Source organism: Pseudolactococcus raffinolactis NBRC 100932 (genome assembly GCF_001591765.1).
Lineage (GTDB): Bacteria > Bacillota > Bacilli > Lactobacillales > Streptococcaceae > Pseudolactococcus > Pseudolactococcus raffinolactis.
Genome location: NZ_BCVN01000015.1, coordinates 1 through 41455 on the forward strand (window position 1 = coordinate 1; position 41455 = coordinate 41455).

The window sequence follows — 41455 nt, forward strand, 5'->3', positions numbered from 1 at the left end:
TAAATAATAAGGTGTCTCAGTTTAGAAATTGGGACACCTTATTTTTATTTGTTAAAGTTTGCAATTTATTAAATAGAGGATTACACTAGAGTTATAGAGGTCGTTTCTCTAAAAAATAAAGAAAGAGGTATCTGTATGTTGACGTCAAAAAAAAGGTTTAATTTAGTACATTTTATTTTAGGGTTAGTGTTGTTTGTTACAGGGGTAGTCTCAATTTTTAATCCCTTGAGTAGTTTAATCGCAATCGTTGTTGTTTTTGCAATTTCTGCGATTTTTGAAGGGATTATTCAACTTGTATTCCGAAGTCGTTTACATGAGTATACTGGTTATAAAGCAAATTCAGTTTTAGTATTAGGGATTTTAGATATTCTGATTGGGTTATTTCTTTTATTTAATATGACTGTCGGTATACTCGCCTTACCTTACATTTTTTCAGTTTGGTTCATTATTGACTCAATAGGCGAACTGATTGTTTCGGATATTTTCAAGTCAATTAACACAGGTTATTATTGGTTTAAAATCATCCTGAATATTTTAGGGCTCGTTTTGGGTATCATGATGCTGTTTAATCCCATTGTCTCTGCTTTAACGCTGAGTCTTCTAGTCGGTTTCTACTTCTTATCTTCTGGCATTGATTTTATTGTGACTTCTTTCTAATACGATATAATCAGTCATCCGAATTGCCATTTTGAGCTTATGAGACACAGACTTTTTACTGAAATAGGAATGGCTAGAGGAATCTGGTCATTTTGTTTGCTATCTAAGTAGATAGTGTTTTGGGTAGACACAGACGTATTGCCACGTCAAGATGTATGTTATAATGAGATGATAACATTTTTAAAAAATTGAAAGCAACTTGGGGAGTTTAGCACTATAAAAACATCCCGATCATAAAGGAGAAACATGTCAAAATACGGTTTTTTAGATGCCTTAGACAAGGCTTTAGCAAAAGATTTTACATATGATTATGAAATTAACTGGGATAAGAAAAATCATGCGGTAGAGATTTTTTATCTACTTGATGTTGAAAATCCAGGAGTGGCTGTTACAGATACGGAAGATGATGCTGAAGCTTCAAGTGAGAATATTTCATTTGAAGATGCCGTTGTCTTTTATAATCCTACAAAATCAAAAATCGCTGTTGAGGATTATCTGGCTAGCTTTCCCTATGAGCCTAAAAAAGGTTTATCACAAGAATTTATCACCTATTTCGTGGCTTTCTTACAAGAAACAGCGGATAATGAATTAGATGCGCTGACAGACTTTTTGAATTCTGACGAAGCAGAATTTGCAGGGACATTTAACTTGGAAGCCTTTGAAAAAGGTCTGGCATCCCTAACAGAAACAACGTTTTTTGCCTATCCCAGGTATTAATTAGGAGGACATAATCCATGAAAAAAATAATAGGTTTATTGGCTATTTTGTTGCTAGCGATTCTCACGATTACTGCTTGTGGTGGTAAAAAGACGGATACTAAAAAAACGTCAAGCACGTCCAAAAGTAAGGTAAGCAAGACTGTTTCAAAATCAAGTCAGTCTTCTTCAGCAACGACTAATAGTGATATTTCAGCGTCTACATCAGAATCAGTCCAAGAACATTTACATGGAGAAGCTGAAGAAAGTCAGTGGTCTCAGCAGTCTAGTGAGGCTGCCAAAGTGATGACTGTTGCAGAGGCAAGACAAACTTTGCGTGAGCTTAATATCAACGATGGTAATTTTTCAAATGCCGATATTAATAAGTACATCTTAGAAGCACAGGCCGCAGGTCAAGAATTTGGTGCTTATATGGTAGCACAAGGTTTTGGTGCCTTAAATTAAAGAGCGAGTTATCGCTTTTTTGTGTCAATCAATACTGACTAATCAATTAATAAAAAATATCACTTAAACGACTTGAAGAAATGAGTAAAAACAATGAATAACTGGAATGAATTATCGGTCAAGGTTTCACGTGAAACCGAAGATGCTGTCAGCAATATTTTAATTGATGCTGGTGCACAAGGCGTTGCCATTGAAGACACGCAGGATTATCTAGATAATCTGGACAAATTTGGTGAGATTTTACCTGAGATTGAGCAGCTAGAGACGGTCATCATCAAGGCCTACTATCCAGAAAACCTTTCAATTATTGAGATTGCGGAAAGTGTCAAAGCACAAATTTCAGGTCTTCTTGCATTTGATTTAAATCCTGGGGACTTTACTGTCACCACACAAAGTCTAGCTGAAAATGACTGGTCAGATAGTTGGAAACAGTACTTCTTACCGACTAGGATTTCCCACGGCTTAACCATTGTTCCGTCTTGGACAGATTATGCGCCAGCATCTGCCGATGAAAAAATTATCCGCTTGGATCCAGGCATGGCTTTTGGGACAGGGACGCACCCAACGACTAAACTCTCTTTGTTTGCCTTGGAGCAGACCTTGCGGGGTGGTGAGACACTGGTAGATGTTGGCACTGGCTCAGGTGTTTTGTCTATCGCTGCGCATCTCCTAGGGGCTCAAAACATCCATGCTTTCGATCTAGATGATGTGGCGGTGAAAGTTGCCGAAGAAAATATCCAGCTCAATCCTGATATGACTAACATCATCGTCAAACCAGGAGACTTACTCCAAAACGTGATGATTAAAGCGCATGTCATCGTTGCTAATATCCTAGCCGACATTCTCATGAACGTCATTGACGATGCCTATAACCTCCTGTATGACGGCGGATTCCTGATTATGAGCGGGATCATTGATAGCAAATCACAGATGATTCTGGATAAATGTCATGCGGCTGGTTTCGCCCTTGTGACGCGGATGCAGCAGGGCGAGTGGCACTGTGTCATTTTGCAGAAGGCAGATGACGACGCGAGTGTTGTTGGAGGGTAAGCGCAGATGCAACAGTATTTTTTGAACCAAAACTGCCCAGAGGTTGGCGCTACTTTTAGCCTTGAGAAAGCAGATAGCCACCACCTTTTCACCGTTATGCGAGCCCAGGCGGAAGAAAAAATTCAGGTCGTCTTTTCCGATCAAACCCTCACCTTGGCTCAGGTTAATGGTGATCAGGCAACTTTGATCCTGCTCGAAACTTTAGCAAGAACAGTAGAGCTACCCGTAGGCGTGACGATTGCTGTGGGACTTCCTAAGAGCGATAAATTAGAGTTTATCACGCAGAAAACGACTGAACTTGGGACACAAGCTATCTTGGCCTATCCAGCACAATGGTCAGTGACCAAGCTTGATGCCAAGAAAGCTGCCAAAAAACAAGAACGTCTGCAAAAAATAGCCAAAGGTGCAGCAGAGCAGTCTAAACGCTTGATGATTCCTAAGACAGAGATTTTGAGCAATCTCAAAGCCTTGACTGACCAGTTTGAGCAATATGATCAAGTTCTGGTTGCTTATGAAGAGTCAGCCAAATCGGGCGAAACAGCAGCCTTTGTTGACAGATTATCCCAGTTGAAGGCAGGTCAAAACCTGCTTGTCATTTTCGGTCCAGAAGGTGGATTATCACCAGAAGAAATCGATGTCTTCACGCAACTTGGTGCCGTTAAAATCGGCCTTGGGCCACGGATTATGCGAGCAGAGACAGCGCCTATGTATGTCTTGTCTGCTATTTCTTTTTATACGGAATTAATGAAATAAACACATTTAGGATAGTATCTGCTATTCTAAATGTGTTTTTAATTTCATAAATATTTGAAAACGCATACACATCATGATATGATTTAAGTTAAGAAAATTAGTTTATTGTTTGGGGGATTGATTAATAGGGAGTTGTAATTATGAATTTTAGAGAACTAGGGGCGCTTTATAAAAAAGTACGTCAGTCACGTGGCTATAGTATTAGTGATGTCACAAGCGATTGTTTGAATAAAAGTCAAATATCGAAGTTTGAAAATGGTAACTCGATGCTCTTGCTAGATGGTTTTATGCATGCCGTAGCAGGTCTTAATATGACCATGAGCGAATTTTTCTTAGCTGTTGGGAATTTAGAGGCGGGAAATTTACACAAGTTTGGCGAAAAATTGAAAGACCACATTGATATACATGATATAGATGGTCTTAAAACCATGATTGTGCTGAATCCACGAACAAAAGAGAAGAAAATTTTCAATGTTTTGGTTAAATGTGCGATTCGTGAGTTATCAGGTCAAGATTTATTGACAGACGAGGAGTGTCAGTTTATTGATAAACACCTGACAGATATTGAGGATTGGACGATATTTGACGTCAATATTTTTGGTATGTGCCTAGAAGCCTTAAATACTGAATTAGTTTATCAACTGGGTTTGCAACTTGCAGAGAAAGATAACTTTTACAAAGATTTACCTTACAATGCTCAAGTGGTTAAAAAAACAGTTGTGAATTTATATGTTCATATGATTCTCCATGGACGGTTTGCATATGCTGATATATTTGAAAAAAACTGGAATTGTTGCTAAGAGTTAGCGATACTGAAGAAAGGATTGTCGTCCATATTTTTAAGAAAGTTTCGAAATATAGGCAGGGAAAAGCCCCAAATCTTTTAGCAGAAATTGACAGAGATATTCAGGCTTTAAAAGATTTTGGGGCTCAAGGGTTGGCAAAAATGATTGAAATTTTTTTGATTAATTATGAATAAAACCAGAGGCTGACCTAAGGCAAATTCTATCATGTCATCCTCTGATTTATTTTAAATATTTCAAGGATTTAAAAGTCCACGAAGAAAATCTAACATAAGTCTACCTCCTAATTTGATAGATTTATTTTACCAAATTTATAAGGGGCGAAACAGAGAGTTTCTAACTAGCAACACTTTTTATCAATAACTGTTTCTAGTTAGAAACTTTGCGCAGAGGTGTATTTAGTTTGATACAATTACTTTGTAAGTTTAGTTCGAACGATTTACAAGAATTTGAACAAGAATGACATTTAAATTCTTGTTGGAAAGGAGAAATGTCATGATTAAAAAAATGAAGAAAAATGCTCTATTGGTTGCGATTGTTGCAACTTTGTTTGGTTTGGGTGCGAAAAATGTTGCGTCAGCTGCTCAAGTCGCATCTGTTCCAAGTACTCGGTATGAAATCTGGTATGTTTATGGTGGTTCAAGGACAACTTATACGTGGAGAAATTTGAGTTTCCGAAATGGTTATAGTTATTCGACAACAAGTAAACGTCAAGATTACGGTATAAACCCAGGCTATCTCTACACATATCATTATACAACTTACTAAAAAGCTAACGTGGAGGCTTGTGTACAATACCATTCAAGAAAGTATCACTTCTGATTATCGTGCAACGATTCTCTCGATATTATCGTTAATCACTTCTTTATCCAGTAGTTTTTTCTACCTATTTTTAGGCTTTATTCACCAAAGCTATGGCAGCAAATTGATGCTTGATTTAATTAGTGCACTTGATTTATTCACGATGCTATGTTTTTGTGTGATGAATCACCATATAAGATTAGTGATGAGAAAGGATGCCTAATAATATGAAAAAATTCAAACCAGAAACCCAAAACCATTTCCCAAAAGAATCACCTAATTAAGGCGCAAGCCTTTTTCTTATCTCCAAAAAGTGTTAAAATAGTACTAATTATCATCATTTTAGGAAAGGATTGAGTTTCGACTGAGAGGTATGTCTAGGTTGGCTCAAAAATAAATACTATGGCAAGTGAACCAAATCTCACCGGCGCAGAAGTTGTCGCTTTAACTGAACGCTATATGAATGAGCGCGATATTATTCTGGTCAAAAAAGCGTTAGTTTATGCGACCAATGCGCATAAAGAACAGTATCGTCAGTCAGGCGAACCTTATATCATCCATCCCATTCAAGTCGCAAGTATTTTAGCCAAACTGAAACTTGATGCGGTGACTGTTGCCTGTGGTTTTTTGCATGATGTTGTTGAGGACACAGAAACAACTCTGGATGATTTAGAAGCGGAATTCGGCCCTGAAGTCCGGATTATTACAGATGGTGTGACCAAACTCGGTAAAGTTGAGTACAAGTCTCATGAGGAACAACTAGCAGAAAAACACCGCAAGATGCTCATGGCCATGTCAAAAGACATGCGCGTGATCTTGGTTAAATTAGCCGACCGCTTGCATAACATGCGGACGCTCAAACATCTGCGCCCTGATAAACAAAAACGCATCTCTAGAGAGACGATGGCGATCTATGCGCCACTCGCCCACAGACTCGGGATTTCTCGGATCAAGTGGGAGCTGGAAGATCTCTCTTTCCGATATCTCGATGAAATTGAGTTTTATCGCATCAGAGGCTTGATGAAGGAAAAGCGTACGGATCGCGAACGCTTGGTCGAAGAAGTGACGTCTAAACTCAAAGACTACACCGAAAAAGCGGGCGTCATCGGGGAAATCTACGGCCGTCCTAAGCATATCTACAGCATTTACCGCAAAATGCACGATAAGAAAAAACGCTTTGATGAGCTTTACGATCTGATCGCTGTCCGTTGCATCTTAGAAACGACAAGTGATGTCTACACAACGCTTGGGTACATCCACGACCTCTGGAAACCCATGCCAGGTCGCTTTAAAGATTATATCGCAAATCCCAAGGCCAATGGCTACCAATCTGTACACACCACAGTTTATGGCCCTAAAGGTCCGATGGAATTCCAAATTCGGACACGGGAAATGCATGAGATCGCCGAGTATGGTGTGGCCGCCCATTGGGCTTACAAAGCAGGGCGTAAGGACAAGGTCTCTGCTAATGAAATTACGCAAAATCTTAACTGGATCCATGAACTTGTCGAATTACAAGATGAGTCAAATGACGCTCAAGATTTTGTCAAAGCCGTTCAAGAAGATATCTTGTCTGAAAAAATCTACGTCTTCACACCCGCCGGTGCCGTTCAAGAACTACCAGCAGGGTCAGGACCGATTGATTTTGCCTATGCCATTCATACCCAAGTCGGTGATAAAGCAGTTGGTGCCAAAGTCAATGGTCGCATGACCCCACTCACGCATGTGTTAAAAACAGGTGATGTGGTCGAGATTGTGACCAATAAAACATCATTTGGTCCGAGTCGTGACTGGATCAAGCTAGTCAAAACCAACAAAGCACGCAATAAAATCAAGCAATTCTTTAAAAATCAAGATAAGGAATTGTCAATTAACAAAGGCCGTGATATGTTGCAGGAATATCTGCAAGAGCATGGTTTTGTGGCTAATCAATATCTGGATAGAAAACACCTTGAACCTCTCTGTGATCGCCTCAATTTCAGAGATGCGGAGTCTCTCTACGCTTCTATCGGCTTCGGTGAAACGGGTGTTGTGACCGTTTTTAACAAATTGACCGAAAATGAGCGCCGTGAAATCGAGCGTGAAAAAGCCCGTAAAGAAGCGGAAGAGCTGATGAACGGTGAGGTTAAGACCAAGGCCGATGTCATGAAGATCCGTCATGATGGCGGGGTCAATGTCGCAGGGATTGATAGCCTGCTGATTCGCATGAGCAAGTGCTGTAATCCAGTCCCAGGCGATGATATTGTGGGTTATATCACGAAGGGACGTGGCGTTTCGATTCACCGTAGCGACTGTCAAAATGTGAAGAGTCAAGAAGATTATGAGAATCGTTTGATTGCTGTTGAGTGGGAAGAGCAAATCGGCAACAAAGATTATGTGGCCAATATCGATATTTTTGGCTTTAACCGCACAGGTATCGCCAATGATGTCATGCAAGTCTTGTCGAATACGACTAAAAAACTCATCTCGATCAATGCCCAACCAACTAAAGATTTGAAGATGGCCAATATCCATGTCCAACTTGGGATCAAGAACCTATCAGAGTTGACAACTGTTGTAGATAAGATAAAAATGGTGCCAGATGTTTATAGTGTTAAACGCACAAATGGCTAAAGTAAAAAAAATCGAAAAAAAGTTAAGTTTTTGTTAGCATTTGCTTATCAAATAAGATATAATTAATAGTGTAGTAGTGAGCTCATTACGAAGGTAAGGATTCTTTCCCCCTTTGAACCTTACCAAATTCCCTTTTTTACCATAAAACACCTTGATGGACGCATCGAGGTGTTTTATTTTGGCATTATTTGATAAGAGATCAATAACTTGTATTTTTCAGTCCGAATAGACATTAAACATGATAGAATAGAAAGTATGAAAATTGTCATTCAGCGCGTCAAGCGCGCAAGTTGTCACATTGATCAAGAACTTGTCTCAGAAATTCAGCAGGGCTTGTTACTGCTAGTTGGGATAGCAGATAACGACACCGAACAAGATATTGCCTATGCGGTCAGAAAAATAGCTAATATGCGGATCTTTTCGGATGAACAGGATAAGATGAACCTATCTGTTAAAGATATTCCTGATGGCGCGGTTTTATCAATTTCACAGTTTACCTTATTTGCGGAAACGAAAAAAGGCAATCGACCAAGTTTTACTAAGGCTGGAAGTCCTGACCATGCTAAAGCTTTATATGATAAATTTAACCAGGCCATGGCAGAAGAAGTTCCAACAGTTGTAGGTGTTTTTGGTGCAGATATGCAAATTTTGCTTGAAAATGATGGACCGGTGACACTTGTATTAGAGACTAAAGATGGTCGCGGCTTGTAAAAAAGAGTCTTTTTTGTTCGGAATTTTAAAGTTACAAGTGTACTTCACCTGTGATTTCAATCATTTTTCACGATTAAAAATGAATTCGGCAAAATTGTTGACAATTATCAGATAATTTTGTATACTTATGTCATACTGAATTTTCAGAATATTTTGATGTTTTACGATATAAGAGGAGAAATAATATGAAATTTAAGACTTTAGGAATCATCGCAGTAGCTAGTTTAGCCGCTCTATCGTTGGCAGCATGTGGTGCAGCCCCTGGTGGAAATTCAGCAGCGTCAAAAGGCACAGAAATTGGTAAAACTTTTAAATTAGGTTATGATCTTGAATTGTCTGGTGGTGTTGCAGCTTATGGCAATGCCGGAAAAAATGGTGCTAACTTAGCTGTTGATGAAATCAACAAAGCAGGCGGTATCAATGGCAAACAAATCACAGTTATCTCAAAAGATAATAAGTCTGATAATGCTGAAGCTGCAACAGTTGTCTCAAACCTCATTAATAATGATAAAGTCAACGCTGTGATTGGATCAATGACATCTGGTGCCGTTAAGTCAATGACACCAAACGTGACAAAAGGTGCAGTGCCATTGGTAACACCTGCGGGAACAGATGATACTTTGACTGTTACCAACGGTAAGGTTAATGATTATATCTTCCGTTCAACTTTCCAAGATAGCTACCAAGGTAAAGTTCTTGCTAACTATACGACTAATGAGCTTAAAGCTAAAAAAGTCGTGCTCTACTACGATAACTCATCTGACTATGCCAAAGGTATTGCTAAATCATTTGAGAAAACTTATACAGGAAAAATCGTCGACAAAGTTTCGTTCCAATCTGGGGATAAAGATTTCCAAGCAACCTTGTCTAAGATTAAAAGTGAAGACTATGATGCAATTGTGATGCCAGGTTATTATAACGAAACTGGTTTGATTACGAAACAAGCGCGTGAACTTGGTATTGAACAACCAATCCTTGGTGGTGATGGCTTTGCTGACCCAACCTTCATCACACTTGCGGGTGATGCTGCAGCGACAAACGTCTACTACGTCTCAGGGTATTCGGCTAAAGCACTCGCTAATGAAACAACAACGAAATTTATCGCAGCTTACCAAGCTAAATATAAATCTGAGCCATCAATGTTTGACGCACTTGCTTATGATGCGGTTTACATGGTGAAACAGGCAGCCGAAGATACAAAAGCTAAAACGTCAGTAGATGTTAAAGATGGCCTAGCGAAACTCAAAGGCTTCAAAGGGGCGACCGGTGACATCACTGTCGATAAAGACCATAACCCTGTCAAAGATGCTGTTGTCGTGAAACTCGAAAATGGTAAAGAAGCATCTGCAACACTTGTTAAACCAGACTAATTAAGAATTAGTGTCTAAATCACAAAGTCTGAAGGCTTTGTGATTTATGCGTTAAAATTGGAGAAGAAATGAAAAAAATTGCACTGATAGGCCTTGCGGCAGCGTCAATAATAGCCTTGGCTGCCTGTGGGAGCGCCCCAGGTACCTCAAAAGGTGGCTCGGAAAAAGGAAATGCCATTGGCAAAACCTTCAAAATCGGGTTAAATATGGAATTGTCAGGAGCTTATGCTGCGCCTGGTAATGCTGAAAAAAATGCTATCCAATTGGCAGCAGACGAAATCAATGCTGATGGTGGTATTAATGGTAAAAAAATCCAGTTAGTTGTAAAAGACAACAAAACTGATAACGGTGAAGTTGCAACCGTCGCCTCAAATCTAACCAACAATGACAAAGTAGCTGCAATCATTGGTCCCATGTCATCTGGCGGGACACTTGCTGCAACACCAAATGTGACCAAAGCACAAGTCCCATTGATTACACCGACTGGGACAAATGATAGCCTAACGGTAAAAAATGATAAGGTACAACCTTATATTTTCCGGACGATTTTCCCAGATGCATTCCAAGGTAAGGTCATCGCTAACTATACTGAAGAAACTTTAAAAGCTAAAAAAGTCCTCGTTTATTATGATAATTCTTCGGATTATGCACGTGGCATTTTAGGAACTTTTAAAGACAATTATAAAGGTGAAATCGTTGATACCCTTAGTTTCCAAGGTGGAGACAAGGACTTCCAAGCAGCTCTTACCAAGGTCAAAAATAAATCATTTGATGCGATTGTCCTGATCGGTTATTATGCCGAAGGTGGTTTACTCACCAAACAGGCGCGTGAAATGGGATTGAGTCAACCGATTGTTGGTGGAGACGGTATCTCTGACCCAACCTATACTGAGTTAGCAGGCAGTGCTGCAACGGATGTGTATTATGTTGCTGGTTTTTCTACAAAAGCACCCTTTAATGATAAAACAACAGCATTTATCAAGGCCTATAAAGCAGCTTATAACGAAGAACCTTCAGCTTTTGCGGCCTGTGCATATGATGCGGTTTACATGATCAAGCAAGCGGCAGAGGATGGCAAAGTTAAGAACTCCGCCGAGTTGGCTAAGGCTTTAGCAAAAGTCAAAGGCTTGGTTGGCGTGACAGGGACGATAGATATCGATAAAAATCATAATCCTGTTAAGTCAGCTGTCATGGTCAAATTAGAAGATGGTAAAGAAGCTTCCGCTGAGATTGTGAAGTAATTTTCGCTAGAATCTTACTCTTTATCAGAGATTTGAGATGAAATAGCAACAAAATCCGAACGTTTGAAGTTAAATTTAAACGTTTTTTTGATAAGAACAGAAAATTGCTTGACAACTTTCTGAAAATTGATAAAATAATATATAAAATTATTGCCGAGGGCCTGAAACAAGGCCTCACCCTTTAGTTTATAGGAGAAGATCATGAAAAAAATGTCAAAAGTTCTCGTCGGTTTAACAGCTGTAGTAGCGATTCTCGTCTTAGCTGCTTGTAGTGCAGCACCTGGTGAATCAACCAATACGACAGGTAACCGAATTGGGAAAACATTTAAAATGGGTTATGACATTGAAATGACAGGTGCCGTTGCCGCTTACGGGAAAGCTGGCGAACGTGGGGCAGATATGGCTGTCGCAGAAATCAACGCGGATGGTGGTATTAATGGCAAAAAAGTTGAAGTGATTAAGAAGGATAACAAGTCTGATAATGCAGAATCTGCGACTGTCGCAGCTAACTTAATGTCAAATGATCAGGTTAATGCTGTCATCGGAACGAACGCGTCATCACAAACCAAGGCCATGATTCCCAATGCTAATAAATTTGCAGTTCCCATTGTTGCGCCAACTTCAACCAATGATGAGTTGACCCATCAAGGCAAGAAGGTCGAAAAATTTGTGTTTCGTGCGATTTTTCCAGATTCATTCCAAGGTAAAGTCATTTCAGACTTTGTCACAGATACATTAAAATCGGATAGCGTTGCGGTTTACTACGATAATTCATCAGATTATGCCAAGGGGCTTTACCAAAATTTCAAAAATAATTATAAGGGACAGATTGTCGATGTGGCGACCTACCAGGCGGGAGATAAGGACTTTCAAGCGCAGCTATCTAAATTATCGAAAGAAAAATTTGGTACCTTGCTTGTCCTAGGCTACTATCAAGAGGCAGGAATTTTGGTCAAACAAGCGCGTGAGTTGGATATTAACGTACCAGTTATCGGAGGTGATGTTCTCGCGGACCCGACCTTCTCGAAACTAGCAGGACCTGATGCGGCTAATGATATCTATTTTGTCTCAGGTTTTTCAAGTCTCAAGCCAGCTAACGCTAAAACAGAAGCATTCATCAAACACTATAAGGCCAAATACGGTGAGGCTCCGTCTGCGTATGCTGCCTGCGCTTATGATGCTGTGATGATGGTCAAGGCTGCAGCAACCGCTGAAAATGCTAAAACATCAGTAGATGTCGCCAATGGCCTTGCTAAAATCAAAAATTTCGAGGGTGTGACAGGTCAGATCACGGTCAATCAAAATCACGACCCGGTTAAATCAGCCTACTTGGTTAAACTTGAAAAAGGAAAAGAAGTTTCAGCAGAGATTGTCAATCCATAAAGCAAACAAGTAGTGAGGTTAACTTATTTTTAAAAATAAAATAGATGAAACAAAAAACCAAAAGGAGGAGCTGTTTTGCTCCTCTTTTTGGTTTTTTGATCTGACGATTAAATAATCAAGGCACCATATTGTATTTTTGACTATCCTTTATCACCTCTTTTTTTCGTTTCAAGCTGCTTGATAAAGAGCGCCAAGTTACCTTTATTATGCCAGTCCATGTAAAACAAAGAGATTGGAAAAAAGGGAACATCTTGAAGATTTTTTTCAGGTGGCTGATTAGAAACAATACCATCAGGCTTTTCACCATTTAGCTGTTCATAAGTATAGATCTCGATTGGAGATGATGTGCCATTGATAATTTGAGTGATAAGCGCTTGTCGATGAAGTGAGGAAATACTGCTTTGTACTAGAAGTTTGATTGGTTGGTGGTGTTTCGCTGAAAGAATCCACAATAAGATTGTATAGTAATGCCATAAACTGGGAAAGTTTTGGATGAGTGCTCTAATTTCGTCATTTTCCTTATAGAGACTTTTAGTAAACTTTTTGATAAGTTTAGGGACAGTATCATCAACTCTATTAAACTTTTCGACACTTTTCACCAAGTCAAGTGTTTTGGCGCGACCGCTAAAAATAGCAGCTTCACGATGAAAAAGTGCTAAGTTATAAGTTAGGTATTTGATTTCATGTTGTTTTAATGATAGCTGAGATTTCTCTTGAAATTGCGTCAGGAAATATTGAATGCTAGGAGAATTGTTGGACGGGATTTGAAGCAGATATTGCTCACATTCCTCTGGCGTAAGTACATTGGCACGACAAAAGAGAAAATATAAGTAGCGGCATTCTTTTTGTTTTGTTCGCAAATCAGGACAATCGTTTAAAAATTCAAAGCCATCTATTTTTTTGAAAAAATCATCATATTTAATAAAAGGAGAGTCTTGTATTATAAAATCCTCTTCTGAGTCTATAAAAAAACCAAATTTACTAGACATTTGAAAAATATAAAAACCTAATTTTATTTTTGATAGGGTAGTATGTGTGATATGTGGTACAACGTCTAATACTAGTTGTGTAACTTGATCAAGACTTGGAGAAGTCGTGATAATCTGATCTATATTGCAACCTAGAAGTAGGTTGTAATATAGAAATCTAATTTGATGTTCTTCACCTTGGAGTGGATTGTTTTGAAGAAAACTAATTTTGCAGTGATAAGGTTTAAGAAAGTCATTTAATTGTTTGATGTGGAGAGAAGCGTTGGATCTACTGAGTTTTAAATCAAGATATAATTCTGTAAAAGTGATTTTTGGATTCGTTAAAATACTCATGATAATCTGATATTTGACAGATTTTTGAATCAAATAGTGGTACAAGTCAAAATAGTTAAAGTCTGTTTTCAATAATATTTTGAGTTTACCTTTTTCAAGTGTAAAGGTCTTTAAATCATTTCTTTCACAATATATTAACAAGGTGTAAAGATAAGTTTTGATTGTTTTTTGGGTGAGATTAAGTTCAGTCTCTAAATCGTTAAAAGAGATCTCTTTTGTAGGCTTCTTGCTAACTTGACTAACAATTTCTAAAATATGTTTATATTGTTTGTCTAATAGAAAAGTTTCCATATAAAGTGCCTCCATCATTTCTAGTTATATTAATTAGTATATAAAATTTTTATACAAAGGGGAAATATTATTATCAATACTTCTTTTTATTTTAAGGGATTTGAGTACTCAACCCTTTATTTTAACGGAGTTCTTATTTTTTGCCTCTTTTTAGGGATTTTTTGGGGTCTTTTAATGGGGTCTCTTTTTTAAAAAAAGTGGTATTCTAATAGACGTACATGAAATTAAAATATTTGTGTTGCACATTAAAATAATAGTAGCTATTAAATTGTTTTTTTATTAAAAATAGCTAATATTAAAAAAGGGGGTGATTAGGATGAAAAAGACAATTTTGGTTGTGCTATCTTCTATGTTATTAAGTGGATCGTTACTTGCTAACGCCGATGCGATAAGTCAAGAAACAACTGAAACTGGCATTGTATTTACACAAAAAAAAGTAGTCAGTTCTCCGCGTAATCCAAAAGATCCGAGGGAACCATTTATAGGGAAGCAAGGCTTTATCGACACTTTCGAAGATGATAATGAACAGAATCATTCGCTAGCGACACAAGCGAATCCGAAACTTTTAAGTTGCAATGAGGAAACAGACTTCGGCTTGTCTCATGTACCTGCGAATCTATCATTACAATTGATCATGTTAAAACAGTTTCTCAATTTGCAAATCAAGAACCATTGTTGATTCAAGGTGCAAAAACAGAAATCACACAAACTAGTCCGGTTAATTTCTTAAAATCTAATCCAAAAGCAAAAGGTGACACTTCTGCAATATGGACAGATGCTTCAGATGTAAAAATCCATATTCCTGCAGATAAAATCACTAAGGGTATGCACAAAGCAACAGTTGATTGGACTTTGGTAGCGGGTGCTAACTAATTGCTCCAATCTAAATCGTATCAAAGCAACGACAGATGATCCAAAGTGGTCAAGTAAGACTTGGGAATGGAACAAAGACTTTACTGTCTTGCCAGATGAAGCTAAAAAGGGAAATTCTCAGGCGATTAATGATCCAAGACCTGAGAAAGTGCCAACGTGGGTTTACTTTGCGATTGGTGGATTAATATTATTGGTTCTGTTACTTATTCTATTGTTGCTCATTTTAAAGAAACGTCGTAAAAAGAAAGAAGTTGAAGAAAAATGATTGATCTTAGAGGTAACAGAGTTAAGGGGAGCATGGTGAAAAAAATTGTTAAGTGTCTGTTATTGGCGCTTATATTGGTCGTATCTACGGGGTCGGGTCGCTTCATATTTCAGCTGAAACTTATGGAGAATTTCAAGTAGAAAAAGTAGCACCATCGCAGGCCACTGTTACCGAGTGCCGGAAGTGGTGCTGACACCACAAATAAACTTCCTGTGACAGGAGAGCAAATAGCTATTTGGACTGTATTTGGTGGATTGCTCCTGCTCGCTTTTGTGCTTCTTCTTATTGCTCTGAGAAAAATAAAAGAAAGGGTGGCAGATGACGTTTTTGAAAAATAAAAAGCACTACGTGTGTGCATCAATGGCTATTGCCATCGCTTTAAGTATGATGCTCGTTGGAACGAAAGCGAAGGTGAGATTTATACCTATAACATTTATGTTTATAGTGAATCAAATCCAAATACCACCTATACTTATGTTGACCCGTGGACTGGCTTGTCATTTAAGTCGGATAAAGTAACAGTTGGTAGTGAGAAAGTTGGGAATTATGTGCCAGCTCATGTGGGTAATACGATTGATTGGACAAATAAACTTTATACCGAAACGAATGTCCCAACAGGTTATGTTTACGTCCCAAGTCGTCTGTTACCACCGACTATGTCACAGCCAACAACGACAGAAGTCAAGGATGCTGTAACACCATCAAATACGATTATTTATGTCTACGATCCTAGCTATAAGGGAAGTTTGACACTTTCTACTGTACCCAATCTTGATTTTGGTGCCCAATTAATTTCACCTGAAAATAGAGGCAAACTCTATCCAGTAACTTTTTCAGATGACTTAACCGTGACTGATGACCGTAGAATTGTTAAAGATGGCTGGCATTTATCAGTTCAGCAAGCAGCACCTCTTACATCAACAGACGGTAAAACGGTGTTAAGAAACGCCATTTTCTTTCGTGAAGTAGATGGTGGGACACTAAAGCCTCTAGAAGGTGGTGGTGATCTAGCTGTTTATAACTATGTATCTCAAGCAGCTTTAGGGGTTCAAGAAATAGTTAAACCAACAAGTAATTGGAACAAAAAAGCAGATGGAGCAGGTTTCTACCTTAAAGATAATGGTAAATTGAAGGCAGGAGATTATTCGACTGTTCTAACATGGACATTGGGGGCAGGACCAAGTCAGTAACTGATGCAATGTGTAACCTTTTAGCAGGTTTACTAATATAAGATGAAAAAATAGCACTTTCAATCAAGTATTCAGATTGAAAGTGCTATTTGCTTAAATTTTATATATTTTGTTACTGGTAAGAAAAGATAAAGAGACTGTGAGAATAATACTTTTTTGGGAGAAGCAAAACGCCCACTCTTAAATTGAGTGGACGTTTTTGATTTAATAATCCATGTGGATGTAAGATGCGGCATTTTTAGGAATGGTACGGATGCTAGTTTTGCCTAAGCCAGCTGCGGCGTTCATTTCTTTGACAGTGACAGTATCACCAGAAACACCGATAACAACTGCAACGTGACCATAAGTGGCATCAGCTCCTGCACTACCAGGTGCAAAGACCGCAATGGTCAAATTGGCAACAGGTTGGTCATCAACACGGAGCCCTTCACGGCTGGCATTGGCTGCCCAGTCTTTAGCGTTGCCCCACCAATCACCCATACGTGCTTTGAAAACGTCTTTGGCATACCATGTACAGTTTCCAGCAGTGTAAGTGTTACCAGTGCTATAAGGACCTTGGTTGACATCGATTGGTACCGCAAGGTCGCCATCAAAATCAACATAATCTTTGAGTAAGTCATACCATTTTTGAGCATTTTGCTCGATGATACTTACTTGTGTTTGAGGATCTGTTAATGCAACGCCCTCATAGTAAAGTGACCAGTCAAGACTTGCTTGTTTTGGATCCGTTGCATTACCAACGATATCTTTAACCTTGGTGAAAGCACCATTTAATTCCGTAGAAACTAACTTGAGCTGCACATCAAGTGATAAGGTTCTGGCTTCAGCTTTAGACCAACGGTTACCATTGATCATATTAGACCAACCAGACCACTGGAAAACACCAGCTACGCCGCCAGAATGATTGACAGCTTCGGGATTGAAACCTGATTCGCGTTCAGCTACTGCCATTGCGCCTGAAGCACCTTCAAGTGTGAAACCTTCTTGTGCCATCAAGTGATTCGCGATATCAATGGCGTTTTGCGCATTAGCTATGGTTAGATTAGTCTCGCTAGCTAAGGTTTCTGCTGTAATGGTTAGGATACCACCTTTGATCGTCTGGGCAGGTTTGATAACTAATTCCTGACCCGCAAAAATATAATCGGGGCTAGGGAGTTTTGAGTGCTTGGTGATGTCCTCAACTGAGACCTTTTGTGCTTGCGCGATGTCCCATAAGGTGTCACCAGGTTTAACAATATAGGTTACAGCTGGGATGATGATGGGGTCAGGGCGCTTGGCAGCAACAGCAGGTTTGATGATCAGTTCTTGGCCAATATAAATGAAATCTGTATTGGTCAGCTTAGAATTTTTAATGATATCCTCAACTGAGACGTTTTGCGCTTGTGCGATGTCCCATAGCGTATCGCCAGGTTTAACGGTATAGGTTATAGCTGGCTGAGCTTTTGCAGGCGCTGCTGGTGTTGCAGTAGCAGCGACTGCTTGCGCTGGTTGGCTAGTTTCAATTGTTTGACCTGCTACAATTTGAGCAGGATTCGAAATCCCGTTGAGTGCCGTGAGTGCTTCAACACTCGTATTAAATTTTTGCGCGATATGCCAAAGGCTATCGCCAGGTTCAACGGTGTAAGTGTCTGCCGATGCAGCATTTGAGAATGCTAAAACACCCGCGACAGTACTAGCACTTAGCGCAAATTTCACTGTAGTTTTCTGATAATTATTGATGGTTGGTTGATCGTGCTTACCCATGTATTCTATCCCTTCTTTATGATACGGTAATTTACTATATGTTCTATATTATATCACAGACTACCTCAAATACGAAACAATAGATAAATTTTTGATTAAGAATCAATTAAATCAATCGAACCAACTTGAATTTTCAGAAAATTATGGTAAAATGAGTAAGATAATTATCTAATTTAGCGGGACATGATAAACGTTTCATGTCGCTTTGAAAGATATGACATAATAAATTAATAAAATGGAGAAAAGCAATGCAAATTATTGTCAATGGCTTGATTCTCGGTAGTGTCTACGCGCTGATTGCGCTTGGTTATACTATGGTTTACGGGATTATTAAGCTGATTAACTTTGCGCACGGCGACGTCTATATGATGGGCGCTTTTATGGGCTATTATTTTATCAACAGCTTACACATGAACTTTTTCGTCGCCCTGATTTTATCAATGGCGGGTTGTGCCTTATTAGGTATGGCCATCGAATTTTTGGCCTATCGCCCTTTGCGGAAGTCGACCAAAGTCGCAGCCTTGATTACAGCGATTGGTGTGTCATTTTTACTTGAAAATGTCATGATTTATTTCGTTGGCTCTGCCTCACGTCAATTTCCGAGTGCCATTAAGGTGAGCAAATATGCCTTTGCTGGCGTTACCATCACCAACGTTCAGTTGATGATCCTGGTGACAGCCGTGATTTTGATGGTGCTCTTGCAGCTCATCGTCAAAAAAACGAAGATGGGGAAAGCCATGCGTGCGGTCTCTGTCGAAGCTGACGCAGCCCGTCTGATGGGGATAAATGTCGATCGGACGATTAGCTTCACCTTTGCTCTAGGCTCAGCACTTGCTGGTGCGGCAGGTGTTTTGATCGGTCTTTACTACGGTTCAATCGACCCACTTATGGGAATGGCGCCAGGGCTAAAAGCCTTTGTTGCGGCTGTTCTCGGTGGGATCGGTATTATTCCTGGTGCCGCGCTCGGTGGGATTGTTATTGGTCTACTCGAAACAGTGGCGCAATCCTTGCCTGGTAAGCTTTCCTGGGTTGCAGGTTACAAGGATGCCGTTGTTTACGCCGTCCTCATTATCATTCTTTTAATCCGTCCTGCCGGCATTCTCGGTAAAAACGTGAAAGAGAAGGTGTAAGCTGATGAAAAAAAATCTAAAAACAAATCTCATCTGGCTAGCGATTATTGCCGTTGTCTATGCGATCCTTTCAGCCTTAATCGTCGCGGGCATCATTAATGCTTTCGTTGCACAGATCATCACGCAAATCGGGATCAACCTAATCGTTGCTGTCGGCCTCAACCTCGTCATCGGCTTTACAGGACAATTCTCGTTTGGCTCGGCTGGCTTCATGGCGATTGGCGCTTATACATCGGCCATCGTCACAGCACGTATGGCACCGACTTGGGGCACGATCTTCTTGTCAATGCTGATTGGCGCGATTATAGCCGGTATTGTTGCAGTCATCGTTGGCTACCCAACCCTACGTTTGAAGGGTGATTACTTGGCCATTGCGACGCTTGGTGTTTCTGAAATCATTCGGATTTTGATCATGAATGGTGGCGATTTAACCAATGGTGCAGCCGGTTTATCAGGGATTATCCTCTTTACAGACTGGGGGATGACTTTCATCTTTGCAGTTGTAATTATCATTCTGATTCTGAATTTCATCAATTCACCATCAGGTCGTGCCACGCTTTCCGTTCGTGAAGACGAAATTGCTTCTGAGTCCATGGGTGTCAATGTTACACGTGTCAAAGTGATTGCGTTCACGCTTGGTGCTATGGTGACAGCCATTGCTGGTAGCCTCTATGCAGGCTTTATCGGAACGGTCACACCGAAAGACTTTACTTGGATGAAATCGGTGGATGCCTTGATCATCGTTGTACTTGGTGGTTTGGGTTCTATCACAGGGACTGTTATCGCAGCCATTATTTTAGGCTTACTCAACATGTTCCTTCAAGATTTCGGTGCTATCCGAATGATTATCTACTCACTTGTCTTGATCTTAGTGATGATTTTCCGTCCGGGTGGCTTGCTTGGCACATGGGAATTCAAAATCTCACGGTTCTTCAATAAAAAAGAAAATAAGGAGGCTAAATAATGGCGCTTCTTGAAGTTAAAAATCTAACTAAAAATTTTGGTGGCTTGACGGCTGTCGGTGATGTGAATATCGAGCTTGGTGCTTCGGAACTTGTGGGTCTTATCGGGCCAAATGGCGCTGGTAAAACAACACTATTTAACCTTTTGACTGGCGTGTATGAGCCATCTGAAGGAACGGTGAGTTTAGATGGTAAAATTCTAAACGGTATGCCGACTTATAAAATCGCTGCTGCTGGTTTATCACGGACCTTCCAAAATATCCGCTTGTTTAAAGATTTGAGCGTTTTGGAAAATGTGTTGATTGCTATGGGCACACGTAAAAAATCTAAATTGATCGAATCATTTTTGCGCTTGCCAGGCTATTATAAGCAAGAAGCAGAAATGAAAAAAGAAGCACTAGAATTACTGGCCATCTTTGACTTAGATGTCAAACATGATAGCTTAGCGAAAAACTTGCCTTATGGTGAACAACGTCGTTTGGAAATCGTTCGGGCACTTGCAACACAACCTAAAATTCTATTTTTAGACGAGCCAGCAGCCGGCATGAATCCGCAAGAAACAGCGGAATTGACAGCCTTGATCAAACAAATTCAGCAACAGTTTAATATCACAATTCTTTTAATCGAACATGATATGAGCTTGGTTATGAATGTCACAGAGCGGATCTACGTGCTGGAATATGGTCGCCTCATCGCCCACGGTACACCAGATGAAATCAAGCATAACAAGCGCGTAATCGAAGCATATCTAGGAGGAGAAGCATAATGGCTATGTTAGAAGTTAAAAACCTTGACGTCCATTATGGTGTCATCCAAGGTGTTCGGAACGTCTCTTTTGAGGTCAATCAAGGCGAAGTTGTTTCCTTAATCGGTGCCAATGGTGCTGGAAAAACGTCGATTCTTCGGACGATCTCAGGACTCGTGAGACCTTCTAATGGGACAATTACCTTTGAAGGACAAGAGATTCAAAAAACACCCGCTCAAAAAATTGTGGCAAGTGGTCTATCTCAAGTCCCAGAAGGCCGTCATGTTTTCCCAGGCCTCTCTGTCTTAGAAAATTTGGAAATGGGTGCCTTCTTGCGTAAAAATCATGAAGAAAATGCCCAAAATCTCAAGCACGTTTTCCAACGTTTTCCACGTCTGGAAGAACGTAAAACACAGGATGCTGCAACCCTTTCAGGCGGTGAACAACAAATGCTTGCCATGGGCCGTGCATTAATGAGCCAACCTAAGCTCTTATTGTTGGATGAGCCATCAATGGGATTGGCGCCCATCTTTATCCAAGAAATTTTTGAGATCATCAAAGATATCCAAAAACAAGGCACAACTGTTTTATTGATCGAGCAAAATGCCAATATAGCGCTCTCTATCGCTGATCGCGGTTATGTTTTGGAAACAGGTAAAGTCATCTTATCTGGTACAGGTAAAGAATTACTTGCGTCAGATGAAGTCCGTAAGGCTTATCTAGGTGGATAATCTAAAAATGAGGCTGTTGCCTTAAAAGTACGCAGTTGAAGCGTGCTTTTTTGCTAATATTCGTGGTAAAATAAAAGTAATGATAGGGTTATAAGAAAGTGAGTAAACAACTATGGCAGTAAAAGATTTTATGACCAAAAAAGTCATCTACGTCTCTCCGACGACTAAAGTAGCAAAAGCTGCTGATATCATGAAAGAACAAGGGATTCATCGACTTCCTGTGATTGAAAATGATAAATTAGTCGGCTTGGTCACAGCGGGTACGATTGAGAAGGCAAGTCCATCTGTGGCGACGTCCTTATCCGTATATGAGATGAACTATTTATTGAATAAAACGACAGTCGGTGAAGTCATGATTCGTGAAGTTTTGACGATTTCAAAATATGCGTCACTTGAAGATGCCGTCTATCGTATGCGCCAGAATAATGTCGGTGTTTTGCCAGTCGTTGATCATGATCAAATCAGCGGGGTGATTACGGATAAAGACGTTTTTGGTGCCTTCTTGAAAATTGCAGGCTACGGAGAATCGGGCGTTCGGGTCCGTCTACTCATGCCGGATGTCATGGGATCTTTGGCTAAAGTTGCAGATCTCCTAGCTGATAAAGCTTTAGATGTTAGAAGTATCGTCCAAATCAACAACGACAATAAAAAGACAGTCGTTGAAATCCAATTGACAGGCACACTCAGCCCGGAAGAAATTGAACAAGCTTTAGTTGCCGCTGGATTTGAAGTCGATGAGATTCATGAGACTGAAAGCAAGCTAGTTAGGTAAACTGCTCCGCAATTTCAAATAAATATGGTAAAATAGACGAATAAGTCTATTTTTTATACCGAAAATAAAGTCATGAACGATTTAGGCTTCCGTAAGCATTAGCCCTAAAAAGATAAGTTTTGAAAGCCAGTGGATGTGAAAATAAGAGGCACCAATCAACTTGATTAGAAAGTGTGACCCCGATGATCTTAAAAGAAAATCGTATCCCTAAGAAACTCAGACTACTAGAGTTGTTTGTTGACTATCTTTTTATCTGTAGCTACTTGTTGGTTTTATTTGTCATAAGTATAGGCTTTTATATGTTCGTGCTTGACGGGATACCCAATTTTTCTGAATGGCAATCGCAACTTATCGCCACTTGCTTTTCTGTCCTTCCCATGATCTTCATTTTCTCCTTTTTAGACTTTTCAAAAGGAAGTTTTGGAAAACGACGGGCTGGCTTAATGGTTTGCTTTGATCAAAAGTCATATTCAGCGAGTTTGATCAGAAATACCATCAAGTTTTTACCTTGGGAGTTGGGGCATATTGCGACCATTCATGGGATGTATACAAATTATGATAAGGTCTCGATTTGCCTTTCTTTCCTTAGCTTGACCTGCTTTCTGATTTTTTTAATCATGGGAACTTTACGACAAGACAAAAGGCATTTTGGAGATTTATTAGCAGGGACCCAAGTCCAACTTGGAATCCCCTCAATTGCCTCAGAATTTGAGCAAGTATGACTAGCTTCACACAATAATCGCAGAAAGCCTTTGAGCGGACATGATTTCGCGAATGACCCCGCTTAGACGGAGCGCAAGCGTAGGTCAAGTTTCAAAAATTTACGAAGTAAATTTGCAGAAAGGATACATTATGTTTTACATTTACCTTAGAAATTTCGTTGCCTTCCTCTTGTGGATGCTCAATGGCAATGCCCATTACCACAACAAAGATAAAATTTTAGATCCATCAGAAAACTATATCCTCGTTGCCCCCCACAGAACATGGTGGGATCCAGTTTATATGGCCTTTGCAACCAAACCAAAAGAATTCATTTTCATGGCCAAAAAAGAGCTTTTTAAAAATGCCTTCTTCGGCTATTGGATTGAAAAGTGTGGCGCCTTCCCTATTGACCGGGACCGTCCAGGACCTAGTACGATCAAGTATCCCACAAAAGTCCTCAAAGCCTCTAACCGTTCTCTGATTATGTTCCCTTCTGGCTCTCGCCATTCAACAGATGTCAAAGGTGGCGTTGCCGTCATTGCCAAAATGGCGAAAGTCCGTATTTTGCCAGCTGTTTATCAAGGACCTAGAACATTCAAGGCTCTGGCTAAGCGCGAGCAGGTGGATATGAATTTCGGGAATGCCATTGATATCTCAGATATCAAAAAAATGGATGAAGCGGGTATTGCTGAAGTTGCCCGTCGTATCGAATCAGAGTTTGACCGTTTGGATGCTGAATTAGAAGCGACAAAAGGGACACATCGTCGGATGATTTTTGGTTACATCCCACGTTTGATTTTGCTAGTTCCAGCTATTCTCATCACGTTATTAACGGTACTCTTTACCATGGTGGCAGCACCTATTCATAAGAAGTTGAAAAAATCATGAGCTATCATGGTTTTTTTATTTTATCACCTAAGTACTTGATAAAACAAAGTGTACTATCTATAATAGTACATACGATACAATGTAAAAGAAAGGAGAAGTATGAATAAATTAGCCATATACGAACAGTTATCGCTTGAAATTAAAAGTGATATTGCTTCAGGGATTTTACGTTCAGGTGATAAATTACCTAGTGTCCGAAAGTTTGCTTTGGAAAAGAAAATCAATCCCAATACAGCGGCTAAGGTTTATAAATTTTTGGAAAACGAAGGGGTGATTACCTCTATTCCCAGCAAAGGAAATTTTGTTAGTCAGGATGTTGAAAATCTTCAGTCAATTCAAATCAATGATTTGACTGAAGAATTCAAAGACTTGCTAGAACAAATGCGTCTGATGTGTATTGAAAAAAGCAAGATTTTAGAGATAGTTGAGGAGGCGTATCATGGGTTTGCAAATTGAAAATGTCAGTAAACCAATTAACGGGCAACAGATTTTAACGCAGGTTGATCTTGACATTCAAGCAGGTAGTATCGTCGGGCTAGTGGGACGAAATGGCGCTGGCAAGACGACCTTGATGCGCTTGCTTGCTGGGGAAATTCAGCCTGATACAGGGGATATCAGACTTGATTCTGCAGATTTAAATGATATCTTTTACCTGGATACTTTAGCTAATTGGCTGACTGGTTATAATGCGAGAACAGCAGCGGACGTTCTAGAAATTTTCTATGTGAACTTCGATCGACAAGTCTTTTTTGATATATTGGCCAGTCAAGACTTATCGGAAACTAAAACGATTGCTTCTTTTTCGAAAGGCCAAAGGGTATTGATTGAAGTAGCTGCTGGTGTGGCGAGTGGTGCTATTTATCTGCTTTTTGATGAACCATTGGATGGTTTGGATGTTTTTGTGAAAGATTATTTCAAGCGTCTCTTGCTAGAAGTTGTGGAACAGGGACGAAGCGTGATGATTGCGACCCATAACCTGACAGAATTGGATAGCTTGGCCGATCGTGTTTTTTTGATTAAAGATAGTGAAATCGTTGAACAAGAAAAAGATAGTGATATTGTGAAAATTCAGTTTGTTTATGAGGGAGATCAATTGCCGAGTAATCTGCTTGAAGTTGCAATCATTTTGGAACAGCGTGGACGCGTTTATCTAGCACTTGTGACACATGGTGTTTTAGACTGTATCTTTAGTGATTATTTGACCTACAAATTTGTTGAAATTCTTCAAGTCACAACTGAAGATATTTTTCGTAAAGAGCTGAGATAAGGAGTTCAGATGAAAAAAGTATTTAAAGCTTATTTTAAGTTGCGTAAGGGCTGGATCATCACACTTTATGGGCTCCTTTTGCTAGCTGGTTTAGCGAGCATGGTCAATGATAATGTTCAATGGCATAAGTGGGAAGCTGCTGTTACTAAAAACACGAATGCAAAGGAATATCAAAAGTTCAGGTCATACTATAAAAACAATCCTGATCTAGATGTTTATGGTACAGTAACGCCTGAGTCACATATTAAATATTTAAATTCAGTACCTATAAATTCTGTATTTTTTAAGGAAGATAGAGTGACAGGGAAGATGATTTATCAATCCTCTCCAGCTGAATATGAAACATATAGAGATAATTTGCTTGCATATTATCCGAAAAAAGACAATTATTTCTATGATCGAATTGTTTTTCGTAATTTACCTAGTGAAACTAACGAGCATACTAACGTTCAAATCAATCTAGTTGCCTTGATGTCAGAGACAATTCTTCTGACGTTTGTGGTTGCTTTTGCATTGGCAGTCGTACTAGACCAATCTAAACACATTACCGCTTTCATCGGTTCGCGTATGGGAGGTAACACGACGCTTCATTTTGCTCAATTTATCTATTGGGTGGGGATTCCTCTGATTATAGCAAGTATCTTATCCCTTATCACACACTTGACGCGACAATTTTTTATACCGAGTCAATATGTTAAAATCCCTTGGGAGAAAGTACTAGAATTAAGTGGTGAGGCGTTATCGGTTGCTTTGATTGCAGCGATTGGTGTGAGCTTAGTCGACGCACTTGTTGGTAAACCTGTTTATAAGATTGTGACCGGAGTTTTAGCAGTGCCAGCTTTGGCAATAGCAATGAGTAATCTTCGTCAACTCATTACTTGTCGGCCAATATCGGACATTATGATTAAAATCCCTTTGTTTATTTATATGCTTGTTTTTTGCGGCGATTGTCATTCCAATCGTTCTTGTTTTGCAAAAAAGCTAGTCATTAGAGCAAGATTCTTTCTATATCAAGCTTAAAGCCTTGCGTTTACCTTTTTATATTGGCATAGTTATCTTGACGATTATTGATTTTTTCTTGCCCTTCTTTATGATGGGTCGAGTGCTGGATTCGCCTCTTACTGTGGTGATCAATTCGGTCATGATGGTTGGTCTCCTCGCTGTTTTCGCGAAACTGGTCCTTGACAAGGATATCCGGGATGTTTTCAAAAAATAACAGGGCATTAGCACTCTTTAAAAAGAGTGCTAATTTTTTTGTCAAAATTGGTCAAACATGGTAAAATAGATTTACACTAAAAATACTAATTAAAATAAAAGAGGTTTTACCTAAATGAATAACACAGAATACTACGATCGTCTGGGTGTCAGCAAGTCTGCCAGCCAAGATGAAATCAAAAAAGCTTATCGAAAATTGTCAAAACAGTATCACCCAGATATCAACAAAGAAGCGGGTGCTGAAGACAAGTATAAGGAAATTCAAGAAGCCTATGAAACACTAGGTGATGAGCAAAAACGTGCAGCCTATGACCAATATGGCGCAGCTGGAGCCAACGGTGGTTTCGGTGGCGGCGGTGGCTTTGGCGGCTTTGATGGCTTCTCAAGTGGTGGCTTCGGTGGCTTTGACGATATCTTTTCATCATTTTTCGGTGGTGGCGGTGCGCAAAGCAATCCGACTGCCCCACGTCAGGGTCAAGATTTGCAATATCGCATGAAGTTGAAATTCGAAGAAGCGATTTTTGGCGTTGATAAAGAAATTAGCTACCCACGCGAACAAGCCTGTCATACCTGTCATGGCAATGGTGCTAAACCTGGTACGCAGCCTATTACGTGTAACAAGTGTGGCGGTCGAGGCCAAGTCCAAGTGGCGCGTGATACCCCACTTGGTCGTGTGATGACCACAGCAACCTGTGATGTTTGTCATGGCACTGGTAAAGAAATCAAAGAAAAATGTCCAACTTGTCATGGTTCAGGTCATGAAAAACAAGACCATAAAGTGAAAGTTTCTGTACCAGCAGGTGTTGAAACAGGGCAACAAATGCGCATGCAAGGTGGCGGAGATGCTGGGGTTAACCAAGGTCCTTATGGCGACCTTTATGTCGTTTTTGATGTTGCAGCCTCTGATAAATTTGAGCGAGATGGCTCTGAAATTTTCTATGACATGCCGCTTGAATTTGTCCAAGCAGCACTTGGTGATGAAGTTGAAATTCCAACGGTTCATGGGAATGTTAAACTGAAAATCCCAGCAGGTACACAAACCGGTCAAAACTTCCGTTTACGTGGTAAAGGTGCGCCTAAACTTCGTGGTTCTGGTAATGGCGATCAACACGTTATCATCAACATCGTCACACCTAAGAAACTCAATGATGCGCAAAAAGAAGCGCTGACAGCCTTTGCCAAAGCAAGCGGTCAAAGCGTGAATGCACAGAAACCCGAAGGCTTCTTTGATAAGTTGAAAAAAGAATTTAAATAAAAGTACTGATTCTTTCAGTTCTAGTTTTTGGTCTGACATCTGTTCTTGTCGGGTTCAGTTGGAAAATCAGTCTATTCATTTTTTTCCGTCTTTTGCAAGGTTTCAGCGCAGGCATCATAACACCCTTGATGTCCACTTTACTCGTCAAAACGGCTGGTCCAGAAAATATCGGTAAAGTCATTGCTATCGTAACTACCCCAATGATTTTTGGACCTATATTTGGCCCAGTTTTGGGTGGTTTACTCATTGAATTCAGTTCATGGCAGTGGCTTTTTTTCATTAATGTCGGTGTAGTCGCCCTAGCAATCCCCTTACTCATCCGAAATTTGCCAGATTTTCCAGCGGTTGATGCCTCACGTAAATTGGATATTATTGGGATACTGTTGTTATCAGGTATGAGCATCGCCATGATTATGGGCATCTCAAAAGCCGCAGATTCAGCCAGTTTTCTGATACCCTCAACCTTGTTGTGGCTAGCGATAGGAGGGGGATTGCTACTCGCCTACATCCTCTATGACAGACACAGTCCGTATCCGACCGTTCTGCCGCTGCGCCTCTTTCACCATCGCACCTTCAAAGCGACAAGTATCGGTCTCTTTCTTGCTAACATTGCCATTATGGGGCCAATGTTCCTACTTCCTTTAATCTTTCAAAACATGCTAGAGTTGACGACGATTGGGGCAGCGCTTGCGCTGATACCACAAGGTTTGGGGATGTTAGTTATGAGACCTTATATTGGTCGGATGATTGATAAAGTCGGCGCTAAAAGAGTGGTCTTGGTCAGTGTTGCTCTGTCAATGCTCGGCTCTGTTCCATTAGTTTTCATCACACAACAGACATCTTTCATCTGGTTATCTTTTGTCCTTTTCACTCGTGGGATGGGTGTTGGTGGGATTACCATTGCTTTATCAAGTGATGCCTATACGGGGCTTGATGAGCAAGACCTGCCGCCTGCTGGAGTTGGCATTAATGTCATTGAGAATTTTGGTTCTAGTTTTGGTACAGCGCTTTTAGCGACGGTCTTTGCTGCAACGACATTGACAGCAGGACAAGTCGCAGGATTTCATGCGGGCTTTCTTGTGTCAATCATTGCGCTTATACTTGTCGCTTTACCGGCTTTATTTTTGACCCCAAAATAAAATATGCCGAGTAGATAAGGTTCAGTTAAGCTAGCGAGTATATAATAAAATCATTCCTAAAATATTTTTCATAACCTTCCCTTTTCTAAAAGCTCGCCTAACTTGGCGAGCTTTTATGTTATAATGAGAACATGAGCATTGAAAATTATAAACCGGATTTCCTGCTGACAGCTGCCTATCGGCTCAACGCGGAAAGTTTGAAACGGCATGGCATTCGTGCTGTCTTGGTCGATTTAGATAATACCTTGACGGCTTGGAATAATCCTGACGGTACGCCTGAGATGCGGTCTTGGTTAGCAGAGATGAAAGCCACAAACATCAAAGTCATCGTCGTGTCAAATAACAATCACGATCGCGTTAAGAGGGCTGTCGAGCGATTCGATGTGCCTTTTGTTAGTCGTGCTATGAAGCCTTTCGACATGGGCATTAAAAAAGCCCTTGCGGTCTTGGGAGAAAAACCTGAGGATGCGGTGATGGTCGGCGATCAGTTGATGACGGATATTCGCGCTGCTAAGCGGGCGGGAGTTCGGAGTGTTCTGGTGCAACCTTTGGTTACCTCAGATGCCTGGAATACGAAGTTTAATCGTGCGCGTGAACGACGCGTATGGCGCAAGTTAATAGAAAAATATGGAGAACCCGAGTGGCAGAACGCGATTTAGTATCAGAAGAAGTAGAAGCTTTGCATTGTATTGGCTGTGGGGCTGTCATTCAAACGACAGATAAAGCAGGCATCGGCTACACGCCTCAATCAGCACTAGAAAAAGGATTAGAAACAGGCGAGTTGTATTGTCAACGCTGTTTCCGTCTGCGTCACTATAATGAGATTGCGGCTGTTAACATCAGTGATGATGAGTTTTTGCGTCTCTTGACAGAAGTGGGCAATACTAATGCCTTGGTCGTCAATGTCGTTGATATATTTGACTTTAATGGGTCGGTTATTCCTGGTTTGCATCGGTTTGTAGCGGGAAATGATGTGCTGTTAGTTGGGAATAAACGCGATATCTTGCCGAAATCGGTCAAGGAAAGCAAAGTGAGAAACTGGTTACGGGAACGTGCCCATGAGGAAGGCTTGCGGCCTGTTGATGTGGTGCTGACCAGCGCTTATAACCGTGATGACACACTGGATCTTGTAGATGAGATTGAAAACTATCGTGAGGGTCGTGATGTCTATGTGGTTGGTGTGACCAATGTCGGGAAGTCAACCTTGATAAACGCCATTATTAAAAATGCGACTGGAGATAGTGATGTGATCACGACCAGTCGTTTCCCAGGGACAACCCTTGATAAAATCGAGATTCCTTTGGATGATGGTAGTTTTATTATTGACACACCAGGGATTATCCATCGCCATCAAATGGCGCACTTTATCGGGCCTGAAGACTTGAAATTAGTGAGTCCGAAAAAAGAAATTAAACCAAAAACTTATCAGTTGAATGAAGGTCAGACCTTATTCATGGGTGGTTTGGCACGTTTTGATTACCTAAAAGGTGACAAGCAAGGCTTTACAGGTTTCTTTGATAATCATCTCATGATTCACAGAACCAAACTTGAAAAAGCAGATGAGTTTTATGTGAAGCATAAAGGCAGCCTTCTAGCACCACCTCGAGAGGATGACATGGACACTTTCCCTAAACTTGTCCGAAAAGAATTTGCTCTTAAAGAAAAATCAGATATCGTCTTTTCTGGTCTGGGATGGATTCGTGTTGCGAAACCAGCGATTATTGCTGTTTGGGTACCTGAGGGTGTTGATGTCGTCGTTAGAAAAAGTTTAATCTAAAAAGCGCTATTTTGATTAAACCTCATATTCAGATAGATTGAAACCATCATCATTTTATGATATGATGGTTTTTTAATAAGATTAAAAGAGAATATTGAGGGAAAAAGATGAATACAATGAGCTTGTTATTTCAAGAAAATCCAATGGCGTATATTGGTCTAGGCGTTGCAGCAGTTGCCATAGTCGTCATGCTTGTTTTTTTGATTCAGTTGATTGCGGGTAAAAATAAGAAACGTGAGTTGCTGAAATTTCTGCTTGCGCTACTTGTTGTGGTTGCAAGTCTCGGTACTTTCATGTATGCGGCACTGACGGTAGAGATGCCCAAGTCAGATACGATAGTAGCAGTCATGGATAAAATTAATGACAATGATGATTACCAAAAATACGGGATTGAAGCCAATCAACTGACGACCTCAATGATCAATGAATGGGGCGCTTCCGGTGATATCTCTCCTGAAAAAGGACAAGAAATCATCAATAACAATCAAGTCAAAATTAATGCTCTGATTGCCAATGGTAAAGGCTATCTAAAAGCGATTGATCAGGCTGCACCAAAAGAGAAATTAGACGATTTACCCAAAGAGTATGGTGACTATGTTGCAGCAATAAAAGAAAATATCAAGATTAGTTTGAATATGTTAACTGACCTGCAGGCTATCCAACTTAATCAGAACGAAACAGTAGATAAGGTCAACAAAGAATACAATCAAGCCTTGATGACAGCACAAAAGACCATTAGTTCAGCAGCTATAGCTTTAAATAAGGTACGTGGCACTGAAAAACAAACAGATAGGTAAAAATCAGCTAGGAAATCTAGATAGGATGTCGGACTAAAAAGCTGTCAACCATGATAAATAGTAGGAAGGTGTGATTCCTTCCTTTTTGTTTCTTCTAAATTATGGTAAAATTAAATTTAGAGATTTAAAAATTGAATCGACAGCACACAAGCGGTTATACGCTAAATAAAGAAAGAACACTATGGAATTAACAGGAAAACAAAAACGCTATCTCCGCGCTGAAGCGCACCACTTGACACCGATTGTTCAAATCGGAAAAGGTGGTTTAACAAATGAAATCAAAACCAGTATTCGTAAAGCACTAGATGCCCGTGAGTTGATCAAAGTGGCGATTCTCCAAAACTCTGATGCTGATATCAATGATGTCGCAGAAGAAATCGAAGAAATGTCATTTGATGTCGTTCAAAAAATTGGCCGCATTTTAGTCGTCTTCAAAGTAGCTGAAAAACGCGAAAATCGCAAACTTTCCCTTAAAGTCAAAGACTTATAAGCCTGTTCTTTAAGGCGAGCCGCAAGGGCTCAGCACCTCAGCACCAATTCTCACGCATGTTTTACCGTCAAAGGAGTTATTGATGGGTATTGAACTTCTCACACCCTATACGAAAGTTGAACTTGAACCTCAAAAAACTGGTGAGCGCCGTCAGATCGGTCTTTTTGTCGGGAAATTTGCCCCGATTCATCTGGCCCATCTGGTCATAGCAGATCAAGTGTGGCGCGAGCTCAACCTCGAGCGTATTTTGTTTATGCCTGAGTATGATGATGAAAATGGGACAATTATCAGCCTCTTAGTGCGTGCTTTGCAAGGGCATCCGGGCTTTGGTATTGATATGGCGCGACTCAACCGTGCGAGACAGCCCCTCATCGACACGTTGAAAACCTTGATTGCTAATAATCCGGAGACAGACTTTTATTTGATTGCTGGAAGTGATGAAATTGGTAGGTTGTCTCAGCTTGAAAATGCGTCAGAATTGGCGCAACTGGTGCAACTTGTGGGGGTGCAGCGACCAAAATTTAGGACCGGGACGTCCTTACCGATTTTGTGGGTTGATGTGCCACAGATGGATATCTCGTCCAAAAATCTGCGGGATATGATGCGGCATGGGATTGAACCTAAATTTTTGATACCAGATGCGGTGCTTGACGTAATTAAGGAGAGGGGATTGTATGGCCTTTGATTTTTATCCAGAAGTTGGTCTGACACGGGCTGAACTGCTGGACAAACTTTCAGCAAATATGTCTGGGAAACGTTTTCAGCATGTGCAAAATGTTGCACAAGCCGCACTTAGGTTAGCAGAGCGTTGGGACTATCCTGACCTTAGAAAAGCAGAATTAGCGGGGCTCCTGCATGATTATGCTAAGGAAGAGACCGACGACACTTTTATCCATCTAATCCAAAAATATCAATTAGACCCAGACCTCCTCAACTGGAATAATAATGTCTGGCACGGTCTGGTTGGGATTTATAAAATTCAGGAAGATTTAGGGTTGACGGATTCAGAGATTCTTCGAGCGATTGAGATTCATACGGTCGGGAGCGCGGACATGACCTTGCTAGATAAGATTTTGTATGTGGCAGATTATGTCGAAGCTGGGCGGACTTTTGAGGGTGTTGAGGCTGCACGTCTCCTAGCTTATGAGCAGGATTTAAATGCTGCTGTCGCTTATGAAACGGTGCACACGGTCGCATTTCTAACTAGCAAACATGTCAGGATCTACCCACAAACGATTTTAACCTATAATGCCTATGTTGACCAACTCAAATAGGACCAAGAAACGTTTATTCCTAGGTTTTGCCGCTGGTTTTCTGGCGATTAATGGTGCTCAACGTATCTATCAGGCTTTACTGAGGAATAGACGTAAGCGACAATTTTTAGCTTATTTAAAGAATGATCCAACGGTTACCTTTGGCAACTTTCATCGGGCCTCGGTTTATGGTTACAAACATATTAGGAGTTCTCAAAACGTCTATTTTGCGGTAAGACAACTCTCTGATACGCGATATATTGTTCGTCGCCATGCCCCGATTTGGGCTATGCCAGAAAGCTATGCTATCACCGATTTTGACTATAATTTTCTCAGTGATTTTGCTTATTATGTTGATGATCAGATGGCCCTGCAAGATCATTTTGAACCGATTTGTACAGGGGATTGTTTAGATGATCGATTTCAGGTCATTCAAACAATTGATGATGATCTGACAGGTATGCAAGCCATGGCTGTGCAAGTCAGTCGAACTCAGCTCATTATATGCTGGAACTAATCCACTGGATGCCAGGGATTTGAAGATGGATATGACGACAATTGTCTCTAAACAAAATCTGCCTAGTTCAGAAAATAGTCAGCAGCATCAAAAAGCTGAAAAATTTTATCAGGCCCTTCAAGCGGATTATCCTAACATGACAATCACGCTGACCGGTCATTCACTGGGCGGCTTTCTAGCTTTATACGTCGCTTGTCGACAAAGGCTTGAAGCCACGGTTTATAATGCGCCAGACCCATGTCAACTTTTAGACGACATGCCTCAAAACCAACAACTTAAACTTAAAAATTACCGCCATGCTTATGATGCCATGGGCAATTTTGCGGGCAACGGGACAGGTGCTGAAATATTCAGTAATCGGCGCTTTGTCCTCGCACGCACGCCCTTTGTCTATCACGGCATCGCTTCATGGCGATTTGATCCGAATGGAAAAATAGAAAGATAAAACAAGATGACAACTCAAAATGTACTACAAATCGCAGTGAAAGCTGCAGATGATAAAAAAGCTCTTAATATTGTTGCCCTAGATATGCGTGAAGTGAGCGGTGTCATGGACACGCTTGTCGTGATGGAAGCTATGAATGCGCGTCAAATCGACGCCATCGTGGACAATATTACAGAAGCAATCAAAAAAGATGGCGGCGAAATCCACGGCGTTGAAGGCGTTGGTGCAGATGGTTGGGTCCTAATTGACTTGATTGACGTGGTTATCAATGTCATGACTCATGATTCACGCCTGACCTACAGCCTTGAAAAACTTTGGCATGATGCGCCAGATATCGACGTTGACAAGTGGTTGACAGTATAATGATACTGAAAGCGGTGCGACTTCAAGCGCATCTAACTAAGTGAGAAAATATGGATAATTATCAAGAATTTGCACGCGTTTATGATACGATTATGGATGACACGCTCTATGAAGCTTGGCATGACTTTTCGCGCCGTCATCTACCGTCAGAAACCAAGGAAATATTAGAGCTTGCCTGTGGTACGGGCAAGCTTTCTGTGCAGTTTGCGCGAGATGGCTACGCCGTAACAGGCCTCGACCTGTCAGAAGAAATGCTGACCATCGCTTATAACCGAGCGCTTGATGAACTGGATGACTCCGTCGGTATCGGCTTCATCGAAGGTGACATGCGTGATTTGAGCGACGTCGGCACCTATGACGCTGTGACCTGCTATAGCGACAGCATCTGTTACATGCCTGACCGTGAGGCCGTACAAGAAGTTTTTGACGGCGTCTTCAACGCCTTAAATGCAGGAGGCACCTTTATCTTCGATGTGCACTCCGTGCATCAGATCGATAATGTCTTTCCAGGCTATACCTACCACGAAAACGAAGAAGACTTTGCCTTTATATGGGATTCATTTCCAGGCGAAAAAGCCCACAGTATCACCCATGAATTGACCTTCTTTGTCAAAGACAGTGACGGCAAATTCGAACGCCGTGATGAAGTTCATGACGAACGGACTTACACGATTGACAACTACTTGACCATGTTAGACAATGCCGGTTTTGTCTCAGTCCAAGTTTTTGCCGACTTTGAAGATGTTGCACCAAGTGATCAAGATGACGACAGCGCCCGTTGGTTCTTTGTTGCCAGAAAAGATTAAACATGGACATGACACCGACAGACTTCTATATCATGAAGCACTATGCAGAAAAGAGAGAGCAGTGGTGGTGGCAATCAACGAGGTGGCTGCCTAGGCTGTCTACTTAACATATTCGGCGTTCTGTTAACTATCGTCTTTATGATAGTCTTGATCAGGTTAGTAGCTGGTACACTTTTTTAAATGAAAGGAAAATACTATGTTCTATTTAGGTATCATCGTGGTCGTTGGCTTAATTGCCTACTTGACACAAAATAAACGGGAGAGAAAATTTCCGACTTGGTTAAAAGTACTTTTAGTCATCGTAGGTTTAGTCGTTCTAGCCGACATCTCGGAAGAATTAATGGGGATTGTTTTTCTAGCCCTCATCGTTTGGTGGCTTGTTAGACGACCAAGTCGTCAAAAAAGAAAAGAGGCTAAGGCTGCAGTGCAAGTTGAAGCCATGCGCGCACAAGCCAAATCTACGCAACCGATTGACCCTATCAAACGCTATGTCTCAACACCTAAGCGTCAGGAAGCTTTGGCCGAATTAAATAGCACACCAAAAGACTTGGCAGCCTACATTCATCAGGAAATCGATACCTTCTTTATGAATGAATGGACTAAAATGTCTGTCATCTATATGGATCAGTCGGACCAGTTTGATGATGACGTTCAAGAAAATGCTGGCCGTCAGATGCGGGAAATTTTGGATGCCATTTTTGCTAAATTTGCGAAGAAAAGACGTGCTGAAATGGTGGAGCAGCAGTCGATTAATGAAGAACTGAAAGCCCAACATAAACAAGAAATTGACATAGCCATGCAAGTTTATGACAAATGGCAGGATAAGGCATGACCTCATCCAAAGTTTCTAGCGAAGATTCTGCCAAGATTTCAGGGATCATCGCAGAATTTAATCCCTTCCATCATGGGCATCAGTATTTGCTGTCACAAGCACAAGGTTTGAAAATCGTCATCATGAGTGGCAATTGGATGCAGCGAGGAGAGCCTGCGATCGTGGACAAGTGGACACGTGCCCAAATGGCCTTAAAAAATGGTGCGGACATCATCGTCGAGCTACCATTTTTTGCTAGTGTTCAGGGGGCTGACTATTTCGCCCAATATGCGGTGCAGATGCTTGCTGATTTAGGCATTGATCAGTTAGTTTTTGGAACGGATTCCGATGCCATCGACTATGATAGGCTACGTCAAGTTTACCGTGAAAACGAGGCAGAGATTCAGGCCTTTCTAGAGACTTTACCTGACAATTTGTCCTATCCGCAAAAGATGCAGCAGATGTGGCAGACCTTTGCTGGGATTCGGTTTGACGGTAACACACCCAATCACATCTTAGGACTGGCGTATACAAAAGCAGTCGCAACTGTTGCGCCTGATATTCAGTTACAACCAGTCAAGCGGCTTGGGGCAGGTTTTCACGATGAAACCCTATCACACTTTGCATCAGCAACGGCACTTCGTGAGCACGCTGATGACGACCTCTCGAACTTTATGCCAGAGTTTACTAGTTTTCATCTCGCGCCAAAAGTCCAGTGGTCGGATTATTTTCCCTTGCTTAAATACCAGCTACTAGCTACCCGACTCACCGACATTTTCCAGGTTAATGATGAGCTGGCTGTTAGACTGAAAAGTGCCATTAAAACAGCGACAGATTTTGAAGCCTTAGTGGATGCGGTTGTGACGAAGCGCTATACCAAGGCGCGAGTCAGACGTTTGTTGACTTATATTTTGATCAATGTGCCCAAAACGCAAGGTTTTGAACAACCTAAGCCACATGTGCTAGGCTTTTCAGCAGCAGGTCAGCGTTATCTAAAAAAATTTGATGTCGTGACTAAGGTCGGTAAAACCTATCAAGATGCACTCACGCTTCAAGCAGACGCCATCTATCGTCTAGGCAATCAAGCCATCCCTGAGCAAAATTATGGCCGACCACCGCTTAGGCAGACGCATGGCGCAGCCCAAGTAGAAAAGTAAGTTAATACGCTAAAAAGTATCAAAAATGATACGCAGAGCTGACAAATGTCGAAATTATGATAAAATAGTATATACTCAGTTAAGTAAATAAAGTAAACATTTTGGACTATTTTCCGTCACTTCTTTGTTGACACGTCTTGACGTACACATGTACGCCTGCGTCTTGTCGCCTTGAATTGACAAAAAATATCTCAAAAATGTTGTTTACTTTCTTTACTTAACCGAGTATAGCAGAATACAAAAGGATACGAAAGAAGGACTATTAATGGGACGCAAATGGGCGAATATCGTTGCAAAGAAAACAGCTAAAGATGGCGCAAACTCAAAGGTTTACGCAAAATTTGGTGTGGAAATCTACGCTGCAGCGAAACAAGGAGATCCAGATCCTGAGTCAAACTCAAAACTGAAATTTACGATTGAACGTGCGAAACAAGCGCAAGTGCCACGTCATATTATCGACAAAGCCATTGATAAAGCCAAAGGTAGCAATGATGAAACCTTTACAGAAGGTCGTTACGAAGGCTTCGGTCCTAACGGGTCTATGGTCATCGTTGACACGTTGACAACTAATGTTAACCGGACTGCTGCTAATGTTCGTGCTGCCTATAATAAAAACGGTGGTAACTTCGGTGCCTCTGGTTCAGTATCTTACTTGTTTGATAATACAGGTGTCATTGGGTTTGTTGGAGATAATGCAGACGAGATTTTCGAGTATCTTTTAGAAAAAGAAATCGATGTTCGTGACGTTGAGCAACAAGATGATCAAGTCATCGTTTATACAGAACCAGAAGCCTTGCACAAAGCCTTAGAAGCACTTCGTGAGAATGGTGTTGCTGAATTCACCGTGTCAGAACTTGAATTGATTCCGCAAAGCGAAGTTGAACTATCAGGTGATGACCTAGAAACATTTGAAAAACTTATTGACGCACTTGAAGATGACGAAGACGTGCAAAAAGTTTATCACAATGTAGCGGATTTCTAATTAACAATAAAAAAGGCGATGATAATCACCGCTTTTTTTGTTGCTAATTTTGGAGTTTGGTTGATTTGTCGGTTGTTTTAAAATCAGCTTTTTCTTGAATCCATTGGGTAATGTTGGTTAACTCTGACAGGCTATCTTGTTCACGGGTGATCAGATAGAACTGTCTGCTATATTTTTCAGATAGCTTTTGATAGGGAATGTCTTGCGCTGCACGCTGAGAGATGATGGCACAGCCGAACCCTTTTTTGAGTAGAGCGACGATCATTTCGTTATTTTGAATGGTATGTGTTTCTGTTTGGATATCGTGTTCTTCTAGATAGCGTTGCGTATAGTAGTAGACGCCAGATGTCTTTTCTCGAACAAGCCAAGGACCCGCTTCTGGATTGCCAGCTAGGACGAGCTGATCATCAGCTAAGGGAAATCGGTGGATCTGTTTAGCTGATAGGGGTTTTTCAATAAAGCCAAAGTCGATTTCGTGGTGTTCTAAGGCCTCTAGAACTTCAAGTGAGTTCATCATTTTAATGTCGAAAGTAATGTTAGGGAAATGCTGCCTTAAGCTGATGATTAAATCTGGTAACAAATAGATGGAAAAAGTATGGGAAGCAGCGATAACGCAGTGAGTGATGTTATCCTTTTGTTGCTGTATCGAGAGTTTAAGTGCTTCCCAGTCATCCAAAAGATGTCCTGTTTTTTGATAGAGTAAATCAGCCTGTGGCGTTGTCAAAATTTCCTTTCGGCCATTGCGAATGAAAAGTGTGGTATCTAATTCATTTTCTAATTGCTTAATTTGTGCAGAAACTGTGGGTTGGACGACAAACAATAATTCCGCTGCCTTAGAGAAATTTTTAGTTTCGTAGACGGCCTTAAAGGTGGTTAATTTTTTGAACATCTATATTCTCTCCTATCATTTTTTTTGATTAAAGCTATTATATCAATTAATGAAAGTAATGGAAATTTTGAACTATAATAAGATGTAGAAGCAATAACTAGCCATGAAAGAAAGAGAGTCAATCATATGGAAAATGCCTTACTAAAAAAATACACCCCACTTCTACCGGGCTTGGGACTGTCTGTTTCAGTTGCCGTCCTTGCCAAAATAGTCGCCATCTTTTTACCAGATCTAGGTGGGGCAACACTTGCGATTCTTTTCGGGATTGTTTTAGGCAATACCTTTTTTAAGCAGGAAGTTCTGGCGGTCGGGACAAAATTCTCTGAGAGTGTTTTATTAGAGTATTCCGTCGTTCTACTCGGCTTTACGGTGACCTTTCAGACAATCAGTCATCTAGGGTTCAATGGTCTAGGCTATATTATAGCGATGATGGCGACTGTGATTTCTGCCACCATTTTAATTGGTAAAAGGCTAGGATTTTCTGACAATATGTCAACGATGATGGCGGGTGGCAATGCTGTCTGCGGTTCTTCAGCGATTGGTGCCATCGCCCCAAGTATCGGAGCTAAAGATGATGAAAAAGGACAAGTGATTACGCTCGTTAATCTGTTGGGAACTGTTATGATGTTGACATTACCTTTTTTAGGCACGATGCTTTACGGTAAAGATCTATTAGCCAATAGTGCCTTACTAGGCGGGACTTTACAATCAGTCGGTCAAGTTGTCGCAGGTGCTAGTTTGATCAATCCAGAAACAGTCAGCTATGCCATGCTATTTAAAATCACGCGAATTATCTTTTTAGTCGTCGTCGTTTTCGTTTTTCAACAGCGGGCCCAAAAGCAAGGGACAGCGCAAGTGCAACACCTTAAAAAAGTCAGTGTTCCGTGGTATGTCATCGCCTTTTTAAGCGTCTGTATCTTAAATAGTTGTGTTAAACTCCCCCAGTTTTTCAATGATGGGGCGCATCAAATTGGTACCTGGTTTGAAACGATTGCTTTGGCAGCGATTGGCCTGCGACTAGATTTTAAAAAGTTCATGAAAGAAGGACTCAGCTTTTTAACTTACGGTTTACTCGTCGGTATCGTTCAGACGCTTGCAGCACTCGTTTTGATACACTTGTTTAGGATTGGTTGATTAAGAAGTTAGTTGTCATTTTAAGAAGTTATAAAGCACTTGGTTGACCAATGGATTATGCTGGTGTAACTTGCTATGCTGTGATTTACTATTTTTAACTTCTTGTTCGGTGTAACTTTTAGCGTTTTGCTCAACGATATATCTTAAAGATCGGACAGAGTTGACAGGTACAACGCAGTCACTTCCTTTTCCAGTATCACCAAAAATATTTAGAACATCTATGTTTTTGGGAAAATTATCTTTATTATCGTTTAGATGTTTATAGGCGCCAATCATGGTATCCGGCTTGCCGTCAGAATCAAGTTTGATGGTTGCCACATCTGTTTTTTCAGACATACCCATAAACCCATTAAATGGCCCAGCAATCGTGACAAGACGTTGTAATTCAGGCATTTCTTCTTTGTCAGCAGTCACTGCCCAATTAACCCAAGCGGTTGCGCCACCTGAATGTCCTACGGCATTAAATGCCTTAATCTTGTAATCTTTTTTGATTCGACTAAGAATAGGACTTAAATACTTGTCGTTGGGTCTGCCATCATTGAAGACCATGGCGATTAAAGGGTGCTTGACATCGGCTTGCCAATGGCCAGAGCTAGATATGTTGCCATTGCGGTCAATATTATATCTGAGCACTTGACGAAATCCTGCATGCTGACTCAAATCCGAAATCATATTTTTTTCAGAGCCATAGCCACCACCATAACCATGGACAAACAAGGTAGGTGTTTGGTAATTGCCCGTTGATTTTTTATCTAAGACCCTTGGTTTTGTAGCTATTAATAACATGCCTAAGGCGATTGCTATCAGTGATAGTACTGCTATTATTTTCTTCATAGTATGTGGTCAATTCTAACCCAATTAAGGTAGCTTATTTGCGTCTGTCATATAGGTTTATTATACTGAACTTTGTAGCAATATGCTATTACAGTGATTGATCGGGTAAACAAACGATATTTGGGACATTTTGTATGTCAGCCTACTTAAGATATTATCATTTTTGAA

49 protein-coding genes are annotated in these 41455 nt (G+C 40.6%); 44 read left to right on the plus strand and 5 right to left on the minus strand.

Going from position 1 to position 41455, the window contains the following annotated elements; genetic code table 11:
• The first annotated feature begins 135 nt into the window (after positions 1 to 135).
• From LRA01S_RS05845 to LRA01S_RS05910, 13 genes are all read left to right on the plus strand, one after another.
• On the plus strand, positions 136 to 657 hold the full coding sequence (locus LRA01S_RS05845) for an HdeD family acid-resistance protein (RefSeq protein WP_061774680.1): 522 nt from the start codon (positions 136 to 138) through the stop codon (positions 655 to 657).
• A gap of 246 nt (positions 658 to 903) precedes the next feature.
• Positions 904 to 1374 carry a DUF3013 family protein gene (locus LRA01S_RS05850; RefSeq protein WP_061774681.1) on the plus strand — a complete coding sequence of 157 codons (471 nt, stop codon included), beginning with the start codon at positions 904 to 906 and terminating at the stop codon, positions 1372 to 1374.
• 17 nt (positions 1375 to 1391) lie between these two features.
• A complete protein-coding gene (locus tag LRA01S_RS05855; RefSeq protein WP_061774682.1) occupies positions 1392 to 1817 on the plus strand; it encodes a hypothetical protein in 426 nt (141 codons plus the stop codon).
• A gap of 93 nt (positions 1818 to 1910) precedes the next feature.
• Positions 1911 to 2867, plus strand: coding sequence for a 50S ribosomal protein L11 methyltransferase (gene prmA, locus LRA01S_RS05860; RefSeq protein ID WP_061774683.1), 957 nt, complete (start codon positions 1911 to 1913; stop codon positions 2865 to 2867).
• 6 nt (positions 2868 to 2873) lie between these two features.
• A complete protein-coding gene (locus tag LRA01S_RS05865; RefSeq protein WP_061774684.1) occupies positions 2874 to 3620 on the plus strand; it encodes a 16S rRNA (uracil(1498)-N(3))-methyltransferase in 747 nt (248 codons plus the stop codon).
• A 140-nt stretch (positions 3621 to 3760) separates the two neighbouring features.
• Positions 3761 to 4420 carry an Rgg/GadR/MutR family transcriptional regulator gene (locus LRA01S_RS05870; protein WP_061774685.1) on the plus strand — a complete coding sequence of 220 codons (660 nt, stop codon included), beginning with the start codon at positions 3761 to 3763 and terminating at the stop codon, positions 4418 to 4420.
• Positions 4411 to 4599 carry a hypothetical protein gene (locus LRA01S_RS11070; protein ID WP_061774686.1) on the plus strand — a complete coding sequence of 63 codons (189 nt, stop codon included), beginning with the start codon at positions 4411 to 4413 and terminating at the stop codon, positions 4597 to 4599. Before LRA01S_RS05870 ends, LRA01S_RS11070 begins: the two co-directional genes overlap by 10 nt.
• 319 nt (positions 4600 to 4918) lie before the next feature.
• Entirely contained in the window at positions 4919 to 5191 is a 273-nt protein-coding gene (locus LRA01S_RS05880) for a hypothetical protein (RefSeq protein ID WP_061774687.1), read from the plus strand.
• 435 nt (positions 5192 to 5626) lie between these two features.
• On the plus strand, positions 5627 to 7837 hold the full coding sequence (locus tag LRA01S_RS05885) for a RelA/SpoT family protein (protein ID WP_061774688.1): 2211 nt from the start codon (positions 5627 to 5629) through the stop codon (positions 7835 to 7837).
• Between the two features lie 255 nt (positions 7838 to 8092).
• Complete coding sequence (gene dtd, locus LRA01S_RS05890; RefSeq protein ID WP_061774689.1) at positions 8093 to 8548, plus strand: D-aminoacyl-tRNA deacylase; 456 nt, start codon at positions 8093 to 8095, stop codon at positions 8546 to 8548.
• A gap of 185 nt (positions 8549 to 8733) precedes the next feature.
• A complete protein-coding gene (locus LRA01S_RS05895; RefSeq protein ID WP_061774690.1) occupies positions 8734 to 9918 on the plus strand; it encodes an ABC transporter substrate-binding protein in 1185 nt (394 codons plus the stop codon).
• Between the two features lie 68 nt (positions 9919 to 9986).
• Positions 9987 to 11159, plus strand: coding sequence for an ABC transporter substrate-binding protein (locus tag LRA01S_RS05900; RefSeq protein ID WP_061774691.1), 1173 nt, complete (start codon positions 9987 to 9989; stop codon positions 11157 to 11159).
• 201 nt (positions 11160 to 11360) lie between these two features.
• Entirely contained in the window at positions 11361 to 12542 is a 1182-nt protein-coding gene (locus LRA01S_RS05910) for an ABC transporter substrate-binding protein (protein ID WP_061774693.1), read from the plus strand.
• A gap of 140 nt (positions 12543 to 12682) precedes the next feature.
• Here LRA01S_RS05910 and LRA01S_RS05915 read toward each other — a convergent pair whose 3' ends face one another.
• The gene (locus LRA01S_RS05915) at positions 12683 to 14155 is read right to left on the minus strand and encodes a helix-turn-helix domain-containing protein (protein WP_061774694.1); all 1473 of its coding nucleotides are present in this window, start codon (positions 14153 to 14155) and stop codon (positions 12683 to 12685) included.
• Positions 14156 to 14471: 316 nt separating this feature from the next.
• On the opposite strand from LRA01S_RS05915, the gene LRA01S_RS05920 reads away from it, so the two are divergent.
• The 5 genes from LRA01S_RS05920 to LRA01S_RS05935 all read left to right on the plus strand — a co-directional run bounded on the left by LRA01S_RS05920 (position 14472) and on the right by LRA01S_RS05935 (position 16483).
• Complete coding sequence (locus LRA01S_RS05920) at positions 14472 to 14834, plus strand: hypothetical protein (protein WP_061774695.1); 363 nt, start codon at positions 14472 to 14474, stop codon at positions 14832 to 14834.
• Positions 14831 to 15028 (plus strand): hypothetical protein, encoded by a 198-nt coding sequence (locus tag LRA01S_RS05925; protein ID WP_144259886.1) that lies wholly within the window; start codon positions 14831 to 14833, stop codon positions 15026 to 15028. Before LRA01S_RS05920 ends, LRA01S_RS05925 begins: the two co-directional genes overlap by 4 nt.
• On the plus strand, positions 15018 to 15293 hold the full coding sequence (locus LRA01S_RS05930; RefSeq protein ID WP_061774697.1) for a hypothetical protein: 276 nt from the start codon (positions 15018 to 15020) through the stop codon (positions 15291 to 15293). Before LRA01S_RS05925 ends, LRA01S_RS05930 begins: the two co-directional genes overlap by 11 nt.
• Positions 15294 to 15457: 164 nt before the next feature.
• Complete coding sequence (locus tag LRA01S_RS10780) at positions 15458 to 15631, plus strand: LPXTG cell wall anchor domain-containing protein (RefSeq protein WP_082785407.1); 174 nt, start codon at positions 15458 to 15460, stop codon at positions 15629 to 15631.
• A 12-nt stretch (positions 15632 to 15643) separates the two neighbouring features.
• Positions 15644 to 16483, plus strand: a complete 840-nt coding sequence (locus LRA01S_RS05935; RefSeq protein WP_061774698.1) for a WxL domain-containing protein — start codon at positions 15644 to 15646, stop codon at positions 16481 to 16483.
• 204 nt (positions 16484 to 16687) lie between these two features.
• Here LRA01S_RS05935 and LRA01S_RS05940 read toward each other — a convergent pair whose 3' ends face one another.
• Positions 16688 to 18226 carry a phage tail tip lysozyme gene (locus tag LRA01S_RS05940; RefSeq protein WP_061774699.1) on the minus strand — a complete coding sequence of 513 codons (1539 nt, stop codon included), beginning with the start codon at positions 18224 to 18226 and terminating at the stop codon, positions 16688 to 16690.
• 248 nt (positions 18227 to 18474) lie between these two features.
• Between LRA01S_RS05940 and LRA01S_RS05945 the strand changes: the two genes are divergently transcribed.
• From LRA01S_RS05945 to LRA01S_RS05990, 10 genes are all read left to right on the plus strand, one after another.
• Positions 18475 to 19356: a branched-chain amino acid ABC transporter permease gene (locus LRA01S_RS05945; protein WP_061774700.1), complete on the plus strand. Its 882-nt coding sequence runs from the start codon at positions 18475 to 18477 to the stop codon at positions 19354 to 19356.
• A gap of 4 nt (positions 19357 to 19360) precedes the next feature.
• Positions 19361 to 20320, plus strand: coding sequence for a branched-chain amino acid ABC transporter permease (locus LRA01S_RS05950; protein WP_061774701.1), 960 nt, complete (start codon positions 19361 to 19363; stop codon positions 20318 to 20320).
• The gene (locus tag LRA01S_RS05955; protein WP_061774702.1) at positions 20320 to 21084 is read left to right on the plus strand and encodes an ABC transporter ATP-binding protein; all 765 of its coding nucleotides are present in this window, start codon (positions 20320 to 20322) and stop codon (positions 21082 to 21084) included. Before LRA01S_RS05950 ends, LRA01S_RS05955 begins: the two co-directional genes overlap by 1 nt.
• Entirely contained in the window at positions 21084 to 21794 is a 711-nt protein-coding gene (locus tag LRA01S_RS05960; RefSeq protein WP_061774703.1) for an ABC transporter ATP-binding protein, read from the plus strand. Before LRA01S_RS05955 ends, LRA01S_RS05960 begins: the two co-directional genes overlap by 1 nt.
• Before the next feature lie 112 nt (positions 21795 to 21906).
• Entirely contained in the window at positions 21907 to 22566 is a 660-nt protein-coding gene (locus LRA01S_RS05965; RefSeq protein ID WP_061774704.1) for a CBS and ACT domain-containing protein, read from the plus strand.
• Positions 22567 to 22748: 182 nt separating this feature from the next.
• Positions 22749 to 23288, plus strand: a complete 540-nt coding sequence (locus LRA01S_RS05970) for an RDD family protein (protein ID WP_061774705.1) — start codon at positions 22749 to 22751, stop codon at positions 23286 to 23288.
• Positions 23289 to 23418: 130 nt separating this feature from the next.
• On the plus strand, positions 23419 to 24156 hold the full coding sequence (locus LRA01S_RS05975; RefSeq protein ID WP_061774706.1) for a lysophospholipid acyltransferase family protein: 738 nt from the start codon (positions 23419 to 23421) through the stop codon (positions 24154 to 24156).
• 99 nt (positions 24157 to 24255) lie between these two features.
• Entirely contained in the window at positions 24256 to 24612 is a 357-nt protein-coding gene (locus LRA01S_RS05980; RefSeq protein WP_061774707.1) for a GntR family transcriptional regulator, read from the plus strand.
• Positions 24596 to 25423, plus strand: coding sequence for an ATP-binding cassette domain-containing protein (locus tag LRA01S_RS05985; RefSeq protein ID WP_061774708.1), 828 nt, complete (start codon positions 24596 to 24598; stop codon positions 25421 to 25423). The genes LRA01S_RS05980 and LRA01S_RS05985 overlap by 17 nt, the downstream gene beginning before the upstream one ends.
• Before the next feature lie 9 nt (positions 25424 to 25432).
• On the plus strand, positions 25433 to 26443 hold the full coding sequence (locus tag LRA01S_RS05990) for a hypothetical protein (RefSeq protein WP_061774709.1): 1011 nt from the start codon (positions 25433 to 25435) through the stop codon (positions 26441 to 26443).
• Positions 26444 to 26453: 10 nt separating this feature from the next.
• Here LRA01S_RS05990 and LRA01S_RS11075 read toward each other — a convergent pair whose 3' ends face one another.
• Positions 26454 to 26684, minus strand: coding sequence for a hypothetical protein (locus LRA01S_RS11075; protein ID WP_138492354.1), 231 nt, complete (start codon positions 26682 to 26684; stop codon positions 26454 to 26456).
• Between the two features lie 69 nt (positions 26685 to 26753).
• Here LRA01S_RS11075 and dnaJ point away from each other — a divergent pair, with 69 nt between their 5' ends.
• The 15 genes from dnaJ (at position 26754) to LRA01S_RS06070 (ending at position 38430) form a co-directional block, all read left to right on the plus strand.
• Positions 26754 to 27893 carry a molecular chaperone DnaJ gene (gene dnaJ, locus LRA01S_RS06000; protein ID WP_061774711.1) on the plus strand — a complete coding sequence of 380 codons (1140 nt, stop codon included), beginning with the start codon at positions 26754 to 26756 and terminating at the stop codon, positions 27891 to 27893.
• 8 nt (positions 27894 to 27901) lie between these two features.
• Positions 27902 to 29032 carry an MFS transporter gene (locus tag LRA01S_RS06005; RefSeq protein WP_255211715.1) on the plus strand — a complete coding sequence of 377 codons (1131 nt, stop codon included), beginning with the start codon at positions 27902 to 27904 and terminating at the stop codon, positions 29030 to 29032.
• 131 nt (positions 29033 to 29163) lie between these two features.
• Positions 29164 to 29691, plus strand: a complete 528-nt coding sequence (locus tag LRA01S_RS06010) for a YqeG family HAD IIIA-type phosphatase (RefSeq protein ID WP_061774713.1) — start codon at positions 29164 to 29166, stop codon at positions 29689 to 29691.
• Positions 29673 to 30809 (plus strand): ribosome biogenesis GTPase YqeH, encoded by a 1137-nt coding sequence (gene yqeH, locus LRA01S_RS06015; RefSeq protein WP_061774714.1) that lies wholly within the window; start codon positions 29673 to 29675, stop codon positions 30807 to 30809. The genes LRA01S_RS06010 and yqeH overlap by 19 nt, the downstream gene beginning before the upstream one ends.
• A 107-nt stretch (positions 30810 to 30916) precedes the next feature.
• Positions 30917 to 31606, plus strand: a complete 690-nt coding sequence (locus LRA01S_RS06020) for a hypothetical protein (RefSeq protein ID WP_061774715.1) — start codon at positions 30917 to 30919, stop codon at positions 31604 to 31606.
• 181 nt (positions 31607 to 31787) lie between these two features.
• On the plus strand, positions 31788 to 32096 hold the full coding sequence (gene yhbY, locus LRA01S_RS06025) for a ribosome assembly RNA-binding protein YhbY (RefSeq protein WP_061774716.1): 309 nt from the start codon (positions 31788 to 31790) through the stop codon (positions 32094 to 32096).
• 82 nt (positions 32097 to 32178) lie between these two features.
• Positions 32179 to 32781 carry a nucleotidyl transferase family protein gene (locus LRA01S_RS06030; RefSeq protein WP_061774717.1) on the plus strand — a complete coding sequence of 201 codons (603 nt, stop codon included), beginning with the start codon at positions 32179 to 32181 and terminating at the stop codon, positions 32779 to 32781.
• On the plus strand, positions 32771 to 33370 hold the full coding sequence (gene yqeK / locus LRA01S_RS06035; protein WP_061774718.1) for a bis(5'-nucleosyl)-tetraphosphatase (symmetrical) YqeK: 600 nt from the start codon (positions 32771 to 32773) through the stop codon (positions 33368 to 33370). Before LRA01S_RS06030 ends, yqeK begins: the two co-directional genes overlap by 11 nt.
• The gene (locus LRA01S_RS06040) at positions 33345 to 33866 is read left to right on the plus strand and encodes a hypothetical protein (protein ID WP_144259887.1); all 522 of its coding nucleotides are present in this window, start codon (positions 33345 to 33347) and stop codon (positions 33864 to 33866) included. The genes yqeK and LRA01S_RS06040 overlap by 26 nt, the downstream gene beginning before the upstream one ends.
• Before the next feature lie 31 nt (positions 33867 to 33897).
• Positions 33898 to 34311 carry a lipase family protein gene (locus LRA01S_RS06045; protein ID WP_169797130.1) on the plus strand — a complete coding sequence of 138 codons (414 nt, stop codon included), beginning with the start codon at positions 33898 to 33900 and terminating at the stop codon, positions 34309 to 34311.
• 6 nt (positions 34312 to 34317) lie between these two features.
• A complete protein-coding gene (gene rsfS, locus LRA01S_RS06050; protein ID WP_061774721.1) occupies positions 34318 to 34674 on the plus strand; it encodes a ribosome silencing factor in 357 nt (118 codons plus the stop codon).
• A gap of 50 nt (positions 34675 to 34724) precedes the next feature.
• Positions 34725 to 35480 carry a class I SAM-dependent DNA methyltransferase gene (locus LRA01S_RS06055; RefSeq protein WP_061774722.1) on the plus strand — a complete coding sequence of 252 codons (756 nt, stop codon included), beginning with the start codon at positions 34725 to 34727 and terminating at the stop codon, positions 35478 to 35480.
• A 196-nt stretch (positions 35481 to 35676) separates the two neighbouring features.
• On the plus strand, positions 35677 to 36312 hold the full coding sequence (locus LRA01S_RS06060; RefSeq protein WP_061774724.1) for a hypothetical protein: 636 nt from the start codon (positions 35677 to 35679) through the stop codon (positions 36310 to 36312).
• Positions 36309 to 37448, plus strand: a complete 1140-nt coding sequence (locus LRA01S_RS06065) for a nucleotidyltransferase (RefSeq protein WP_061774725.1) — start codon at positions 36309 to 36311, stop codon at positions 37446 to 37448. Before LRA01S_RS06060 ends, LRA01S_RS06065 begins: the two co-directional genes overlap by 4 nt.
• Positions 37449 to 37713: 265 nt before the next feature.
• Positions 37714 to 38430 carry a YebC/PmpR family DNA-binding transcriptional regulator gene (locus LRA01S_RS06070; protein ID WP_061774726.1) on the plus strand — a complete coding sequence of 239 codons (717 nt, stop codon included), beginning with the start codon at positions 37714 to 37716 and terminating at the stop codon, positions 38428 to 38430.
• Positions 38431 to 38473: 43 nt separating this feature from the next.
• Here the strand turns inward: LRA01S_RS06070 and LRA01S_RS06075 are convergent, their stop codons facing one another.
• The gene (locus LRA01S_RS06075; protein ID WP_061774727.1) at positions 38474 to 39319 is read right to left on the minus strand and encodes a LysR family transcriptional regulator; all 846 of its coding nucleotides are present in this window, start codon (positions 39317 to 39319) and stop codon (positions 38474 to 38476) included.
• A 126-nt stretch (positions 39320 to 39445) separates the two neighbouring features.
• Here LRA01S_RS06075 and LRA01S_RS06080 point away from each other — a divergent pair, with 126 nt between their 5' ends.
• Positions 39446 to 40453: a YeiH family protein gene (locus tag LRA01S_RS06080; RefSeq protein WP_061774728.1), complete on the plus strand. Its 1008-nt coding sequence runs from the start codon at positions 39446 to 39448 to the stop codon at positions 40451 to 40453.
• Between the two features lie 15 nt (positions 40454 to 40468).
• On the opposite strand, the gene LRA01S_RS06085 is transcribed toward LRA01S_RS06080, so the two are convergent.
• Entirely contained in the window at positions 40469 to 41287 is an 819-nt protein-coding gene (locus tag LRA01S_RS06085; RefSeq protein WP_061774729.1) for an alpha/beta hydrolase, read from the minus strand.
• Between the last annotated feature and the right edge of the window lie 168 nt (positions 41288 to 41455).

Excerpts from the sequence above, each read along its gene's own strand:
- LRA01S_RS06045 (WP_169797130.1), top strand. The coding sequence starts at position 33,898 with ATGACGACAATTGTCTCTAAACAAAATCTGCCTAGTTCAGAAAATAGT.
- prmA (WP_061774683.1), top strand. The coding sequence starts at position 1,911 with ATGAATAACTGGAATGAATTATCGGTCAAGGTTTCACGTGAAACCGAA.
- LRA01S_RS06020 (WP_061774715.1), top strand. The coding sequence starts at position 30,917 with ATGAATACAATGAGCTTGTTATTTCAAGAAAATCCAATGGCGTATATT.
- yqeK (WP_061774718.1), top strand. The coding sequence starts at position 32,771 with ATGGCCTTTGATTTTTATCCAGAAGTTGGTCTGACACGGGCTGAACTG.
- LRA01S_RS05910 (WP_061774693.1), top strand. The coding sequence starts at position 11,361 with ATGAAAAAAATGTCAAAAGTTCTCGTCGGTTTAACAGCTGTAGTAGCG.
- dtd (WP_061774689.1), top strand. The coding sequence starts at position 8,093 with ATGAAAATTGTCATTCAGCGCGTCAAGCGCGCAAGTTGTCACATTGAT.
- LRA01S_RS06040 (WP_144259887.1), top strand. The coding sequence starts at position 33,345 with ATGCCTATGTTGACCAACTCAAATAGGACCAAGAAACGTTTATTCCTA.
- LRA01S_RS05870 (WP_061774685.1), top strand. The coding sequence starts at position 3,761 with ATGAATTTTAGAGAACTAGGGGCGCTTTATAAAAAAGTACGTCAGTCA.
- LRA01S_RS05900 (WP_061774691.1), top strand. The coding sequence starts at position 9,987 with ATGAAAAAAATTGCACTGATAGGCCTTGCGGCAGCGTCAATAATAGCC.
- LRA01S_RS06055 (WP_061774722.1), top strand. The coding sequence starts at position 34,725 with ATGGATAATTATCAAGAATTTGCACGCGTTTATGATACGATTATGGAT.
- LRA01S_RS05855 (WP_061774682.1), top strand. The coding sequence starts at position 1,392 with ATGAAAAAAATAATAGGTTTATTGGCTATTTTGTTGCTAGCGATTCTC.
- LRA01S_RS06010 (WP_061774713.1), top strand. The coding sequence starts at position 29,164 with ATGAGCATTGAAAATTATAAACCGGATTTCCTGCTGACAGCTGCCTAT.
- LRA01S_RS05990 (WP_061774709.1), top strand. The coding sequence starts at position 25,433 with ATGAAAAAAGTATTTAAAGCTTATTTTAAGTTGCGTAAGGGCTGGATC.
- LRA01S_RS05945 (WP_061774700.1), top strand. The coding sequence starts at position 18,475 with ATGCAAATTATTGTCAATGGCTTGATTCTCGGTAGTGTCTACGCGCTG.
- LRA01S_RS05920 (WP_061774695.1), top strand. The coding sequence starts at position 14,472 with ATGAAAAAGACAATTTTGGTTGTGCTATCTTCTATGTTATTAAGTGGA.
- LRA01S_RS05895 (WP_061774690.1), top strand. The coding sequence starts at position 8,734 with ATGAAATTTAAGACTTTAGGAATCATCGCAGTAGCTAGTTTAGCCGCT.
- LRA01S_RS05985 (WP_061774708.1), top strand. The coding sequence starts at position 24,596 with ATGGGTTTGCAAATTGAAAATGTCAGTAAACCAATTAACGGGCAACAG.
- LRA01S_RS06065 (WP_061774725.1), top strand. The coding sequence starts at position 36,309 with ATGACCTCATCCAAAGTTTCTAGCGAAGATTCTGCCAAGATTTCAGGG.
- LRA01S_RS05955 (WP_061774702.1), top strand. The coding sequence starts at position 20,320 with ATGGCGCTTCTTGAAGTTAAAAATCTAACTAAAAATTTTGGTGGCTTG.
- LRA01S_RS05940 (WP_061774699.1), bottom strand. The coding sequence starts at position 18,226 with ATGGGTAAGCACGATCAACCAACCATCAATAATTATCAGAAAACTACA.
- LRA01S_RS06075 (WP_061774727.1), bottom strand. The coding sequence starts at position 39,319 with ATGTTCAAAAAATTAACCACCTTTAAGGCCGTCTACGAAACTAAAAAT.
- LRA01S_RS05980 (WP_061774707.1), top strand. The coding sequence starts at position 24,256 with ATGAATAAATTAGCCATATACGAACAGTTATCGCTTGAAATTAAAAGT.
- rsfS (WP_061774721.1), top strand. The coding sequence starts at position 34,318 with ATGACAACTCAAAATGTACTACAAATCGCAGTGAAAGCTGCAGATGAT.
- LRA01S_RS06060 (WP_061774724.1), top strand. The coding sequence starts at position 35,677 with ATGTTCTATTTAGGTATCATCGTGGTCGTTGGCTTAATTGCCTACTTG.
- dnaJ (WP_061774711.1), top strand. The coding sequence starts at position 26,754 with ATGAATAACACAGAATACTACGATCGTCTGGGTGTCAGCAAGTCTGCC.
- LRA01S_RS06070 (WP_061774726.1), top strand. The coding sequence starts at position 37,714 with ATGGGACGCAAATGGGCGAATATCGTTGCAAAGAAAACAGCTAAAGAT.
- yhbY (WP_061774716.1), top strand. The coding sequence starts at position 31,788 with ATGGAATTAACAGGAAAACAAAAACGCTATCTCCGCGCTGAAGCGCAC.
- LRA01S_RS05950 (WP_061774701.1), top strand. The coding sequence starts at position 19,361 with ATGAAAAAAAATCTAAAAACAAATCTCATCTGGCTAGCGATTATTGCC.
- LRA01S_RS06030 (WP_061774717.1), top strand. The coding sequence starts at position 32,179 with ATGGGTATTGAACTTCTCACACCCTATACGAAAGTTGAACTTGAACCT.
- LRA01S_RS05865 (WP_061774684.1), top strand. The coding sequence starts at position 2,874 with ATGCAACAGTATTTTTTGAACCAAAACTGCCCAGAGGTTGGCGCTACT.
- LRA01S_RS05970 (WP_061774705.1), top strand. The coding sequence starts at position 22,749 with ATGATCTTAAAAGAAAATCGTATCCCTAAGAAACTCAGACTACTAGAG.
- LRA01S_RS05965 (WP_061774704.1), top strand. The coding sequence starts at position 21,907 with ATGGCAGTAAAAGATTTTATGACCAAAAAAGTCATCTACGTCTCTCCG.
- LRA01S_RS05885 (WP_061774688.1), top strand. The coding sequence starts at position 5,627 with ATGGCAAGTGAACCAAATCTCACCGGCGCAGAAGTTGTCGCTTTAACT.
- LRA01S_RS05880 (WP_061774687.1), top strand. The coding sequence starts at position 4,919 with ATGATTAAAAAAATGAAGAAAAATGCTCTATTGGTTGCGATTGTTGCA.
- LRA01S_RS05845 (WP_061774680.1), top strand. The coding sequence starts at position 136 with ATGTTGACGTCAAAAAAAAGGTTTAATTTAGTACATTTTATTTTAGGG.
- LRA01S_RS05915 (WP_061774694.1), bottom strand. The coding sequence starts at position 14,155 with ATGGAAACTTTTCTATTAGACAAACAATATAAACATATTTTAGAAATT.
- LRA01S_RS06080 (WP_061774728.1), top strand. The coding sequence starts at position 39,446 with ATGGAAAATGCCTTACTAAAAAAATACACCCCACTTCTACCGGGCTTG.
- LRA01S_RS05960 (WP_061774703.1), top strand. The coding sequence starts at position 21,084 with ATGGCTATGTTAGAAGTTAAAAACCTTGACGTCCATTATGGTGTCATC.
- LRA01S_RS06085 (WP_061774729.1), bottom strand. The coding sequence starts at position 41,287 with ATGAAGAAAATAATAGCAGTACTATCACTGATAGCAATCGCCTTAGGC.
- LRA01S_RS05975 (WP_061774706.1), top strand. The coding sequence starts at position 23,419 with ATGTTTTACATTTACCTTAGAAATTTCGTTGCCTTCCTCTTGTGGATG.
- LRA01S_RS05850 (WP_061774681.1), top strand. The coding sequence starts at position 904 with ATGTCAAAATACGGTTTTTTAGATGCCTTAGACAAGGCTTTAGCAAAA.